This is a genomic window from Musicola keenii, from assembly GCF_014855505.1.
GTDB lineage: Bacteria > Pseudomonadota > Gammaproteobacteria > Enterobacterales > Enterobacteriaceae > Musicola > Musicola paradisiaca.
Map to the genome: position 1 here is coordinate 1 of NZ_JAAWVW010000005.1, position 57671 is coordinate 57671.

48 protein-coding genes and 1 pseudogene (1 of these 49 running past the window's edge) are annotated in these 57671 nt (G+C 51.8%); 33 read left to right on the forward strand and 16 right to left on the reverse strand.

Annotated elements, in window-relative coordinates; translation table 11 throughout:
• The first annotated feature begins 1084 nt into the window (after positions 1 to 1084).
• From HEP82_RS06480 to glnB, 4 genes are all read left to right on the forward strand, one after another.
• Positions 1085 to 2518, forward strand: coding sequence for a sensor histidine kinase (locus tag HEP82_RS06480; protein WP_192457340.1), 1434 nt, complete (start codon positions 1085 to 1087; stop codon positions 2516 to 2518).
• A gap of 2 nt (positions 2519 to 2520) precedes the next feature.
• On the forward strand, positions 2521 to 3324 hold the full coding sequence (gene qseG, locus HEP82_RS06485) for a two-component system QseEF-associated lipoprotein QseG (protein ID WP_192457341.1): 804 nt from the start codon (positions 2521 to 2523) through the stop codon (positions 3322 to 3324).
• Positions 3321 to 4658: a two-component system response regulator GlrR gene (glrR, locus tag HEP82_RS06490; RefSeq protein WP_192457342.1), complete on the forward strand. Its 1338-nt coding sequence runs from the start codon at positions 3321 to 3323 to the stop codon at positions 4656 to 4658. The genes qseG and glrR overlap by 4 nt, the downstream gene beginning before the upstream one ends.
• Positions 4659 to 4742: 84 nt before the next feature.
• Entirely contained in the window at positions 4743 to 5081 is a 339-nt protein-coding gene (gene glnB / locus HEP82_RS06495) for a nitrogen regulatory protein P-II (protein WP_015854449.1), read from the forward strand.
• A gap of 336 nt (positions 5082 to 5417) precedes the next feature.
• On the opposite strand, the gene pemA is transcribed toward glnB, so the two are convergent.
• From pemA to HEP82_RS06515, 4 genes are all read right to left on the reverse strand, one after another.
• Positions 5418 to 6518: a pectinesterase PemA gene (gene pemA / locus HEP82_RS06500; RefSeq protein ID WP_192457343.1), complete on the reverse strand. Its 1101-nt coding sequence runs from the start codon at positions 6516 to 6518 to the stop codon at positions 5418 to 5420.
• Positions 6519 to 6603: 85 nt separating this feature from the next.
• Complete coding sequence (gene paeY, locus HEP82_RS06505; protein ID WP_192457344.1) at positions 6604 to 8244, reverse strand: pectin acetylesterase PaeY; 1641 nt, start codon at positions 8242 to 8244, stop codon at positions 6604 to 6606.
• A 73-nt stretch (positions 8245 to 8317) separates the two neighbouring features.
• Positions 8318 to 9526 carry a polysaccharide lyase gene (locus HEP82_RS06510; protein WP_192457345.1) on the reverse strand — a complete coding sequence of 403 codons (1209 nt, stop codon included), beginning with the start codon at positions 9524 to 9526 and terminating at the stop codon, positions 8318 to 8320.
• 362 nt (positions 9527 to 9888) lie between these two features.
• The gene (locus HEP82_RS06515; RefSeq protein ID WP_192457346.1) at positions 9889 to 11082 is read right to left on the reverse strand and encodes a pectate lyase family protein; all 1194 of its coding nucleotides are present in this window, start codon (positions 11080 to 11082) and stop codon (positions 9889 to 9891) included.
• 648 nt (positions 11083 to 11730) lie between these two features.
• Between HEP82_RS06515 and glyA the strand changes: the two genes are divergently transcribed.
• The 5 genes from glyA (at position 11731) to HEP82_RS06540 (ending at position 17265) form a co-directional block, all read left to right on the forward strand.
• Positions 11731 to 12984 (forward strand): serine hydroxymethyltransferase, encoded by a 1254-nt coding sequence (gene glyA, locus HEP82_RS06520; RefSeq protein WP_192457347.1) that lies wholly within the window; start codon positions 11731 to 11733, stop codon positions 12982 to 12984.
• 150 nt (positions 12985 to 13134) lie between these two features.
• Positions 13135 to 14277: a 3-phenylpropionate MFS transporter gene (locus HEP82_RS06525; RefSeq protein ID WP_192457348.1), complete on the forward strand. Its 1143-nt coding sequence runs from the start codon at positions 13135 to 13137 to the stop codon at positions 14275 to 14277.
• A 49-nt stretch (positions 14278 to 14326) separates the two neighbouring features.
• Positions 14327 to 14989 carry a DUF1007 family protein gene (locus HEP82_RS06530; protein WP_192457349.1) on the forward strand — a complete coding sequence of 221 codons (663 nt, stop codon included), beginning with the start codon at positions 14327 to 14329 and terminating at the stop codon, positions 14987 to 14989.
• Positions 14980 to 16035 carry a nickel/cobalt transporter gene (locus tag HEP82_RS06535; RefSeq protein WP_192457350.1) on the forward strand — a complete coding sequence of 352 codons (1056 nt, stop codon included), beginning with the start codon at positions 14980 to 14982 and terminating at the stop codon, positions 16033 to 16035. Before HEP82_RS06530 ends, HEP82_RS06535 begins: the two co-directional genes overlap by 10 nt.
• Before the next feature lie 108 nt (positions 16036 to 16143).
• Positions 16144 to 17265 carry an ABC transporter substrate-binding protein gene (locus HEP82_RS06540; protein WP_192457351.1) on the forward strand — a complete coding sequence of 374 codons (1122 nt, stop codon included), beginning with the start codon at positions 16144 to 16146 and terminating at the stop codon, positions 17263 to 17265.
• A gap of 214 nt (positions 17266 to 17479) precedes the next feature.
• On the opposite strand, the gene HEP82_RS06545 is transcribed toward HEP82_RS06540, so the two are convergent.
• The 4 genes from HEP82_RS06545 to suhB all read right to left on the reverse strand — a co-directional run bounded on the left by HEP82_RS06545 (position 17480) and on the right by suhB (position 21464).
• Positions 17480 to 18280, reverse strand: a complete 801-nt coding sequence (locus HEP82_RS06545) for an ABC transporter ATP-binding protein (protein ID WP_192457352.1) — start codon at positions 18278 to 18280, stop codon at positions 17480 to 17482.
• The gene (locus HEP82_RS06550; RefSeq protein WP_192457353.1) at positions 18277 to 19359 is read right to left on the reverse strand and encodes a FecCD family ABC transporter permease; all 1083 of its coding nucleotides are present in this window, start codon (positions 19357 to 19359) and stop codon (positions 18277 to 18279) included. Before HEP82_RS06550 ends, HEP82_RS06545 begins: the two co-directional genes overlap by 4 nt.
• A 5-nt stretch (positions 19360 to 19364) precedes the next feature.
• Positions 19365 to 20492: an ABC transporter substrate-binding protein gene (locus HEP82_RS06555; protein ID WP_192457354.1), complete on the reverse strand. Its 1128-nt coding sequence runs from the start codon at positions 20490 to 20492 to the stop codon at positions 19365 to 19367.
• 168 nt (positions 20493 to 20660) lie between these two features.
• The gene (gene suhB, locus HEP82_RS06560; RefSeq protein ID WP_192457355.1) at positions 20661 to 21464 is read right to left on the reverse strand and encodes an inositol-1-monophosphatase; all 804 of its coding nucleotides are present in this window, start codon (positions 21462 to 21464) and stop codon (positions 20661 to 20663) included.
• 130 nt (positions 21465 to 21594) lie between these two features.
• On the opposite strand from suhB, the gene trmJ reads away from it, so the two are divergent.
• The 11 genes from trmJ to sseB all read left to right on the forward strand — a co-directional run bounded on the left by trmJ (position 21595) and on the right by sseB (position 30464).
• A complete protein-coding gene (gene trmJ / locus HEP82_RS06565) occupies positions 21595 to 22329 on the forward strand; it encodes a tRNA (cytosine(32)/uridine(32)-2'-O)-methyltransferase TrmJ (protein WP_192457356.1) in 735 nt (244 codons plus the stop codon).
• Between the two features lie 129 nt (positions 22330 to 22458).
• Complete coding sequence (gene iscR / locus HEP82_RS06570; RefSeq protein WP_192457357.1) at positions 22459 to 22953, forward strand: Fe-S cluster assembly transcriptional regulator IscR; 495 nt, start codon at positions 22459 to 22461, stop codon at positions 22951 to 22953.
• A 57-nt stretch (positions 22954 to 23010) separates the two neighbouring features.
• Positions 23011 to 24225: an IscS subfamily cysteine desulfurase gene (locus HEP82_RS06575; RefSeq protein ID WP_192457358.1), complete on the forward strand. Its 1215-nt coding sequence runs from the start codon at positions 23011 to 23013 to the stop codon at positions 24223 to 24225.
• 24 nt (positions 24226 to 24249) lie between these two features.
• Positions 24250 to 24636 carry a Fe-S cluster assembly scaffold IscU gene (gene iscU, locus HEP82_RS06580; RefSeq protein ID WP_192457359.1) on the forward strand — a complete coding sequence of 129 codons (387 nt, stop codon included), beginning with the start codon at positions 24250 to 24252 and terminating at the stop codon, positions 24634 to 24636.
• A gap of 32 nt (positions 24637 to 24668) precedes the next feature.
• On the forward strand, positions 24669 to 24992 hold the full coding sequence (gene iscA / locus HEP82_RS06585) for an iron-sulfur cluster assembly protein IscA (protein ID WP_192457360.1): 324 nt from the start codon (positions 24669 to 24671) through the stop codon (positions 24990 to 24992).
• A 111-nt stretch (positions 24993 to 25103) separates the two neighbouring features.
• Positions 25104 to 25622 (forward strand): co-chaperone HscB, encoded by a 519-nt coding sequence (gene hscB, locus HEP82_RS06590; RefSeq protein WP_192457361.1) that lies wholly within the window; start codon positions 25104 to 25106, stop codon positions 25620 to 25622.
• Positions 25623 to 25703: 81 nt separating this feature from the next.
• A complete protein-coding gene (gene hscA / locus HEP82_RS06595) occupies positions 25704 to 27554 on the forward strand; it encodes a Fe-S protein assembly chaperone HscA (protein ID WP_192457362.1) in 1851 nt (616 codons plus the stop codon).
• Positions 27555 to 27556: 2 nt separating this feature from the next.
• On the forward strand, positions 27557 to 27892 hold the full coding sequence (gene fdx, locus HEP82_RS06600) for an ISC system 2Fe-2S type ferredoxin (protein WP_015854428.1): 336 nt from the start codon (positions 27557 to 27559) through the stop codon (positions 27890 to 27892).
• 10 nt (positions 27893 to 27902) lie between these two features.
• The gene (gene iscX / locus HEP82_RS06605; RefSeq protein WP_015854427.1) at positions 27903 to 28103 is read left to right on the forward strand and encodes a Fe-S cluster assembly protein IscX; all 201 of its coding nucleotides are present in this window, start codon (positions 27903 to 27905) and stop codon (positions 28101 to 28103) included.
• A 92-nt stretch (positions 28104 to 28195) separates the two neighbouring features.
• Entirely contained in the window at positions 28196 to 29491 is a 1296-nt protein-coding gene (gene pepB / locus HEP82_RS06610; RefSeq protein WP_192457363.1) for an aminopeptidase PepB, read from the forward strand.
• 178 nt (positions 29492 to 29669) lie between these two features.
• Positions 29670 to 30464: an enhanced serine sensitivity protein SseB gene (sseB, locus tag HEP82_RS06615; RefSeq protein ID WP_192457364.1), complete on the forward strand. Its 795-nt coding sequence runs from the start codon at positions 29670 to 29672 to the stop codon at positions 30462 to 30464.
• Positions 30465 to 30647: 183 nt separating this feature from the next.
• On the opposite strand, the gene sseA is transcribed toward sseB, so the two are convergent.
• Positions 30648 to 31502, reverse strand: coding sequence for a 3-mercaptopyruvate sulfurtransferase (gene sseA, locus HEP82_RS06620; RefSeq protein ID WP_192457365.1), 855 nt, complete (start codon positions 31500 to 31502; stop codon positions 30648 to 30650).
• Positions 31503 to 31931: 429 nt separating this feature from the next.
• Here sseA and ndk point away from each other — a divergent pair, with 429 nt between their 5' ends.
• The 10 genes from ndk to HEP82_RS06670 all read left to right on the forward strand — a co-directional run bounded on the left by ndk (position 31932) and on the right by HEP82_RS06670 (position 41991).
• Positions 31932 to 32363, forward strand: a complete 432-nt coding sequence (gene ndk, locus HEP82_RS06625) for a nucleoside-diphosphate kinase (protein ID WP_015854423.1) — start codon at positions 31932 to 31934, stop codon at positions 32361 to 32363.
• A 158-nt stretch (positions 32364 to 32521) separates the two neighbouring features.
• A complete protein-coding gene (locus HEP82_RS06630; RefSeq protein WP_192457366.1) occupies positions 32522 to 33703 on the forward strand; it encodes a bifunctional tRNA (adenosine(37)-C2)-methyltransferase TrmG/ribosomal RNA large subunit methyltransferase RlmN in 1182 nt (393 codons plus the stop codon).
• 177 nt (positions 33704 to 33880) lie between these two features.
• On the forward strand, positions 33881 to 34627 hold the full coding sequence (gene pilW, locus HEP82_RS06635) for a type IV pilus biogenesis/stability protein PilW (RefSeq protein WP_192457367.1): 747 nt from the start codon (positions 33881 to 33883) through the stop codon (positions 34625 to 34627).
• A complete protein-coding gene (gene rodZ / locus HEP82_RS06640; protein ID WP_192457368.1) occupies positions 34617 to 35591 on the forward strand; it encodes a cytoskeleton protein RodZ in 975 nt (324 codons plus the stop codon). The genes pilW and rodZ overlap by 11 nt, the downstream gene beginning before the upstream one ends.
• 34 nt (positions 35592 to 35625) lie before the next feature.
• Positions 35626 to 36747 (forward strand): flavodoxin-dependent (E)-4-hydroxy-3-methylbut-2-enyl-diphosphate synthase, encoded by a 1122-nt coding sequence (ispG, locus tag HEP82_RS06645; RefSeq protein ID WP_192457369.1) that lies wholly within the window; start codon positions 35626 to 35628, stop codon positions 36745 to 36747.
• A gap of 128 nt (positions 36748 to 36875) precedes the next feature.
• A complete protein-coding gene (gene hisS, locus HEP82_RS06650; protein ID WP_192457370.1) occupies positions 36876 to 38150 on the forward strand; it encodes a histidine--tRNA ligase in 1275 nt (424 codons plus the stop codon).
• Positions 38151 to 38163: 13 nt separating this feature from the next.
• Complete coding sequence (locus HEP82_RS06655) at positions 38164 to 38790, forward strand: YfgM family protein (protein ID WP_192457550.1); 627 nt, start codon at positions 38164 to 38166, stop codon at positions 38788 to 38790.
• 10 nt (positions 38791 to 38800) lie between these two features.
• Positions 38801 to 39982 carry an outer membrane protein assembly factor BamB gene (gene bamB / locus HEP82_RS06660; RefSeq protein WP_192457371.1) on the forward strand — a complete coding sequence of 394 codons (1182 nt, stop codon included), beginning with the start codon at positions 38801 to 38803 and terminating at the stop codon, positions 39980 to 39982.
• Positions 39983 to 40109: 127 nt separating this feature from the next.
• On the forward strand, positions 40110 to 41594 hold the full coding sequence (der, locus tag HEP82_RS06665; RefSeq protein WP_192457372.1) for a ribosome biogenesis GTPase Der: 1485 nt from the start codon (positions 40110 to 40112) through the stop codon (positions 41592 to 41594).
• Positions 41595 to 41757: 163 nt separating this feature from the next.
• A complete protein-coding gene (locus tag HEP82_RS06670; protein ID WP_192457373.1) occupies positions 41758 to 41991 on the forward strand; it encodes a zinc ribbon domain-containing protein in 234 nt (77 codons plus the stop codon).
• Between the two features lie 64 nt (positions 41992 to 42055).
• Here HEP82_RS06670 and HEP82_RS06675 read toward each other — a convergent pair whose 3' ends face one another.
• Together HEP82_RS06675 and xseA are read right to left on the reverse strand one after the other, a co-directional pair.
• Positions 42056 to 43129, reverse strand: a complete 1074-nt coding sequence (locus HEP82_RS06675; protein ID WP_192457374.1) for a M4 family metallopeptidase — start codon at positions 43127 to 43129, stop codon at positions 42056 to 42058.
• 153 nt (positions 43130 to 43282) lie between these two features.
• Complete coding sequence (xseA, locus tag HEP82_RS06680; protein WP_192457375.1) at positions 43283 to 44680, reverse strand: exodeoxyribonuclease VII large subunit; 1398 nt, start codon at positions 44678 to 44680, stop codon at positions 43283 to 43285.
• A 172-nt stretch (positions 44681 to 44852) separates the two neighbouring features.
• Between xseA and guaB the strand changes: the two genes are divergently transcribed.
• From guaB to HEP82_RS06695, 3 genes and pseudogenes are all read left to right on the forward strand, one after another.
• Positions 44853 to 46316, forward strand: coding sequence for an IMP dehydrogenase (guaB, locus tag HEP82_RS06685; protein ID WP_192457376.1), 1464 nt, complete (start codon positions 44853 to 44855; stop codon positions 46314 to 46316).
• A 93-nt stretch (positions 46317 to 46409) separates the two neighbouring features.
• On the forward strand, positions 46410 to 47987 hold the full coding sequence (gene guaA / locus HEP82_RS06690; RefSeq protein ID WP_192457377.1) for a glutamine-hydrolyzing GMP synthase: 1578 nt from the start codon (positions 46410 to 46412) through the stop codon (positions 47985 to 47987).
• A gap of 241 nt (positions 47988 to 48228) precedes the next feature.
• Positions 48229 to 48767: pseudogene (locus HEP82_RS06695) on the forward strand (transposase); the annotation flags it as partial.
• A 127-nt stretch (positions 48768 to 48894) separates the two neighbouring features.
• On the opposite strand, the gene HEP82_RS06700 reads toward HEP82_RS06695, so the two are convergent.
• The 5 genes in view from HEP82_RS06700 to HEP82_RS06720 are tightly spaced (at most 15 nt apart) and all read right to left on the reverse strand, a layout consistent with a single transcriptional unit that may run on beyond the window.
• Positions 48895 to 50157, reverse strand: a complete 1263-nt coding sequence (locus HEP82_RS06700) for an ATP-grasp domain-containing protein (RefSeq protein ID WP_192457379.1) — start codon at positions 50155 to 50157, stop codon at positions 48895 to 48897.
• 15 nt (positions 50158 to 50172) lie between these two features.
• Complete coding sequence (locus tag HEP82_RS06705; protein ID WP_192457380.1) at positions 50173 to 51387, reverse strand: MFS transporter; 1215 nt, start codon at positions 51385 to 51387, stop codon at positions 50173 to 50175.
• A gap of 12 nt (positions 51388 to 51399) precedes the next feature.
• A complete protein-coding gene (locus HEP82_RS06710; RefSeq protein ID WP_192457381.1) occupies positions 51400 to 52683 on the reverse strand; it encodes an ATP phosphoribosyltransferase regulatory subunit in 1284 nt (427 codons plus the stop codon).
• Entirely contained in the window at positions 52680 to 53987 is a 1308-nt protein-coding gene (locus tag HEP82_RS06715) for an ATP-grasp domain-containing protein (RefSeq protein WP_192457382.1), read from the reverse strand. Before HEP82_RS06715 ends, HEP82_RS06710 begins: the two co-directional genes overlap by 4 nt.
• On the reverse strand, positions 53974 to 57671 hold the 3' portion of the coding sequence (locus HEP82_RS06720; protein ID WP_192457383.1) for a non-ribosomal peptide synthetase. The gene runs 1498 nt beyond the window's last position; only the last 3698 of its 5196 coding nucleotides appear in the window; its start codon lies beyond the right edge, outside the window — the gene reads right to left on this strand; its stop codon occupies positions 53974 to 53976. The genes HEP82_RS06715 and HEP82_RS06720 overlap by 14 nt, the downstream gene beginning before the upstream one ends.

Genomic DNA, 57671 nt, shown 5'->3' on the forward strand with positions numbered 1-57671 from the left:
AGCAATGCCGCGATGCTGAAACTGCCGCCGAGACGGGAGCGGGAGTATGAAAGAGAAGTGAGGCAAAAAAAGCCCAAATACCCTTTTAAAAACAATGCCAGTCACCTTAAGTGACTGGCATTAGGCGCCGGCCCCTTTTTTTATGGCATAGATCCGCACGCCAACGCGAAGTGTTGTAGAAAACGTTGCCGGCATTTTTATAACCTAACGACCCTAAAACGGGTGTCCCTTGAAGACCTCATTGGCAGCGTTGTGTGAATGTAGTGGAAAACGCGCCTGTTTTTATGGAGCACCCATTCTCAATGGTTATTCACTGGATCCAGAACTGGCTGTTCGCCGTTTTTAATGTTGCTTGATATCGTAAAAACGGCAGTTGGCCTGAAACTACACGCCAAAAGTGGGAGACGATGCCGCAAAAATGCGGTTGTCTCAAATCAGAGACAACAAGGATATGGCTTGTCTCAAAAAAGAGACATTTATTTATTTGATTAATAAAGATTATTTTCATGACTTAAGGGGCTGTCTGTTTTAGACGACAGATAGACGGTATTTTTCATCTATCCACCCGATATGTTGTCGACACATCCTATCGAATAACAATCTGGTTGTTATTTTATTATTATATTTCAATTTATTAGGTTTTGTTTTTCAAATTGGCACATTATGTGCATAATGACGGGCGCTGCTCATTCGATTGGTTATGATTGCAAAACGGGCAAATGGTATTGCTCATAACGCCTGGAATGACGCCAAAAGAAAAGGTGCCTATCGCCTATATCGGGATAACTGTTCTGCAAAGCGCTTTATCCAGCACCGGGCGACACGTTGAGTGAGGCACCGCCTATTTAGAGACCCGGTCATGCAGGTTATGTGTGACCGGGTTTCGCTTTTATAACCCTGCTTGATGCGCCCGGTCTTGCGGCAAAATGACCGTCGGCAACGGTCGCACACAGCGACAGGCCGACTGGCAATGCGTTACACCGGATGCGTGCAGTTACGCAAATCTACCCGAATGGGGTTGTGCTTTACATCGTGGTCGCTAGGATGCTGAAAGCGGTAATCTGGTGGATGGACAAACAGTAAAATGATTTCTTTGAAACCGTGGCGCTTGTTTCCGCGCTCATTGCGACAACTGGTTATCATGGCATTTCTGCTGGTGCTGTTGCCTTTGCTGGTTCTGGCATATCAGGCATATAAAAGCCTGGACAACCTCAGCGAAAAAGCGGCGAATATCAACCGAACCACGCTCGCGGATGCGCGCCGCAGCGAAGCCATGGTCAGTATGGCGTTGGCCATTGAACGTAGCTATCGGCAGTATTGCGTTTTGGGCGACCCGACCTTATCCCAACTTTATCAAAATCAGCGTATGCAGTATTCGCAGATGCTTGACGCGCACGGGGCGGTTCTGCCGGATAAAAGTTATTACCAGAATCTGAATCAGTATCTGGTGCAGTTGACGGACATTCAGTGTCAGAACAGTACGCCAAATCAGGCGTCAGCCTTGTTACTGGAGAATTTCTCCCGCACGAATGCGCAAATGGTTCAGGCAACGCGGGAGGTGATTTTCTCTAGAGGTCAGCAATTGCAGCAAGATATTGCCGAGCGGGGGCGTTTCTTTGGCTGGCAGTCGCTGGCATTGTTTTTGGTGAGCCTGGTGTTGGTGATGCTATTCACCCGGATGATTATCGGCCCGGTCAAGGAAGTTGAACGGATGATCAATCGGATGGGGGAGGGAAAAGCGCCAGGTAAAACCAGTCTATTTCGCGGCCCCAAAGAAATTCGATCACTGGCACAGCGTATCGTGTGGTTAAGCGAGCGCCTTTCTTGGCTGGAAGCGCAGCGCCACGAATTTCTTCGCCATATTTCTCATGAATTGAAAACGCCGCTGGCCAGCCTGCGGGAAGGCGCTGAACTGCTGGCCGACGAAGTGGCTGGGCCGCTAACGGACGATCAAAAAGACGTCGTTGCCATTCTGGATAACAGCAGTCGACATCTCTTGCAGTTGATTGAACAACTACTGGACTACAACCGCAAGCTGGCTGATGTCCCCACGGGATTTGAACGAGTCGATGTTGCTGCAATCGTAGCGATGGTGGTTGAGGCTCACAGTCTATCTGCAAGAAGTAAACAGATGCGAACCCATGTTGATTTGCCGGTGTCCAACTGTCGAGCGGAAACGACATTGTTGATGCGCGTAATCGACAATCTCTACTCCAATGCGGTGCACTATGGGCAGGAATCCGGTAACATTTGGATCCAGAGTCGACAGGTCGGCAATCGGGTTCAGATCGAGGTCGCCAACAGCGGTACCCCCATTCCCGAGACCGAGCGAAGCATGATCTTCGAGCCTTTTTATCAGGGGATTCACCAGCGTAAGGGGGCAGTAAAGGGCAGTGGGTTGGGGTTAAGTATTGCTCAGGACTGTATCCGCCGCATGCAGGGAGAACTGAACCTGGTGGCAGTTGACTATGCTGATGTCTGTTTTCGTATTGAATTGCCATTAATCACCGAGAATTAATCATGATTGCACGGAGTTTTCGCCTTCTGTCGTTGCGAGGCTTGGCTATGCTGTTGCCTGATGTTCGGCAGGGTTACGTGCATAATCTATTGATAATTCTAGCAACTATTCTATTGTCCGCGTGTGCGGACAAGGTAAGCGAGCCCGCTGCTCATCGTGACGCAGACATCGTACCGCCCAGAGAGCAAGTGACCGACTACCGCATGGTTTCCTGTGAACGCCTCTGGACCTTCCATCACCCGGATGCCATGAACAATGCGCTCTACTGGCTGCGGTACATGGAATGTGCAGATCTGTTGACGGCGGCGCAGGCTAGGGAGCAGACACTGCTGGTCGGTGACAATAACTGGAGTGGTTTGTGGCGACAGGCCATTTTGCTGGATCACGCGGAATTGACCGTTCCCGAACGACATCAAATTATGGATCAGCTTAATCGACATGTTCGGGAAGTGCCTGTCGCACTACTGCCATTACTACAAATCTGGATGGATAAACAGAATCTGACGATTACGCTTGAGGATGAGCGTTTACGTTTTCAGCGGATACAAGAAACCAATGATAAGCAGTTAGAGAGCATGCGCGAACAGCAGGGGCATTTGCAGTATCAATTGGAAACCACGACTCGTAAATTGGAAAGTTTGACCGACATTGAGCGACAGCTTTCAAACCGTAAATCGGTGCAGAGTGATTTGTCGGAAAATGAAGAACGTCGAGCCGGTACCCGTTCTACATCTGATAGCAGTACCAAACAAACCGACGCGGTCACACCGCCAGCCGTAGTGAAAAAGGGATTCAAAAGCGAATGACCACCCGAAAAACAGCCAGTTTGCTATTGGTGGATGACGATCCCAGTTTGCTGAAACTATTGGGTATGCGTTTGAGCAGCGAAGGTTTTGCCGTGACGACCGCCGGTAGTGGTCAGGAGGCGCTGAAACTTTTACACCGGGAACAGATCGACCTGGTCATCAGTGATCTGCGCATGGATGAAATGGATGGTATGGCGCTGTTTGCCGAAATTCAGAAGGTTCAGCCTGGATTGCCGGTCATCATCCTGACAGCTCATGGCTCAATTCCCGATGCGGTTGCGGCAACGCAAAAAGGTGTATTCAGTTTTCTCACCAAGCCGGTGGATCGTGATGCTTTGTACAAGGCTATCGACGATGCTTTGCAGATTTCAGCACCTGCGGGTGATGATCGTTGGCGGGAAACGATCATCACCCGCAGCCCGATAATGCTGCGTTTACTGGAGCAGGCGAAGTTGGTCGCGCAGTCTGACGTTAGTGTACTGATTAATGGCCAGAGCGGGACAGGTAAAGAAGTGCTGGCACAGGCCATTCATGCCGCCAGTCCGCGGGCCGGCAACGCTTTTATCGCGATAAACTGTGGGGCGTTGCCTGAGCCGCTGTTGGAGTCTGAACTATTCGGTCATGCTCGGGGGGCGTTTACCGGCGCGGTCAGCCAGCGGGAAGGACTCTTTCAGGCGGCAGAGGGCGGAACGCTGTTTCTGGATGAAATCGGCGATATGCCGCTTTCGCTGCAGGTTAAATTATTACGGGTGTTACAGGAGCGGCGTGTTCGGCCCTTGGGAAGCAACCGCGATGTAGAGATTGATGTGAGGATTATTTCTGCAACGCACCGTGATTTACCCAAAGCGATGGAGAAAGGCGAGTTTAGGGAGGATCTGTTCTATCGGCTGAATGTCGTCAACCTAAAGTTGCCTGCGTTGAATGAACGTTCAGAAGATATTCCCTTATTAGCCAATCATTTGTTGCGGCAGGCTGCGGCCCGGCATAAACCGTTTGTGCGCAGTTTTTCCACGGATGCCATGAAGCGTCTGATGGCGGCCAGCTGGCCGGGAAATGTGCGCCAGTTAGTCAATGTGATTGAGCAGTGTGTGGCGTTGACCAGCGCCCCGGTGATCAGCGATGCACTGGTCGAGCAGGCGCTATCAGGTGAAAATACGGCTTTGCCGACGTTTGTCGAGGCGCGTCATCAGTTCGAATTGAACTATCTGCGTAAACTGCTGCAGCTTGCCAAAGGTAATGTGACTCAGGCGGCGCGAATGGCGGGGCGGAATCGTACCGAGTTTTATAAATTGCTGGCGCGTCATGAGTTGGACGCCAACGATTTTAAAGAATAGTGTTAATCTATTGTGAATTTATAGCGGGCGACTCTTTGTCCATGCCGGCGCCGACCACGACATCGTGATAATTAGGATTTCATCATGAAGAAAATTGATGCAGTTATTAAACCATTTAAGCTGGATGATGTACGCGAAGCGTTAGCCGAAGTAGGGATTACCGGCATGACGGTGACGGAGGTGAAAGGTTTCGGGCGTCAAAAGGGCCATACCGAATTGTATCGTGGTGCGGAATATATGGTCGATTTTTTGCCGAAGGTGAAAATCGAGATAGTTGTTGCCGACGACATTGTGGATACCTGCGTTGAAACCATTATGCGTACTGCTCAGACCGGCAAGATCGGCGATGGCAAAATCTTTGTATTCGATGTGGCCCGTGTTATTCGAATCCGTACTGGCGAAGAGGATGAAGAAGCTATTTGATCGCGTGGCTTCTTGTTTCGGGCTTGGCCCTATGACGTTTTCGGCCAAAGCTTCTGGTAGGCGAGTGGGTTAGGTTCCCCGGCGGTGAGTTGCAGCATAACGTTTTGAAACGATATCTGCAGGGTAAATTCCATATCCATGAAGGTTTGTGCCCCTGACGAGGCGCTCTGGTCGTGCCCTCGTCAGCGATGTTAAACCAGCACTGCTTCCGTCTATGTCATGACGTGCCAGTGAAACAGTGACTAACCCTTTACTCGCGCGGATTCCAAACAGTGATAAAAAAACCGCCCTTGACGGCATGGCGTCAGGGCGGTTTTTTATTTTATCGCGATGTGATCAAGGCAGGGTTGGCGTCCAACCGTTCAGCACTTTGCTCTTGGTGTACTGAGCGGCTTCCGTGCTGGTTAGCTGGCGACGTGATGAAGTAACTGCTGCGCCATTACCCGTGGATTTGTATTCGTAGAAACGTGAGTCTTCCGGATAGAACCAGATGGTATTGCCGTCTTTATCCTTGCCGGACATCTTGTCCCAGCCATAGATATGGTTATCCATACTGGTGTTCAGGAATACAGTTTGGCCGATAGCATTTGGGTCGGCATAGCGGCCGTCCGAGAAGGTAGTCGTCGGGTGCCATGGGCGTCCCAATCCATAGCTTGTTGACGGTACGCTGCTGCTTTCCTTGATAACCCGGCTGTTGGTAATGACGAGGCCATAGGTGGTGTTGATATCAGTGCTGGGCGCAGTGAGATAGCCGTAGACTCCACCGCTTGCGACATCGGTGCGGTTACGGGATACCAGATCGCAATCGTCAAACAGGGCGGTACCATTGCCGAAGATAAAATCCACGGTGCCGCTAATGCGGCAGCCGGAGAAGAAGCTGCGGCCGCCGGAAACGTACAACGTGTCCTGATAACTGACCAAGCTGACGTTTTTGAAGTAGGCGCGATCACTGTTGCTGGCAACATAAAGCGCTACTGCTTGCGTATCCTTTATCTTCGTGCTGTCGCTATCGCTTTTGGCCTGGTTAGCGGGGAAGTCAAAGTCATTGCGGATAGTCAGGGATTCTGCGGTGAAGTCCTTGGCATTGACTTTAACGGTACTGCTACCGGAGGTGCCCCACTTGGTGCCATCCGATTTGAGTGTTCCCGCCGCCGTCGTGGCCGCAATGATGGTGCCGTCGCGGCTTTGGCCTTTCAGATGCACATTGTCCCGGCTGATGGTGAGACGTTCCTTGTACACGCCATTTTTAATATAAATCACAAATGAAGAGCTGCCCGATGGCGCACTGGCAACGGCTTCAGCGATGGTTTTGAACGCAGAACTATCGCTGGAGGATGTCGAAACGAGGGCATTGTAGGCATCCGCTGCCTGAGCATTCTGTAAACTGGCAGCGAGCAACAGCGTGAGCGCCAGTGATCCCGACATGGTTTTCAGCATACTTATATTCCTTGTATTTTAGAGGGTTGAGATAAGGCGCATGCTGGAGTATGCGCCGGTGGTAGTGGTTGTGTTCGCGTTATTGTCAGTTCTTTGCCGCCAGTCTTGTTGCCAGCGGTTTGAGCTCCGGCGTATTCCGGATGGCATCGGCAACAATGGCGGCGACGGCAATAGCGCCTTTTTGCTGAAAATGCGTGGTATCTGGTTGCGAGATGCTGCCTTGCTGATTGCGATAGTAAGGGTAAATATCCGGATCGACCGCCAGCCAGTATTGTTGCCACCGACTGCCGTTATCCTGATTCGCCAGCGCGATCGTAGCGGTTTCTACATCAAGCAACGGCACCTTGTTGGCGCTGGCGGTATCGTGGATGGTCTGGGTGTAATCCCCGACGAATGCGTAGCCGTTGCTTTGATTTTGCCGGGTGTAGTGGCTGTGAACTACCGGCGTGCCTGTTTTCCCTTCGGCATTTTTTACTCTAGCGGTGGGGGTTAACAATACGGGATGCATCTGGTGTTCCCGCGCGTAGCGAATGTAGCGTTCCAGGGACTGCTGGAACGACATGTCGGGCTTCCCTGCCGGATATTGCTGTTGGCCTGCGGCGCTATTGGGGTAGGTACACAAATTGGCGACATCTGCCGCGCCGCGTTCAGCTTTATTGCTGTTACAGTTCTGGTCGTTATGTCCCATATGAATAAACATGTAATCGCCGGGGCGCATAAAAGGTTCCATTTGCCGGAACCAGCCTTCGTAATAAAAGTCCCGGGAACTGCGGCCTGAACGCGCACCATTCACCACATACACGTTGCCGCTCGTGCGAAATTGTTGGGCAAAGACCTGGCCCCATCCCATTCTGGGATAACGTGCTTTCTCGTAGGTGGCGGCGGTTGAATCGCCGACGATGAAAATTCGGATGTCGGATTGTTTGAGGGCCATTAATTGTTGGCTGGCGCTAGCGTAGTCCAGTGGTTCGTAATCGCCTTGCGCATTCAACCCGACGATGGGACGGAATGCGATATCAGTCAGTACCGTGTGTCCGGCTTGCCCGGTGTTGTTGTGGTAATTGCGCGCATGGTTGATGACCGTGAGAATTTTCCACACGACAGCGTGCTGGGAGGCAGCGTAAGTCAACGGGTCGAATTGGGCCGTTTGACGAATACCTACCTGTTTGAGTGCAGTATCAAAGCCGGCATGGAAGGCCTGATGGGCGGTATTCCAGGCGCTTCGGGAAATGCCGGGAATCTCCGTTGCGTTGAGAAATTGCTGTGGGCCCAGATATCCGAGCGCTGCCGCAACGTCGGATAATATGCGGTCAGTCAGTGGGTTGATATTGGCGGTATTTGCCTTACCAGAATGTGGGGCGGGCAGTAATGCGCCCAGACAAACAGCCCTCGGCCGATTGCTGTCCAGACAATTTTCCCCACCGTATTCAACGGCGCTCAAACGCAGCGGCGCTGACATCTGAGATGCATCGGCGGAGAAACGCCCGCTGCCATCGGTTTTGACATCGCGGCGTAACCCTTTGGAATCAATGACGCTGATCGTGGCCGGAAAATGGATATCGCGGGAGCTGACAATGCCGCTGATACGGGTATGGTCATTGAGCGTTATGCTGGGGAACTCGGTCGTTTCTGCTGCCGATATGGTTTCCGCCGCCAGTACCCCATGCAGGGAGCCTGATATCAAGGCGCCGAACAGTACCATTCCCTGTAAAGCGGATTTTGTCATGAGTGCATAAACCTTTCAAAAGTACAGACGTAAAAACGGCCACTTGGAGAAGTGGCCGTTGCGTCAGGAAATATTACAGTTTGCCGTAACCCGCGTTACTGGTGATGCTGCTCGCCAGACTGGTCGTCATGGTTTGAACCTTGTAGGTATAAGGGATGGTTCCCTTGTACGCCGTCAGGCTACATTCACCGGCGAAGTCGAACGTACTGCCGTTAACCAGCGAGCTTTTATCGGTCAGAACTTTGCTGTTGAACTGCTTGACGATACTGCAGTTTTTGTTCAGACCGTTAACGCTCTTCAGGTTACTGATGGTGAAGCTATTGGCTTCAGACAGGATGCTGCCGCTGGTTCCCAGGCCGAAGCTGTACAGGTACGGGTAGACACTGTGTTTTACATCGCCGACATAAACGTTGTTATAAGCGTGGATGCTGCCGTAGCGAACGCGCGGGGTACGTTCCGTTACACGGTCAAACACGTTTTCGAGGAAAGTGACGCGCAGTTTGCCGGAGTCCTGGGAGGAGTTGCTGTCACTGTGGCCAATCAGGATAGTCTTATCGTGCAGTTCGAAACGACTATTGGAGATAGTGATGTAGTCAGCGCCTTTCTTGATGTCCAGTGATCCGTCGTGCTGTACATAGGTTTCACCGTTCTTGGTGGTGTACTGGTCATCGGTAAAGCTGCCGTCGCTGATGGTGACGTGGTCAACCCATACGTGATCGGAGTTGTCGATCACCACGGCATCCCACTGGGCATTCCAGCCGTCGCCATCTTCATAGACCGGTGCCACGTCAACCGGCGTCTCAACGTAGATATTGCGCAGAATAACGTTACTTACGCCTTTCACCACCAGCGAACCGTTAGTGAGCTTAGCCTTGCTGCCAATACCGATGATGGTGGTATTGGAGGGGACGCTCAGCTGACTGCGGGATTTCTGGTCTGATGCGCTGGTGTAGGCTTTGCCGCCGCTGATATCAATGGCGCCGGTAATCTGGATGATTTTCGCCGTAGTGCCTGCATTCAGCGCGGTTTTGAAATCGGCCAGCGTACTGACGGCATAAATGTTGGAAGAGCTTGCCTTTGCTCCCCCAGTTGTACCACCACTTTGTGTCGCCCAGCCGATAGAGGCGGACTCTGTTGCTTTGGTGGTTTGCAGGCTGGCGGCATTGGCGCCCGTTGTTATGACGGAAGCGAATACTGCCGTAGCCAGAAGGGTTTTTGTGGTTGCCAGCACGCCGTGGGAGATGGTTGAGCGTCCTGCACCCGTCTTACGTGTGTTGTTCATCGCGTAGTTCCTTGCTGTTAATGATATTGTTAAAAAATCATTTCTATAAAAATGAAATTAAATTCCACCCTTGTCGGCACTTGATTTTATTCATTGGTGGGTGACGTTTTGTGATCTGTGCTGTTTTTTTTGTTCAGACTTTGTTCGGGTTTTATAAACTGTGATTGATACCGGTAACTATTTGTAATAAGTGAAAAAAACACCCATCTAATAGAATCATATGAAATGATTGTCCCCGTTATTTTTCATAATAAAAAATTATTTTTCATAAAGTGCCGGTGTACACAAAGCATGAGAAGGATGAATGAGTGGACTCGTCAACAGCGAAAACGGCCACCCGAAGGCGGCCGTGAAGAGATCGATCAGAGTTTGCCTGAACCGGCATTGTTCACAATGCTTTGTGACAACGCGGTAGTCATGGTTTGTGCGGTATAGGTATAAGGGATGGTGCCTGAATAAGCGGTCAACCCGCAATCCGACAAATCCACCGAACTGCCGTTCAACAGTGAGCCGCTATCCGAGAAGTTGCCGGTGTTGAATTTTTTTACAATCTTGCAGTTCTTCTTCAAGTTGCTGACTTCAAAGCTATTGTTTTCTGACAGCAGACTGCCTTTGGTGCCAATGCCGAAACTGTACAGGTAGGGGTATACGCTGTGTTTTACATCGCCCTGATAGACATTATTGAACGAATGAATATTGCCGAAACGTACTCGCGGTGCTCGTTCCCGAACATTGCTGAACAGGTTGTTGTACAGCGTAACATGCAGTTTGCCGGCATCCTGTGCGGAGTTGGTATCGCTGTGACCGATGAGCATGGTTTTGTCATGCTGTTCGAAACGACTGTTGGAGACCGTGATATAGTCGGCGCCGCGCTTGATATCCAGCGCACCGTCGTGCTGCACATAGGTTTCACCATCTTTGGTGGTGTACATATCGTCGGTAAAACTGCCGTCGCTGATGGTGACGTGATCGACCCATACGTGCTGGGCGTTGTTGATGTTCATGCCATCCCATTCGGCATTCCAGCCGTCACCGTCTTCATAGTGAGGTGCAACATCCACCGGGGTTTCGATATAGACGTTACGAACGATGACGTTGGTCACATCCTTGATGATCAACGAGCCGTTGGTGAATTTCGCATCAGTACCGATACCGAAGATGGTGGTATTAGACGGAATGCTTAACTGGCTGCGCGTCTGTTGGTCTGTAAAACTGGTGTAGGCCGTACCGTCGCTGACGTCGATCTTCCCTTTAATCTGGATGATCTTCGGTGTACTACCGGCATTCAACGCAGTTTTGAACTCACTGATATTGGTGACGACATAAATGTAGTCGCTGGCGGCGCTGGCGCCCCCGGTGGTCGACCCATTCTGCGACGCCCAGCCGACAGTCGGCGCTGTTTCCTGGGCTTTGCTGCTTAATAGTTCGGCAGCAAATGCGCTGGAGGTCAGCATTGATGCTGCCACCACGGATGCCAGCAGGCAACGGGAGGTTTTCAGGGCGGTGATTGACGCTATTCCTTTCCTTTGAATCGATGAGGTTAATACCTTGGTCATAATGATTTCCTTACCTTGTTCCTTGCCAAAAAAACCTTCATTTGAATTGGAATGGTATTTTAAATAAATGAATATTACGTTTCATGATGAATGTCGCTATTTTTAATTTTGCGGTTTAATTCATTGTTGGTTTATTTTTTTTTAATATATTTCATATGGTTACTTTTTATGGGGATGGGTTGTCGTTCGACAGAAGAGAGAGGCTATCGCGACGGGTAAAGCTGATACGTTTTTCTAGATTGGTCGTATAGGCGCAGATGGCGCTGAACCGCGTTCCCTGCAGTGCTGATCGCCGTGACGATGATGTGTTGTTCAATACATGCGCCTATTGTGACTGGTGATGTGTATCTTTAATACGTTTTATGGCGTCTGCTCATCGTCCAGTGACGAGGGGATGCCAGGCGCGATACTTATGGATGAAGAAGGCCGCTGAATGAAAAAAACGCAGGTGGCGAGTGAGAAAATGTCAGCTGGATTCCAGATTGAAAAAAATACGGGAACCCTTGTCCCGCCTGTAGCTAATCGTTTGCGTAAAAACCTCTGTCAAGCCCTATCATCGTCAGTACAAAACGGTTTACACTATGAACCTCTGCCCTCTGGGGCGATTTTTTTAATGCAGAAGCACGTTAGCTGAGTCAGGAGATGCGGATGTTAAAGCGTGAAATGAACATTGCCGATTACGATGCCGAATTGTGGCAAGCAATGCAGCAAGAAGTGGTGCGTCAGGAAGAGCACATCGAACTGATTGCGTCTGAAAACTATACCAGTCCACGTGTCATGCAGGCCCAGGGGTCTCAACTGACCAACAAATACGCCGAAGGGTATCCGGGCAAGCGCTATTATGGCGGTTGCGAATACGTCGACGTGGTTGAGCAACTGGCGATCGATCGTGCCAAAGAACTGTTTGGCGCCGACTACGCCAACGTACAGCCGCACTCCGGCTCTCAGGCTAACTTTGCTGTTTATACCGCGTTGCTACAGCCGGGCGACACCATTCTGGGCATGAACCTGGCACACGGCGGCCACCTAACTCACGGTTCTCCGGTCAACCTGTCCGGTAAACTCTACAATGTCGTGCCTTATGGCATCGACGGCAGCGGCAAAATCAACTATGACGAAATGGCTGAATTGGCCCGTACTCATAAGCCGAAAATGATCGTTGGCGGGTTTTCCGCTTATTCCGGGGTTGTTGACTGGGCGAAAATGCGTGAAATCGCCGACAGCATCGGCGCTTATCTGTTCGTCGACATGGCGCACGTCGCCGGTCTGGTCGCGGCGGGCGTTTATCCGAACCCGGTGCCGCATGCTCATATCGTAACCACCACGACCCACAAAACGCTGGCCGGTCCGCGTGGCGGCCTGATCCTGGCGAAAGGCGGCGACGAAGAACTGTATAAGAAGCTGAATTCTGCCGTATTCCCGGGCGGACAGGGCGGCCCGCTGATGCACGTTATCGCCGGTAAAGCGGTAGCGCTGAAAGAAGCGATGGAGCCGGAATTCAAAACCTACCAGCAGCAGGTCGCGAAAAATGCCAAAGCGATGGTGGAAGTGTTCCTGTCTCGCGGCTTCAACGTGGTGTCTGGCGGTACTGACAACCACCTGTTCTTGCTGGATTTGGTCAGCAAAAACCTGACCGGTAAAGAGGCGGATGCTGCGCTGGGCCGCGCCAATATTACCGTCAACAAAAACAGCGTGCCGAACGATCCGAAGAGCCCGTTCGTGACCTCCGGTATCCGTATCGGTACGCCGGCAGCCACTCGCCGTGGTTTCAAAGAAGCGGAAGTGCGTGAACTGGCCGGCTGGATCTGCGATGTGCTGGATAGCATCCATGACGAAGCGGTGATCGAGCGTACTAAGCAGAAAGTGTTGGATATCTGCGCCCGGTTCCCGGTTTACGCCTGATTTCGTTTTTGACCGGCTCCTGTTGTTGAGCCGGAACTTATCGTATCAACGCCAGCCTTTGTGCTGGCGTTTTCTTTGATAGGGCGGCTACACCTCGTTGTGTCCGCACCGGCTCTCTGACAGAGTAACGTGCCGTACAGGGGGGTAAATATGGTTCTGCAATCAACGTACTGGCTGGCGCTGAGTTATTTCACCTACTTTTTCAGCTACGGCGTGTTTCTGCCGTTTTGGGGCGGGTGGCTGCGTGGAGAGGGGTTAACGGCCGAGTCGATCGGGATCCTGCTTGGCGCTGGTTTAGTAGCTCGTTTCGTCGGAAGTTTGTTTATTACCCCTTGTATCAAAAATCCGGCAACGCTTATCACTGCGCTGCGTCTGCTGGCATTGTTATCGCTGATAGCGTTCGCCGGCTTCTGGTTTGGTAGCACAGTGGTCTGGCTGCTGCTGGTGATGGTTGGTTTTAATCTGGTGTTTTCCCCGCTGCTTCCGTTGACGGATACACTGGCGGCGACCTGGCAAAAGCAGATGCCGATTGATTATGGGCGTGCCAGGTTATGGGGGTCGGTGGCTTTCGTGGCGGGGTCGGCAGCTACAGGCAAACTGGTTTCGTTGTGGGGGCATCAGGCGATTCTGGTTACGCTGGCGATAGGTATGGTTGCCATGCTGGCCGGCATGATGATCAAGCCACATGTTATGCCGAAAGCATCGGCGTTATCGACGGCTAAAAACAGCACGGTTCCCTGGGGACGGTTGCTGACTGAGCGTGCCGTTTGGCGATTTTTGCTGTGCGTGGCGCTATTGCAGGGGGCACATGCCGCCTATTACGGTTTCAGCGTGATTTACTGGCAGCAGTCTGGTTATACCGCCGATGTGATCGGCTATCTTTGGTCGCTGGGCGTGGTGGCTGAAATCGCTATTTTTGCGCTCAGCCGCCGGTTGTTCCACGCCTGGAGTGCGTCGGCGTTGCTGATGTTGTCTGCTGTGTGCGGGGTGTTGCGCTGGGGGTTAATGGGGGCGACGGTCTCACTACCCTGGCTGGTGGTGATTCAGTTATTGCACTGCGGTACTTTTGCCGTGTGTCACCTGGCAGCGATGCGTTTTATCGCTATGCGAGACGACACTGACGTTTTACGGTTGCAGGCGGCTTATTCCGCACTGGCGACCGGTGGGGCGATCGCGGTGATGACGGTGCTGTCCGGATTTTTATTCGAGTATTTGCAGGGTGCGACGTTCTGGGTGATGGCGTTGTGGGTCGTTCCGGTGTTTTTTCTGCTCCCATCCGCGAAAACATCCTGACGGATGGTTGCCATGCAGCGGACGACGACGACCGTTGAAAGGATAAAATATGTTACGTTATAACGTTTTTGATTTTCCCCATCGCTGGTTAAGCTGCCTGCTATGCGTGAGTGCGTTGCTGCCGTTTGTGGCGGTGGCGCATCCTCATAGTTTTATCGATATGCAAACCCAGGTAGAAGGACAAGGTGAAGTGATCACTGGGTTTCGCATGACCTGGACGATGGATCCGATTACCTCGGCCGACCTGCTTTACGATGCTGGCGATGCGCCGCCGGATTCTGTGGTTTGGAAGAAACTGGCGGCTGAAGTGATGGCGAACGTATTGGGGCAGCACTATTTCACCGATGTCTATCGCGACGGCAAGGCGGTGAAATACCAGCCGATGCCGACGGAGTATCACCTGTCGCGTCAGGGAAACAAAGCCGTGCTGGAGTTTGTATTACCGTTAGCGCATCCCCAACCATTGATGGGAAAACCGCTGCAGATATTTACGTATGATCCCACTTATTTTGTTGATATGTATTATAAAAAAGATACCGATATTACGCTGTCACCCGTACTGGCTACACGGTGTAACACTACGCTGACGACGCCCAAACCTGATGCTTCCCTGCAATCTTATGCGTTGTCATTGGATAAAGGCACCAAACCGGCCAAAGAGGTTGAACTTGGCAAACAGTTTGCTCAACGGATTACTTTGCAATGCCAGTAAACCTGCCTGAAGCGCGGATTCGTCTGACCCGCGGCACGCTGGCGTTGCTGGCGCTCGCTGCGTTGCTGCTGGCCGGCGGCGTCTGGATGTTGGTGCTCTGGTGGCCATCTATTTTGATGCTAAGTGTGATGGGGCAGAAAGTGTTGCATCAGCAGATGGCCGATTTAATGGCGATGGTGCAGACGCAGCCTCAAAAAGCCGGTGTGACGCTGATGGGGTTTAGTCTGGCATATGGCGTGTTGCATGCCGTTGGGCCAGGTCATGGAAAGGTGGTGATTACGGCATACCTTGCTACCCACCCGTCGAGACTGAAAGGCAGCCTACAGATGACTTTCGCGGCGGCGTTGTTGCAGGGGATGATGGCGATAGGGGTGACGACGCTGGTGCTGATGGTGTTTCAGCTTTCCAGCCGTACTTTGCACCTCAGCAGTTTCTGGATGGAAAAAGGCAGCTTTGTGCTGGTGGTCGGGTTGGGCGGATGGTTATGTTTCCGGGCGTTGGGGCGGTTGTGGCGATTGTTGCATTCAGCCGATATGCGTAAGCCAAGATTGCGTATTCAGCACCTGCATCCTCTCGCTGATACGCCGACGTCAGGCCGGCAGAGCGTGCTGATGATGACGGACACTGCCGGATATGATGCCGTCTGCGGATGTGGGCATCAGCATGTGCCCGATGCGATGTCGTTGAATCGGGCTGAGGGGTGGCGTACCCGGCTGATGATTGTCTTGGCAATGGGGCTGCGCCCTTGTTCCGGTGCCATCATGGTGCTGTTGTTCGCCAAGGTGCTAGGTGTATTCATCTGGGGTGTCATGTCGGCACTGGCGATGGCGATGGGAACCGCAATGACGGTCTCCCTGCTTGGCGCGCTGGTGTTTTTTTGTCGTCGCCAGATGGAGCGTATCGTTGTGCATCGTTCTTCCTCCTGGCAAATCGTCGTCTGGCCGCTACTTTCGCTGGCTGGTGGCTTGGTACTGGTCTGTAGCGGTATGGCGCTCTATTTGAGTTCCGAAGCCGGTATTTTGGGCGGTAGTCCATTGTTCGGCTGATCTTCTGCGTTGAATTCCCGTTTAAACATATTGCTCATTTATTTCCGTCACTTTATTATTTCGTGAGAATGATAATGACTTTCATTATCCATTGAGGGCGGAAACAAAATGAAGAAGTGGTTGTGTGCAATTGGCATGGTGTTGGGGATGGTTTCGGTCGTCAGGGCGGCGCCGATCGTGGTTGAAGACGTCAGCGGCAGAACAGTTGAAATAAAATCTGAAGTCAAACGGGTCATTTTGGGGGAAGGACGGCAAATTTATCTGCTGGCTGCGTTTGACACGGAAGCGCCTTTCCAGCGTGTTGTGGGGTGGCGTGACGATTTGTCTAAGGCGGATTACGACGGCTATATGGCTTATGAACGTAAGTATCCGCAGATCAAACAGTTGCCGACCTTTGGCGGCGCCAAAGACGGGACGTTTAATGTTGAGCAGGCAGTGAACCTGAAGCCCGATCTGGTGCTAATGAACTTGGAATCGAAAGCGGCGACTGATGAAGCGAAATTGACTGAAAAACTGGCTGGTTTGGGAATTCCGGTGGTGTTTATCGATTTTCGCGAGAAGCCGTTCGAAAATGCGGAAAAGAGCATTCGTATCATGGGGCAGTTGATCGGCAAACCTGAGCGCGCCGAGCAGATAATCCAGTTCCGTCGTCAGCAGATTGATATTGTCACCGAGCGCCTGAAAAATTATCAGGGCGTTCGGCCGAAAGTGTTGATCGACCGGGCCGGTGGTTATACCGAAGAGTGCTGCATGTCTTTCGGCAACGAGAACTTCGGTAAAATGGTGGAAGCCGCCGGAGGCATCAACATTGCCAAGGGGATTATTCCCGGTACGTTCGGGACGCTGAACCCGGAACAGATTATCAGTGCCCGCCCGGATGTGGTGGTCGTGACCGGCGCCAACTGGAAAAACTACAATACCGCTAATGGCTGGGTCGGCGTTGGTCCCGGCGCCGATCAGGCGCAGGCATTACAGCGCTTGCAGGCGCTGATGCAGCGCTCGGCGTTCCGCACGCTGCCGGTTGCTGTAAATGGCAATGCGCACGCCATATGGCATCAGTTCTATGACAGTCCTTATCAGTTTGTAGCGATTCAGGCTATCGCCAAGTGGCTGCATCCCGATTTGTTCAAAGACATCGATCCGGACGCCACCTTCCGGGCTTTCCATGAGAAATTCCTACCGTTACCGTATCAGCCGGGGTATTGGGTAACGTTACCGGCGAAGTCCTGAATGTGCGCTAAGTAGGCTGTTGGTATCGCCGGCAGCTTGTTGACGTTCAATTGACGTCATTCGTTTCGCTGCCGTCGCCGCATCTCGCCTGATGATATTCAGGTGTGTAGTGGATGTGATGGGTCTATCCCATTGTCTCTATTAATAAAAACGCCCCGCGTATAGCGCGGGGCGTTTTTTTAATCAGGAAATCATTGAGGAAGGATTGGGCGAATTACAGAGTCGGCGCGGTGACTAGACCGTCGATCATGACCTGGGGAATACCGCGTGAGCAGCGCTCGATGCGCCCGCGAACGCCGTAGACGGTAGCCAGACTCTCTTCGCTGATCACTTCATCCGGTACGCCATCGGCGATGACCTGACCATTTTTCAGCATCAGAATGTGATCGCCATGGCGCAGTGCAATGTTGATGTCGTGCACTACGACAACCGTAACGATATTGCGTTTACGGGTTTCCTGACGCACTAAGTCCATCACATGAAACTGATAATTGAGATCCAGCGCACTGAGAGGCTCATCAAGCAGTAGCAGAGATGGGTGACGAATCAGCGATTGCGCCAGCCCGACCAGCTGTTTTTGCCCGCCGGAGAGCTGATCCAAATAACAGAGCGCCAGATGCTCAATTCCCAACTGCTTCAACAACAACATCACATCATCTTGGTTGCTGGAGTGAGGGGTCAGGCTTCCCGATGCGCGTTGCGCCACAATGATGGATTCCAGCACATGCAGATGCACGCCAGCCGGCAGCGATTGCGGCAGGTAGACCACTTTTTCGGCACGTTTGGCGAACGGGAGCTGCATCAGGTTGACATCGTCAAGCCGCAGTTCGCCCTGCGCCGGGCTGAGCCCCGCCAATGCGCGCAATAATGTGGATTTGCCGCTGCCGTTAGGCCCCAGTAACACGGTGATTTTTCCGCGCGGCAGTAGGGGGACGGACAAATCGGAGATCACGGCGCGTCGAGGATAACCGGCATGAAAGTGAGCGATGCTCAAGCCACTGATTGACGAATTCATGCATTCCCCCGATGACGCAGAATAATACTCAGGAAGAAAGGAACGCCGACCAACGAGGTGACGATCCCGACGGGAATGATCACGCCGGGCAGCAGATTCTTGGACGCGACGGACGCCAGCGAGAGCACCAGTGCGCCGGTCAGTGCGCTGGCGGGCAGATAGAAACGATGATCTTCACCGAATACCATGCGGGCGATGTGCGGCGCCACCAGCCCGATGAAACCGATGGGGCCGACAAAGGCTACCGACAATGCGGACAGAAAACTGATGCGCAGCAAGGTGGCGAGACGAAGGCGACGAACGTTGATGCCGAAGCTGATCGCCCGATCCTCGCCTAAGCGCAACGCGGTCAGCTTCCAGGCGCTCATCATGGACAGCGGCATCACTACTATCAGTACAACGACCAGTATGCCTAATTTCTCCCAGGAGGAACGTGCCAGACTACCCATGGTCCAGAACACCAGGCCTTGCAGGGTATCTTCGTTGGCGATGAACTGTAGGATAGAAACTAAGGCATTGAACGTGAATACCAGCGCGATGCCGAACAGTACGACGCCGGACGTCGCCACTTTTGTCCAACGGGTAATGCCGTCCAGCAATAAGGCAGCCAGCAAGGCGAAGAAAAATGCATTAGCGGAAATAAACCATTGTACCGGTACGCCGGGGATCCCAATGCCGAGTACGATAGCCAACGCCGCGCCAAACGCTGCAGCGGAAGAGACACCCAGTGTAAACGGGCTGGCGAGTGGGTTGTTCAGGATGGTCTGCATTTCTGCTCCTGCTAATCCCAACGCCAGCCCGACAACCACCGCCATCAGCGCATACGGCAGGCGGATATCCCAAACGATCACCCTACTGCCGGCGTCGGCATTGGCGGGATCGGTTAAGGTTTGCCACAGGACATGCAGAGGTAGGCCGGATGGGCCCAGCACAAAGTCCAGCAGCAGCGAGCCGAGAATCGCTACCGCCAGCACCGCCATAACCAGCAATCGATGGCGAACGATGTGCTGATAGTGACTCATCACTGTGTTTTCCGCCGCGTTGATGCGGCTGATGTTTGGCTCGGTGGTTACACTCATGAAAGTTACTCAGCCAGTTTCTGTGCAAAAATAAAGTTGTTATCAGGCAGTTTGGTGAATTGACGGATGATGTGATGGTAGGTCTCATCCGGGTTCAACGCGGCGAATTGCTGCGGATAAATCGCCTTGGCCAGATATTCCATCCCGACGATGTTGTACGGATGGTTGTAGAAATGATGATAAACGCCATAGACCCGCTTGGCTTGAATCGCCGGTATCTGATCGATGCCTGGGCGGCTCAGCAGATCTTTGGCCTTGGCTTTAATATCGTCAGCGCTGGCACCATAGCCGAACGGCAGAATCTTGCTGGCGCCGTTGCCGCGTTTGGAGCCGGTCATGATGTAGGCTTCTGGTTTCTCGCTGATGACTTTTTCCAGTGACACAAAACCCGTTGCGCCAGGCAGCAGTTCTGAGCCGATATTTTTTACGCCGATCGCTTCTAATAGACCGCCCCAGCCGTTATGGGCGTGGCTGAAACAGCAGGCTTCGCTATTGCCGGCGATGGGTTCGATGAACACTTTGGGTTTGTTGCTGATGCCAGCGGTGGTTTTCATGATGTTGTCAAAGTGCTGGCGGTAGAAATCGGTATAGGCTTTGGCATTATCTTCTCGATTCAGCACTTTACCGAGCAGGTCGATGCTAGGAGCGGTATTTTGGGCCGGTTTGATTTCATAATCGACAAACAGTAGCGGAATGTTCAACGATTGCAGCTTGCTGACTACGCCGTTGGTTTCCAGCGATGATTTGGCGCGCAATTGGGCGATCATCAGATCAGGTTTTTTCGCCAGAACGCTTTCTAGCTCGATATCGCCTTTGTCGCCAAAGCCCATGTCCATAATATTTTCGGCTTGCGGCCATGCGCCTTTGAGCAGTTCCCAGGTCGCTGTGTCTTGTTTTTTCGGCAAGTTATTCCAGGCAACCAGACGGGTGAACGGATTGTCTCGATCAAGCAGGGCCAACGCCATGATGTCTCGCCCGTCCTGCAGCACGACATGTTGCGGCTCCTGTTTAATCGTGACGCTTCGTCCGTCAATATCGGTGACGGTGAGCGGGTACTGTGTAGCCAATACGGTAAACGAAGACGCCGTAAGTGCTGTAGCCAGCAATAAGCGATGAAGCGTGTTTCTTAACATAACTCTCCCTGAGGTTTACTGTGTATTAACGTAAATGACTCTTTGTTAACGAATGAGTTTAATTATTATTATCATATCTAAGCTAAACCATCACTTAACAGAGCGCAGTTGTAAATAAAAATAACGAAACAGGCCATCAGTGGATGGCCTGTGAGAGACAAAGAGAGGTTAACGCTTCAGTGCGTCGCTGAGTTCTTCACGGATAGTCGACAGCAGAGATTTTACTACGCGGGGATTGCCGGCAACGATGTTGCCTGTCGCCATGTAGTTGTGGCCGCCGATGAAGTCAGTCACCATGCCGCCGGCTTCGCGCACCAGCAGCTCGCCGCCAGCGAAATCCCAGGGCTTGAGGCCGATTTCAAAAAAGCCATCCACCCGGCCGGCTGCGACGTAGGCCAGATCAAGTGCGGCGGAGCCTGTGCGGCGGAAATCGGCGCATTGGGCGAATAAGACTTCCATCATGCGAAAATAAGTCGGGGAATGCTGCTTCTGTTTGAAAGGAAAGCCCGTCGCAAGTACGGTGCCGTCCAGATCACGCGCATTGCCGCCACGCAGACGATAACCATTCAATTGGGCGCCCTGACCGCGAGCGGCGCTGAACAGTTCATTGCGCATGGGATCGTAAACAACGGCCACTTCAGTGCGGCCCTTGACGCGCACAGCGATGGAAACCGCGAAATGCGGAAGACGTTTGATAAAGTTGGTGGTGCCATCCAGTGGATCAATAACCCATTGAATATCCTGATCTTCTCCGGCCAGTTCGCCACATTCTTCACCGATGATGGTGTGCTGAGGATAGGCTTTTCGGATGACGTCAATGATCAAGCGCTCTGCATCGCGATCAACGTTGGTGACAAAATCATTACTGCCTTTCTGGCTGGCCTCGATGGCGTCAGGCGTTTCGTAATTTTTAGCTATCAGGTTACCGCCTTTGCGCGCAGCGCGAATGGCGATGTTAAGCATCGGATGCATGGGTATCGTCCACAAGAATGTTAAAGAACAGGAAAACGGCGCGGAGTATACCAGACGACAAGGTAAAGAGAAATGGGTGAGGCTGTGTTAATATGGGGCGTTTTTTTCCGTTTGGTATAACAGAGCCTACATGTTAGAGAATATACGCATTGTGCTGGTGGAGACATCCCATACCGGCAATATGGGGTCGACCGCCAGAGCGATGAAGACGATGGGATTAAGCCGTCTTTTTCTGGTTAACCCCCTGGTCAAACCCGACTCTCAGGCGATCTCACTGGCTGCCGGCGCCAGCGATGTCATCAGCCATGCAACAATTGTCGAGACGCTGGATCAGGCGCTCGAAGGATGCAGTTTGGTGATTGGAACCAGTGCGCGATCGCGTACATTGCAATGGCCAATGCTCGAACCGAGGGAGTGTGGTGTGTTGAGCGCCAAAGAAGCACGTCATACCCCGGTTGCTATTGTCTTCGGGCGTGAACGTGTCGGGTTAACCAACGACGAATTGCAAAAGTGCCATTATCATGTCGCCATTCCCGCCAATCCTGAATACAGCTCACTTAATCTGGCAATGGCGGTGCAACTCCTGTCATACGAAATCCGGGTTGCCTGGTTGGATAACCTCAAAGCGGAAGAGCCTGCTTATGAAGAAAGTCCCTATCCGTTGGTGGACGATCTTGAGCGCTTTTACCAGCATCTTGAGCAGACGTTGCTGCAAACAGGTTTTATCCGCCACTCTCATCAAGGGCAGGTGATGCATAAATTGCGCCGTCTGTTTACCCGGGCTCGCCCAGAAAGCCAGGAACTCAATATCTTGCGCGGCATCCTGAGTTCTATCGCCATGAATCGACACCCGCAGGAAAAATAGTTGAGTAAATTACCCGGTTAAATAGTTGACTGAAACACTCGGGAATGTCAGACTCATGTTGTGCTATGTATTACCGGATTCATAATACTTGTCTTAATAATACATGTTTATCTTACGGGTACTAAAAACATGAGACTGACATCGAAAGGTCGTTATGCCGTCACCGCCATGCTGGATGTGGCGCTGCATTCAAAAGAAGGCCCTGTACCTCTGGCTGATATTTCAGAGCGTCAGGGTATTTCGCTTTCTTATCTGGAGCAGCTTTTTTCCCGTTTGCGTAAACATGGTCTGGTCGCCAGTGTACGCGGGCCGGGTGGAGGTTATCTGCTGGGTAAAGACGCCAGCGCAATCGCCGTTGGCTCCGTCATTTCCGCTGTTGACGAATCCGTGGATGCGACCCGCTGCCAAGGGAAAGAAGGTTGTCAGGGGGGGGATCGCTGCCTGACCCATACGTTATGGCGTGATTTGAGCGACCGCATCAGTGAGTTTCTCAACAACATTACCCTGGATGAGCTGGTGAACAACAAAGAGATTCTGGACGTCGCGGATCGTCAGGATGCAGATGCGCGTCGTACCGCCAACGGACGCATACAAGAAACCATTAGCGTCAACTTGCGCGCCTGAAACAAAAAAATAAAACGCCTTGAACGTTTTGAACGTGATGTACGGAGTTTAAGAGCAATGAAGTTACCGATTTATCTGGATTATTCAGCAACAACGCCGGTTGATCCGCGCGTGGCTGAGAAAATGATGCAGTTTCTGACGCTGGATGGCACTTTTGGCAATCCGGCTTCTCGTTCTCACCGTTTTGGCTGGCAAGCGGAAGAAGCGGTAGATATTGCACGCAATCAAATCGCCGAATTGGTAGGTGCCGATCCCAGAGAGATCGTTTTCACCTCTGGCGCCACTGAATCCGACAACCTGGCTATTAAGGGTGCAGCTAATTTCTATCAGAAAAAAGGCAAGCACATTATTACCAGCAAAACAGAACATAAAGCTGTGCTGGATACTTGCCGTCAGTTGGAGCGTGAAGGTTTTGACGTGACTTATCTCGCACCTCAGCGCAATGGCATCATTGATCTGCACGAGCTGGAATCGGCAATGCGCGATGACACTATTCTGGTGTCTATCATGCACGTCAACAATGAAATCGGCGTGGTCCAGGACATTGCCACAATCGGTGAGATGTGCCGTAGCCGCGGAATCATTTTTCATGTTGACGCAACCCAAAGCGTCGGTAAATTGCCGATCGATCTTGGCGTGCTCAAGGTTGATCTGATGTCTTTCTCCGGGCACAAAATCTATGGCCCGAAAGGTATTGGCGCGCTGTATGTTCGTCGCAAACCGCGTGTGCGTATCGAAGCGCAGATGCATGGCGGTGGTCATGAACGAGGCATGCGTTCCGGTACGTTGCCTGTTCACCAGATTGTCGGTATGGGTGAAGCCTACCGCATCGCCAAAGAAGAAATGGCGGCGGAGTCGGTGCGTTTACGCTCATTGCGTGACCGTTTGTGGAACGGCATCAAAGATATCGAAGAAGTGTATGTGAATGGCGATCTGGAGCAAGGGGCGCCGAATATTCTTAATGTCAGCTTCAACTATGTTGAAGGCGAGTCACTGATCATGTCTCTCAAGGATCTGGCGGTTTCTTCCGGTTCTGCCTGTACGTCGGCCAGCCTTGAGCCATCTTATGTGCTGCGCGCGTTAGGGATGAATGATGAACTGGCCCATAGTTCCATTCGTTTCTCGCTGGGGCGTTTTACTACCGAAGAAGAAATCGACTACACCATTGATCTGGTACGCAAATCCATTGGCCGCCTGCGCGAACTTTCTCCGTTATGGGAAATGTTCAAGGACGGTGTGGATATCAGCAGCATCGAATGGGCGCATCATTAATTCGCAAGAATCAGGACACAGACTATGGCTTACAGCGAAAAAGTAATCGATCACTATGAAAACCCCCGTAATGTCGGTTCTTTTGATAACGAAGATCCGAATATCGGCAGCGGGATGGTGGGTGCGCCGGCTTGTGGCGACGTGATGAAATTGCAGATTAAAGTCAATGATGACGGTATTATTGAGGATGCCCGTTTTAAAACCTATGGTTGTGGCTCTGCAATTGCATCCAGCTCGCTGGTCACTGAGTGGGTGAAAGGCAAAAGCCTGAACGAGGCCGAATCCATCAAGAATACTCAGATCGCGGAAGAACTGGAGTTGCCGCCGGTGAAAATCCACTGCTCGATTCTGGCGGAAGACGCCATCAAGGCAGCGATTGCGGATTACAAAAGCAAACGTGGCATCAAGTAATAGTCGGATAGCTTAAATTTCGAGGTTGTTGTATGTCGATTACCCTGAGCGACAGCGCTGCGCAACGAGTCAGTAATTTTCTGGTTAACCGGGGCAAAGGCATTGGCCTGCGTTTGGGTGTGAAAACATCCGGCTGTTCTGGTATGGCGTATGTGCTTGAATTTGTTGATGAACTGAGTGAAGGTGACGTCGTGTTCGAAGACAAAGGCGTTAAGGTCATTATCGATGGCAAAAGCCTGGTCTACCTTGATGGAACTCAACTGGATTTCATCAAGGAAGGATTGAACGAAGGCTTTAAGTTCAATAACCCTAATGTTTCAAGCGAGTGCGGTTGCGGCGAAAGCTTTAATGTGTGACCGCTGTTCGATTCGGGTTATTAGCCACATCTGCCATTGCTTTCTGTCCTGTTCTGGATGATGGAAGTGATGGCAGCGCGTTAATTCCCCCCCGAGTTCTCAGAGTACGCTATGGATTACTTTACGTTGTTCGGGCTGCCGATTCGCTATGATGTGGATGGCAGCCTGCTTGCTTCCCGCTATCAGGAACTGCAACGGCAGTTTCATCCAGATCGTTTTGCCGCCAGCCCTGAGCGTGATCGCATGCTGGCTCTGCAGCAGGCGGCGACAATCAATAACGCCTATCAGGCGCTGAAGCATCCGCTGAAGCGTGCAGAGTATCTGCTATCGTTGCACGGTTTCGACCTGACAAACGAGCAGCACACCCTGCACGATACCGCGTTCCTTATGGAACAACTGGAGTTGCGTGAAGAGCTAGATGCGATCGCGCGTCAATCCGATGCGGACAGGGCGTTAACCGTTTTTGCGGATCAGTTGAAAACGATGATACGCCAGCGTGACGAGCAGATGCGTCGGGAACTGGATGCGGAGTCCTGGAACGCGGCGGCAGATACTGTACGTAAACTACGCTTTTTTGACAGGCTTCAGCAGCAGGTTGAACAACTCGAAGAACAATTGCTGGAGCGGTGAATTTAATTCCGGTGAAAGTGCTGGCATGTTGTTATCGGAACGCCAGCTTTTTTACCCGCCGATTATTGATGGAAGCTCAATATGGCCTTATTACAAATCAGTGAACCGGGGATGACGGCGGCACCCCATCAGCATCGTTTGGCGGTGGGGATCGACCTTGGTACCACCAATTCTCTGGTGGCTACTGTACGTAGCGGTGAAGCACAAGCTTTGCCTGATCATGATGGGCGTCATTTGTTACCCTCCGTAGTTCACTACCATGCAGACCACGTCATGGTAGGCTGGGACGCTAGGCAGCTGGCGGCTGTCGACCCGGTGAATACCGTGAGTTCGGTAAAACGCCTGATGGGGCGTTCTCTGGCTGACATTCGTCAGCGTTATCCGCATTTACCTTATCAATTCGAGGCCAGCGAAAACGGTTTGCCTGTATTGCAGACCGCGGCTGGCCCGCGCAATCCTATTCAGGTTTCTGCCGATATTCTCGCTGCGCTGGCCGCCAGGGCGCAGGAATCGCTTGGTGGCGAAACAGAGGGTGTCGTGATTACTGTGCCGGCATATTTTGATGACGCACAGCGTCAGGGCACCAAGGATGCGGCGCGGCTGGCTGGGTTACATGTGCTGCGGTTGTTGAACGAGCCTACCGCGGCGGCAATTGCTTACGGGTTGGACTCAGGTCAGGAAGGGGTGATCGCGGTTTACGATCTGGGCGGCGGCACTTTTGATATTTCTATCTTGCGCTTGAGCCGTGGCGTCTTTGAAGTGCTGGCTACCGGCGGTGACTCCGCGCTTGGCGGCGATGACTTCGATCACTTGTTGGTCGAATGGTTGCGTGAGCAGGCCGGCATTACCGCACGAGACGATCATACGCTGCAGCAGGTGCTACTGAAGGCGGCGATTCAAGCCAAAATTACCTTGAGTACGGCGGATTTCGCTGAGGTGTCGGTTTCCGGTTGGCAGGGGCGAATTACTCGTGAACAGTTCAACCAATTGATTGCATCCCTGGTGAAACGGACATTGCTTGCGTGTCGCCGCACCCTGAAGGATGCCGGTATTGATGCGCAAGACGTGCAGGAAGTTGTCATGGTCGGCGGCTCGACGCGAGTACCGCTGGTGCGTGAACAGGTTGGCGAATTCTTTGGCCGAACGCCGTTGACGTCGATCGATCCGGATAAAGTCGTCGCCATCGGCGCTGCCATACAGGCTGATATTTTGGTCGGCAACAAGCCGGACAGCGAAATGCTGCTGCTGGACGTCATCCCGCTATCGCTGGGGCTCGAAACCATGGGGGGGCTGGTAGAGAAAGTCATCCCGCGCAATACCACGATCCCGGTTGCCAGAGCGCAGGAGTTCACCACGTTCAAAGATGGCCAGACGGCGATGATGATTCATGTCTTGCAAGGCGAGCGCGAACTGGTGCAGGACTGCCGATCGTTGGGCCGCTTTACTCTGCGCGGCATCCCGCCGTTGCCTGCCGGCGGTGCGCATATTCGTGTGACGTTCCAAGTGGATGCGGACGGTTTGTTAAGCGTAACCGCAATGGAGAAATCTACCGGCATTGAGGCGTCCATCCAGGTGAAGCCGTCCTACGGTTTGAGCGACAGTGAGATTGCCACGATGATCAAGGATTCCATGCTGAATGCACAGGGCGATATCGCCGCCCGTATGCTGGCGGAACAAAAAGTGGAAGCCGCTCGGGTGTTGGAAAGCCTTCATGGCGCGCTGGCTGCAGACGCAGCATTGCTGAGTGATCAAGAACGAGCGGATATCGATACGGCTTATCGGCATCTTGAGCAGATGGCTCAAGGAGAGGATGCAGCGGCTATCGAATCTGCAATTAAAATATTGGATCAACAAACACAGGAATTCGCCGCCCGACGGATGGATGCATCCATTCGCCGTGCGTTGGCCGGTCATTCCGTGGACGAGGTATAAACATGCCAAAGATTGTTTTTCTTCCACATCAGGATCTTTGCCCGGAAGGCGCCGTATTGGAAGCTCAAACGGGTGAAACCATTCTGGATGTGGCGCTGCGAAATGGCATAGAAATTGAACATGCCTGCGAGAAATCCTGCGCCTGCACTACCTGTCATTGTATTGTCCGCGAAGGGTTCGACTCTCTGGTGGAAAGTACGGAGGATGAAGACGATATGCTGGATAAAGCTTGGGGTCTGGAACCTGAAAGCCGTCTGGGGTGTCAGGCTCGCATTGCGGATGAGGATTTGGTGATAGAAATTCCTCGCTACACCATCAACCATGCACGTGAGCACTAAGGGGCGAGTCATGGGATTGAAATGGACGGACAGCCGTGAGATTGGTGAAGCGTTGTACGATCTTTATCCTGACGTTGATCCTAAAACGGTACGTTTCACGGATTTGCATCGTTGGATTTGCGAACTGGATGATTTCGACGATGAACCTGCGGCATCTAATGAAAAAATGCTGGAAGCCATTCTACTGGTCTGGTTGGATGAAGCAGCATAGATAATGCTATGACGGGCTGCCTGCGGGGAGCCCGTTTTTCTTTTTCAAGTAGTTGATAATGGGCAAAAGAATTGCCCGTTTGGAGTACGAACATGACAACAGAGGCAATGCTGATCAGCCTTTCACAACAGCCTGCGGATGCCCGTTGGGGAGATAAGGCTTCGTTAACTGTTAATGAACAGGGCTTTACCATTCATCTGTCCGGTGATAAGCCGCTGATGATTATCCAAAAGGCAGCCCGCAAGATAGACGGGCAAGGCATCAAACACGTCAAATTATCTGGTGAAGGCTGGGATCTGGAGAGCAGTTGGGCATTCTGGCAGGGGTATCGCGGGCCCAAAGGTAAACGTCAGATCGAATGGGCTGAACTGCCGGAGGAACAGCGGCAAGAGTTGAACCGCCGTCTACAGATTGTCGATTGGGTGCGGGACACCATCAATCTTCCGGCGGAAGATCTGGGGCCGGAACAGTTGGCTACACGCGCAGTCGACTTGATGTGCGCGGTGGCGGGCGACGCTATCGCCTATCGGATAACCAAGGGTGAAGACCTGCGTGAGCAGCAGTATTTGGGGCTGCACACCGTTGGCCGTGGCTCCGAACGCCCGCCGGTGCTGCTGGCGTTGGATTATAATCCGACCGGAAAGGCGGATGCACCGGTGCTGGCTTGCCTGGTTGGCAAAGGGATTACCTTCGACAGCGGTGGCTACAGCCTGAAAGGCAGCAGTTTTATGGACTCCATGAAATCCGACATGGGGGGGGCAGCGTTGGTTACGGGGGCGCTGGCGATGGCGGCTTCCCGCGGCTTGAAACAGCGCGTAAAACTCTACCTGTGTTGCGCGGATAACATGGTCAGCGGTAATGCGTTCCGTCTGGGCGATATCATTCGGTATCGCAACGGTAAGAGTGTGGAAGTAATGAATACCGATGCGGAAGGCCGTCTGGTATTGGCGGATGGGTTGATCGATGCATCAAATCAGAATCCTGAATGGCTCATCGATTGCGCCACGTTGACCGGGGCGGCGAAGACTGCGTTGGGTAATGACTATCATGCACTGTTCAGCTTTGACGACGATATGGTGGCTGCATTGCAGGAAAGCGCTCGCCGTGAGGGTGAAGCGTTCTGGCGTTTGCCGTTGGAGGAGTTCCATCGTCAGCATTTACCGTCCAATTTCGCTGAACTGAACAATGTGGCTGGCGCTGCGCATACCGCAGGTGCCAGTTCAGCAGCGGCGTTTCTATCACATTTCGTGACGCGCTATCAGCAAGGGTGGCTGCATATTGATTGTTCCGCGACTTATCGTAAATCTGCGGTTGAACAGTGGTCGGCGGGCGCTACCGGATTGGGTGTTCGCACGCTGGCTGATTTTCTGTTGCGTAAGTCGGAATAAGCGTAGTCAGGGCGTTTTCCTGCGGGAATAAGCCAACATAAGTAAAACAGGGAACGGTGATAAAATCACACGTTCCCTGTTTCGTTATGGCACAGTAAAGGTATAGCACAATGTGTTCAAAACGCCATCGGCGCGACCAAAGAAAAACACAGAATGACGATGACCGCTGAGGAGATGTATGGAATTTCTACCACAAAACAAGTTGGAACATGTGCTGATGAGCGCAGCGACGGAGCCTGCGTATCGGCCGGAGTTTTTTAACATTCTGCTGGAGTCCACGGTGTATGTTTTGGGACGCAGCGAAGGCGGTGATCTGGACGCCGCTTCTCTGGCAACGGGTGTGGATGTTGACCTTCAGCATTGGGAGCGGACGGATGGCGATTCTGCGATCCCATTTTTCTCGTCACTGGATGCTTTACAGCAAGTTATCAAGGAAGAACAAGGGTTTCTGGCATTGCCTGCCAGAACGTTGTTTGAAATTACGCAAGGCGCGACCCTGTTTCTGAATCCCAGACTGCCGTACGGCAAAGAGTTTCTGCCGCAGGAAATTGCGCATCTGCTGTCCGATGAGGGGGGCAGCCTGGTTGAGCAACATATCATTGATGGGGAAGGTGAAATCAGTATTAGTGCTGTGGAGCATGCGCCATCGCAGATGGTTGATTCGCTGACTCAGTTGTTCAAACAGCATCATCAGGTGCACCGTGCGTACCTGGCTCAGATTAAGGAAACGGGCGATGAAGCGCCGCACTGGTTGATTGGGCTTGATGCCGTCGGCGATGATATTGAGGCGATCATCCAGTCTGCAGGGGCGGTCGCGATGGATACACAGCCGGAGGCGTATCCGGTTGATATTTGTCTGGTGGATAACGACGAGCCCGGCATCAGCCATTTTTTGATTCGGCACACCACGCCTTTTTATGAGCGGAAATGGGGCAGTTTCCTGCGTGATTTCAAAAACGCGGACAGCGTCTGACGGCCATTGTGAATGCGCCGACGGAAAAGGAATCTTCCGCCGGCGCTAATGTTACCGGCAGCGGTAGCATACATAGTGGATGGTATCGCCATAACATGGAAATGCCGATTGGCGATGACCTCCCGTCTCTGATGCGTCACACACGGCCTGATGACGTGTTGAGGTAACGATTTCGCCCAATGATCAGGCGCCGACGGCGATAGGGACATCATCACGGCTGCCCCATTCACTCCATGAGCCGTCGTAAAGCGAAACGTTAGGGACGTCCAGTAGCGTCAATGCCAACACGATAACTGCTGCCGTGACGCCGGAACCGCAACTGGCGACGATGGGCCGACCGAATTCCACTCCGGCTTTGTGCAAAATGGTGGCGAGCTCGGCGTTCGGTTTCATGGTGCCGTTGGCGACCAGTGCATCCCAGGGGACATTCAGGCTGCCGGGAATATGACCGCGATGCAGGCCCGGACGCGGTTCGTCGACGTCGCCAAGGAAACGAGGGGCTGAGCGGGCATCGATAATCTGTGCGGAGCGGTCGCGACAAATGGCAAGTACATCATCACGATGGCGGATAACGGATGCATCCAGCACGGCATTAAATGTGACGGAAGGGCGTGTAATATCGCCTTGTTCTAGCGGATAACCTTGATGCTTCCATTCCGCTAACCCACCGGAGAGGATGACGATATGTTTCGCGCCAAAGGTTTTCAGCATCCACCATGCGCGCGGCGCAGAAAACAAGTTGCCTGAGTCATAGATAACCAATTGCTGTTGTTCACTGATCCCGAGCCGGGCCATCGCTTGTGCAAAGACGTCAGGCGTCGGCATCATGTGGGGCAGAGACGTGTTTGCGTCGGACAGTGCTTCGATATCAAAAAAAACGGCCCCTGGAATGTGCTCGGCGCGGTATTCAGCAGTAACGTCCCGGTTCGTTGCCCCTACAGGCAACATTCGTGCATCGATCAAAGTGATATCGTTGGTATTGAGTCGTTCAGTGAGCCAGGCGGCGGAAACAAACAGTGATGACGATGATGCAGACATAAAATCCCCCCACGTAAGGGCAATGCCGGGGAACGGAACAGCAGGGGCCCGGTAGATTGTGAACTCTTTCTGGGATTCCCTGATGACCGAACGACACAGGCACCACCGTGACGAAGCGCGATATTGCGCCTTGAGTAACAATGGCGGGTATTGTCAGTGATTTTACCGACTCCGACAAGCACCGTCACTGCACAGCGTTATCCTGCCAGGCGGTGGTATCAGCCGGTCTGTGTTCTGCATGGCGGGGGGTGAGGAAAAGAAACGGTGCGGGCAGATATTCGAGAAATTTATACGTTTTTTTAAAAGAAATGTTACATGGCGGTAGGCAATGCTGAATCACCATCCTATAATCTGCGCCGCTATAACCGGGCTGCCGGTATTATAATTATCTAACCGGTTGTTATCTGAATACTATTGGGTGAGGTCAATATGACGGTAGAACGTACCTTTTCGATTATCAAACCAAATGCCGTAGCCAAGAATGTCATCGGCGCTATTTACGCACGCTTTGAGAGCGCCGGATTCAAGATTGTCGCTGCTAAAATGCTGCATTTGACACGCGATCAGGCGGAAGGTTTTTATGCCGAGCATCAGGGCAAACCGTTCTTCGACGGTCTGGTGTCCTTTATGACCTCCGGGCCTGTAGTGGTACAGGTGCTGGAAGGGGAAAATGCAGTACAGCGCCATCGCGATATTATGGGCGCAACCAATCCCGCTAATGCACTGGCTGGCACGCTCCGCGCCGATTACGCAGACAGTTTTACTGAAAATGCCGTTCACGGTTCGGATTCCGTAGCGTCCGCCGAGCGTGAAATCGCCTATTTCTTCAGCGCCGACGAGATTTGTCCGCGTACACGCTAAGCGTTGTTTCGTCGCCGAGAAAAAATGCGGCTTCGGTAGCATCGCTGTTTTAAACTTTGTACAATGCCGCGCCCCGGATGAGCGCCTGCTCGCCTGGGCGTTTTTTTATATCATTTCTTTTCGCGCCATAACGTGTAGCAACGAGGCCATGAGTGACTATGTCTGAACACATCGTATCCCCCGCCGTTATGGCGTCTGAAACTGCCATCGTTAATGAAAAAACAGATGGAAAAATCAACCTGTTGGATCTCAATCGTCAGCAGATGCGCGCCTTTTTCGCCGCGTTGGGAGAAAAACCGTTTCGGGCCGATCAGGTGATGAAGTGGATCTATCACTACTGTTGCGACGATTTTAACCAGATGACCGACATCAATAAGGCGTTGCGTACCCGATTGCAGGAGATTGCGGAAATTCGTGCGCCTGATGTGGTGGACGAACAGCGCTCGTCCGATGGCACCATCAAGTGGGCTATTCTGGTCGATGGGCAGCGGGTGGAGACGGTTTATATTCCGGAAGATGATCGTGCGACGTTGTGTGTTTCTTCTCAGGTTGGATGTGCGTTGGAATGCAAATTCTGTTCTACCGCGCAACAGGGGTTCAACCGTAATCTGCGTGTTTCAGAAATCATCGGTCAGGTATGGCGTGCGGCAAAAATTATTGGCGCGGCCAAGGTGACTGGGCAGCGACCTATCACCAACGTGGTCATGATGGGCATGGGCGAACCTCTGTTGAATTTGACCAATGTTGTACCGGCGATGGAAATCATGCTGGATGATTTTGGTTTCGGCCTGTCGAAGCGGCGCGTCACGCTGTCCACTTCCGGCGTGGTGCCGGCGCTGGATAAGTTAGGGGACATGATCGACGTGGCGCTGGCGATTTCCCTGCATGCGCCGACGGATGAAATTCGTAATGAAATCATGCCGATCAACAAGAAATATGATATTGAAACCTTCCTGGCGGCAGTTCGGCGTTATCTGGATAAGTCCAATGCGAATCAAGGGCGTGTGACGGTGGAGTATGTCATGCTGGATCATATCAATGATGGTACGGAGCATGCTCATCAGTTGGCCGAATGTCTGAAGGATACTCCCTGCAAAATCAACCTAATCCCTTGGAATCCGTTCCCCGGCGCACCTTATGGCCGCAGTTCCAACAGCCGTGTCGATCGTTTTTCCAAAGTGCTGATGGAATATGGCTTCACGACCATTGTACGCAAGACGCGCGGCGACGATATCGATGCGGCCTGCGGGCAGTTGGCGGGGGAGGTCGTTGACCGTACCAAGCGCACACTGAAGAAAAAAATGGCCGAAGGAAGCACGATCGCTGTGAAAAGCATCTAAAAACGATGCAATAACTACCTGCATCTCCGGTCTGGCAGGTGATAAATAGGCGAACGAGGCATATGATACAGGGCTGTATCTTGCCGTTAATGAACGGCGAAACGTACCCGGTTTGTTCGGGCGCGTATAATGATTAAGGCTTAGCCAGGATGGCAGCGAGACAAGGAATGTTCAGGGATGAAAGGGATATATGGGCGGCTGTCGGTCGTTATTGTCGTGTTGCTGGCGGGTTGCACCCATTCGCTGCCGCAGACAGCCGCAACGGCGCTGTCGCAAACGCGACTCCAGCTCGGAATGGAGTATCTGGCTCGTAATAATCTGGCGGCGGCGCGGGATAATCTGCAAAAGGCGGAGCAGGTCGCGCCGGACGATTATCGAATTCAACTGGGCATGGCGCTTTACGAGCGGCGAATTGGCGAGAATCAGGCCGCAGAGCGGCGTTATCGGCACTTGCTGCAACGGATGCCTGAGAATAGCAGCGTCCTGAATAATTACGGTGCGTTTCTCTGTAGTTTAGGGCAGTATGTTGAAGCGCAGAGGCAGTTCGCCGCTGTATTGCAACTTTCTGATTACAATCAGGTTGCTGAGGCGACTGAGAATGCAGGATATTGCTTCCTCAATGCCGGTCATCCTGATGAAGCTCGCCGGTGGCTCGGTCAGGCGCTAAAGCGTGATCCGTCAAAAGGCCCCCGGTTGTTGGCTGAAGCGGAAAGCCGACTCGACGCCGGGCAACACGAGCAGGCGCTACTGCTCTTAAAGGTTTATCAGGCAGGGTTTTCGGCTACCGAAGAAAGTCTATGGCTGCAAATCCGTTTCGCCGCGCTGGCGAATCATCATGACGAGGTAAAACGTTATGGCGCATTGCTGGCGCGAAGTTTTCCACAATCCAAACAGTACCAGCAGTTTTTAGCTAATGAATACTGAAGCCACTCAAGATAATACTGCGTCAACCACAGTAACTCCCGGTGAACGTCTGCGTCAGGCCCGTGAGCAGTTAGGGCTCACTCAACAGGTTGTTGCCGAGCGCCTGTGTCTCAAATTGACCACCGTCCGTGAAATAGAAGACAACAACACGCCTGCTGGCCTTGCGCCGACTTTCCTTCGCGGTTATATCCGTTCTTACGCCAAACTGGTGCATATTCCGGAAGAGGAATTGTTGCCCATGTTGGAAAAGCATGTGATGCCTAGCCGAACGTCGACTGTTGCCGCCATGCCCGGTACTGCACTGGGTAAGACGCGCAAGAAGCGTGATGGCTGGTTGATGATGTTCACCTGGCTGATTCTGCTGGGGGTACTCGGATTGACGGTCGCCTGGTGGTGGCAAAACCATCAGGCTCAACAGCGTGAAATTAACTCCATGGTCGAACACGCCAACGCGCCGCAGTCCGGGAAAACGGTGCAGGATGCTGATGGTACGAGTGATCCTGAGCCGGTAGATACCGAAGATAACAATGCTGGCGATACGGCCAGTCGTACACCTGAGACGTCTGTTGCAGCGGTCGGCATGCCCGCTCAGCCTACAGTGGCAGGCGACACAAGCGCTCATGCAGTTGTCGCACCCAGCCAAGCGTCGGTTCAGCCATTGCTCAGCCCGGCGGCGGTTGCGCCCGCTACGGCAACGGCTACGGACGCAGCGGCGCCAAACAGCGTCATCATGCGTTTTTCTGCCGATTGCTGGCTGGAAGTCGTGGATGCGACGGGCAAAAAACTGTTCAGCGGCGTTCAGCGCAGCGGCGGGGTGCTGAATCTGGTAGGCCAACCGCCCTATCGTTTGAAAATTGGCGCGCCAGGTGCCGTCCAGGTTGAATTTCAAGGCAAGCCGGTAGATCTGAGTCGGTTTGTTAAAAGCCATCAGGTTGCTCGTATCACGCTGTCGGAACAGCAGTAATTCCGCGCTATCAGAGTCATGTGGAGAAGATGTAATGCATAACCCAGCACCCATCGTCCGTCGCAAATCAAAGCGGATTTACGTCGGTAAGGTGCCTGTCGGTGATGGGGCGCCGGTTGCCGTGCAATCGATGACCAATACCCGTACCACCGATGTTGAGGCTACGGTTAAACAGATTCGGTCGCTGGAGCGTGTGGGCGTTGATATCGTCCGTGTTTCCGTTCCCACGATGGATGCGGCGGAAGCGTTTAAACTGATCAAACAGCAGGTCGATGTGCCTCTGGTGGCTGACATTCACTTTGACTATCGCATTGCGCTGAAAGTAGCGGAGTACGGCGTTGATTGCCTACGTATCAACCCCGGCAATATCGGCAATGAAGAACGTATCCGTTCTGTGGTGGATTGCGCTCGCGACAAAAACATTCCCATCCGTATCGGCGTAAACGCCGGTTCTTTGGAAAAAGATTTGCAAGAAAAGTATGGCGAACCGACGCCTGAGGCGCTGTTGGAGTCCGCTATGCGTCATGTGGACATTCTGGATCGCCTGAATTTCGATACGTTTAAAGTCAGTGTGAAAGCGTCGGATGTTTTTCTGGCGGTACAGTCCTATCGTTTATTGGCTTCCCGTATTGACCAGCCTTTACACCTCGGGATTACCGAAGCGGGCGGCGCTCGCAGCGGCGCAGTGAAGTCGGCGATTGGCCTCGGTATGCTGTTGTCGGAAGGTATCGGCGATACGCTGCGGGTTTCTCTGGCTGCTGATCCGGTTGAGGAAGTGAAAGTCGGGTTCGACATTCTTAAATCGCTTCGCATCCGTTCCCGTGGCATCAATTTCATTGCTTGTCCAACCTGCTCCCGGCAGGAGTTTGACGTGATTGGTACGGTCAACGCGCTGGAACAGCGCCTGGAAGACATTATCACGCCGATGGATGTTTCCATCATCGGCTGCGTAGTGAATGGGCCGGGAGAAGCACTGGTCTCTACGCTGGGCGTGACCGGCGGTAACAAGAAAAGCGGCTTTTACGAAGACGGTGTGCGTCAGAGAGAACGTTTTGACAACGAGCAGATGATCGAACAGCTGGAAGCTAAAATCCGTGCTAAGGCCGCTATGCTGGATGAAAAACAGCGCATTGAAGTGAATGTCGTGGATAAATAAACGGCGGTGGGGCTGCGTGTGAACTGGCTCCCGATGTGATACCCGCCGTTATAGGCGGCATAACGTTGAAGCGATTGCGCCGTTCCTCCTATAATCGAACCTATTTTAAAAACGCATAGGGAACTGACGTGGCAAAGAATATCCAGGCCATTCGCGGTATGAACGACTACCTGCCCGCCGATACGGCGTTGTGGCAGCGTATTGAAGATAGTTTGAAACAGGTTCTCCGCAACTACGGCTATAGTGAAATCCGTACCCCTCTCGTCGAGCAGACCCCGCTGTTCAAACGTGCCATCGGCGAAGTGACCGATGTGGTGGAAAAAGAGATGTACACCTTTGACGATCGCAATGACGAGAGTCTAACCCTGCGCCCAGAGGGAACCGCGGGGTGCGTTCGCGCCGGGATTGAACACGGGATTTTGTACAATCAGGAACAACGCCTGTGGTATCTCGGCCCCATGTTCCGTTATGAACGTCCGCAGAAAGGGCGGTATCGCCAGTTTCATCAGTTGGGCTGTGAAGTGTTCGGCCTGAAAGGCCCGGATATTGATGCGGAACTCATTCTGCTGACTGCCCGCTGGTGGCGAGTGCTGGGTATCGACCAGCATGTCAGTCTGGAGCTCAACTCCATTGGCTCTCTGGAAGCTAGGGCTCGCTATCGTGATGCGCTGATTGCTTTCCTTGAACAACACAAGGAGCAGTTGGACGAGGACTGTCTGCGCCGTATGTATACCAATCCGTTGCGGGTGTTGGATTCCAAAAACCCGCAAGTGCAGGCTTTGCTCGATGGCGCACCGGTGATGGTTGATTATCTGGATGAAGAATCCAGAGAACATTTCAATGGCTTATGTGAACTTTTAACGCAGTCTGGCATCACATATACGATTAATCCGCGTCTGGTGCGCGGGTTGGACTATTACAACCGCACCGTTTTCGAATGGGTGACGTCTAGCCTGGGTTCCCAGGGGACGGTGTGCGGTGGTGGTCGTTACGACGGCATGGTGGAGCAACTGGGTGGCGCTGCTACGCCGGCGGTAGGTTTTGCGATGGGCATGGAGCGTCTGGTGTTATTGGTGCAGACTATCAATCCTGCGTTCACCGTACAGTCTGGCGTTGATGCGTATCTGATCTCTTCGGGAGCAGGAACGCAGCAGGCGGCCATTCGCTTGGCGGAAGAATTACGCGATGCTCTGCCCTGGCTGAAATTGATGACCAACTACGGCGGTGGTAATTTCAAAAAACAATTTGCCCGTGCGGATAAGAGCGGTGCCCGGGTGGCGCTGGTGCTGGGTGAAAATGAGGTCGCCGCCGGGCAAGTGGTGGTGAAGAATCTGACCAGTGGTGAACAGGAAGCCCTGGCACAGTCGGATGTCGTTGCACGTCTGGCTGCATTACTGGAGTGAGGAGAAGGGCAGCGTGGAAGTCTATACCACTGAAAGTGAACAGATTGATGCGGTTCGCCGGTTCCTTGTCGAGAATGGCAAGGCTCTGGCGGTTGGCGTCGTGCTGGGCGTCGGCGCTCTGGTGGGGTGGCGTTTCTGGCAAAATCATCAAGCAAGTACGGCAATGGCTTCTTCCATGGCCTATCAGCAGGCTATGGATACGCTGACTGCGGCTGCGGGCAAGCCGGAAAGTATTGCCGGGATTCAAAAATTCGCTGCAGAGGAGCATGGCAGTTATAGCGCGCTGGCATCGCTGTCTTTGGCGCGCCAGTATGCCGATCAGAATGATTTTCCTAAAGCTGAACAGCAACTGCGTCAGGCGTTGAGCCAGACCAAAGATGCTGACTTGCAGACTATTGTGAATTTGCGTTTGGCTCGCGTCTTGTTGCAGCAGAAAAAGGTGGATGATGCTCTGAAAATGCTAGATGCGGTTAAATCCGCCGGCTGGCTCGCCATGGCGGCAGATGTCCGCGGCGATGCGCTGGTCAGCAAGGGTGATACTCAGGGTGCGCGCAATGCCTATAATCAGGGCATTGCCTCTAATCCGCCGCAGGGGCTGCAATCCATATTGCGTATGAAACTGAATAACCTGTCCAGCTAAGAGGGACTCCATGCAATTGCGTAAAACACTTTTGGTCGGGCTGGTTTCTGTGATGCTGCTGAGCGGCTGTTCACTGTTTGATAACGAAGAAGACGTAGTCAAAATGTCTCCGTTGCCTCAAGTGACCAGTCAGTTCACGCCTACCAAGGTCTGGAGCCGTTCAGTTGGAAACGGTACCGATGAATTCTATTCGAATCTCCGCCCAGCCTGGCAGGACAACCGTGTTTATGCGGCCGATCGTCGCGGCACGGTAAAAGCCATGGATCTCAATAGTGGCGAAGAAAAATGGCGTGCCGATCTGTCAGAAAAAACCGGGCTATTGTCGAGCAACCGTTCGGCATTGTTGTCTGGCGGCGTTTCTGTCTCCGGCAACCATGTTTATGTCGGTAGTGAACGCGCTCAGGTCTTTGCTTTGAATGCGGATGATGGCTCTCAGGTATGGCAGACCAAGGTTGCGGGGGAAGTATTGTCCCGTCCGGTGGTCAGCGATGGCGTGGTGTTGATTCATACCAGCAATGGCATGCTGCAGGCGTTGAGTGAAACGGATGGCACTATCAAGTGGACGGCGAATCTGGATATGCCGTCGTTGTCGTTACGCGGCGAGTCTTCTCCGGTTGCCGCTTTTGGCGCGGCGATTGTCGGCGGCGACAATGGTCGAGTCAGCGCGGTGATGATCAATCAAGGGCAGATGATTTGGCAACAACGTATCTCCCAGCCGGGCGGCGCGACGGAAATCTCTCGTCTGAATGATGTGGATACTACGCCGGTAGTGGCTGGCGATGTGGTATACGCGCTGGGCTACAACGGCAATATGACTGCGCTCGATCTGCGTTCCGGTCAAGTGACCTGGAAGCGCGAAATGGGTTCAGTAAATGATTTTATTGTGGACGGTTCCCGCATTTATCTGGTGGATCAGGATGATCGCGTGGTTGCGCTCAATACCAGTGGCGGCGTGGTGGTCTGGAAACAGGGTGATCTGTTGCACCGCAATCTGACGGCGCCTGCGTTGTATAACGGCTATCTGGTGGTCGGCGATGCGGAAGGGTATCTCCACTGGATTGATACCACTGATGGTCGTTTTGTCGCACAGCAGAAAGTGGACAGTTCCGGTCTGCAGAGTAAGCCGGTTGTCGCCAGCGATAAACTGGTGGTTCAGTCCAAAAGCGGTGAGGTTTACGCATTCACTCGCTGATCCTGGCGTATATGTGATTTGCGCCCGTTTAACGGCTCCTGATGGTATCAGGGGCCGTTTCGTCTTTTATCATCAGCAACGAAAATTTGCTGTAACAAACTGAAATATAAGCAATGAGGTTGTAAGAATGATACCTGTCGTCGCGCTGGTCGGGCGCCCGAATGTGGGTAAATCCACACTATTTAACCGCTTGACTCGTACCCGGGATGCATTAGTGGCGGATTTCCCAGGGCTGACACGTGACCGCAAGTATGGTCGTGCCGAAGTGGAGGGCCACGAGTTCATTATCATCGATACCGGTGGTATTGATGGGAGTGAAGACGGCGTGGAGACACGTATGGCCGAGCAATCTCTACAAGCGATTGAAGAAGCTGATATTGTGCTGTTTTTGGTCGATGCTCGTGATGGTCTGATGCCTGCCGATCACGCTATTGCCCAGCATTTACGCACGCGCGAGAAAGCGACATTTCTGGTCGCCAATAAAGTTGACGGTATTGATATCGATACCGGAATTGCCGATTTCTATTCACTAGGATTTGGTGACGTCTATCCGATCGCGGCTTCGCATGGCCGTGGGGTAACGTCGCTGCTGGAAAGTGCGCTGCTGCCGTTTGTCGATGCGCGGGAGCCTGAACGCGAACTGACTGAAGAAGAAGAGAATGCGGCCTACTGGGCGGAGCAACTGAGCGAAGAAGAGGGGGAATCCGAAGAGGAAGACGCATTCCCAGTGCCAGCCGATCAGCCGATTAAATTGGCGATTGTCGGACGTCCGAATGTGGGCAAATCCACGCTGACCAACCGTATCCTTGGCGAGGATCGTGTGGTGGTTTATGACATGCCCGGTACGACACGCGATAGTATTTATATCCCGATGGAGCGCGATGAACGGGAATACATCCTGATCGACACTGCCGGGGTGCGTAAACGCGGCAAGATTACTGATGCAGTGGAAAAGTTCTCGGTTATCAAAACATTGCAGGCTATTGAAGATGCTAATGTCGTGCTGCTGGTGATCGATGCCCGCGAGGGGATCTCGGATCAGGATCTGTCGCTGCTGGGTTTCATCCTCAATTCCGGTCGTTCGTTAGTGATTGTGGTGAACAAGTGGGACGGCTTGTCGCAGGAGATCAAAGAGCAGGTTAAGGAAATGCTGGATCTGCGACTGGGTTTCATCGATTTTGCCCGTATCCATTTCATTTCAGCCTTGCATGGTAGCGGTGTCGGTAATCTGTTCGAATCGGTAAATGAAGCCTATGAATGCTCTACTCGCCGCGTTGGTACAGCAATGCTGACCCGCATTATGCAAATGGCGGTGGACGATCATCAGCCGCCGTTGGTGCGCGGGCGCCGTGTGAAGCTGAAGTACGCTCATGCCGGCGGTTACAACCCACCGATTGTGGTGATCCACGGCAATCAGGTGAAGGACTTGCCGGATTCTTACAAGCGCTACCTGATGAATTATTACCGTCGTTCGCTTGATGTAATGGGAACGCCTATCCGTATTCAATTCAAGGAAGGGGAAAACCCCTATGCCGGCAAGCGCAATACGCTAACTGCCAGCCAGCAGCGAAAACGTAAACGTTTGATTCAACACATCAAGAAAGGCAAATAAGACAGATCGGGGTTGGTGCTACCACCCCGGTTTTTTTATGGACTACATCCCTATAGCCTGCATGGCGTGTTATCGAAACGCATAGGATGTTTTTTATGCCGTGCGCGTCGGCATTGTGACAGGTTCGGTGTTTATTAAGTATGACGAAAAGCGGAGTCGTGATATGGAGGCATATTGCCCAGAGTGTCGGCAAACCATGCAGTGGTGCAACGCCGAGCGGTTCTATTGCGTTTCCTGCGAACGGCCGTTTGAGCGCCAGGCATTGTGTCCGGAATGCCGGTTACTGCTGCAGAGACTAAAAGCCTGTGGGGCGGACAGTTATTTCTGTCAGCATGGTCATGGGCTGATATCCCGCTCCCGCGTTATTTTTTGTTATCAGCCGGTGCCGTCGGAGTGAATAGCGTAGAACAGTAACAGGCGCCAGTGTGTGATTGGCTGGCGCACGTACCGACGAGCGGTGGTTACTGCTTTTCAAGTTTGTCGTAATAGTCGTGTTCGTTCAGGATACCGGTATCAACCCCGACTTGATGCCAAGCTTGCAATATGATATCAGCCACCACTTTGTTGAATAACTGCTCGGCGTGTTCGACGGTCAGCTTGGCGAAGATGGAAAAATCCGCATTGGCTGGCAGGTTGCTGTCGCACATGGCGGCATACCAGATTTGTCCCGCCTTTTCCCAAGAATGCCCGCCGAGCGCCATCGCCACCAGATAGAAAGCCCGGTTGGGAATACCGGCGTTAAGGTGTACGCCGCCGTTATCTTCACGGGTGTTGACGAAATCGCGCATGTGGGCGGGTTGTGGATCCGTACCGATCAGCAGGTCGTCATAGGCAGTTCCCGGGCGGGCCAATGAACGTAGCCCCTTGCCGTCAATATCCTCGGTAAACAAACCGGCGCCAATGATCCAGTCGGCCTGCTGCACGGTTTGTTTTAATTGGAACTGTTTGATCATCGAACCGAAAATATCAGACAGTGATTCATTCAACGCCCCTGACTGACGGGAGTAAATCAGACTGGTTTCATGGTCTATAAGCCCGTGTACCAGCTCATGACCGACGATATCCACAGCGATGGTAAAGCGATTGAAGATCTCGCCGTCGCCGTCACCAAACACCATCTGGCGCCCATCCCAGAATGCGTTTTGGTAGTTTTTGCCGTAATGAACGATTCCTTTTAATGCCAACCCTTTGTTATCCAATGAGTTTCGTCCAAATACTTGCCAAAAGAAGTCATAGGTAGCACCAAGATGGTTATAAGCCTCTTCGACGGCAATATCACCATTGCCGGATTGCCCTTCCGCACGGATTAATGTGCCGGTCGGCGGTTGCAGGCTCTGATTGCCGGCATTGAGGATGGTGCGCTGGGGTTTACCGCCCAAACGTTCTTCATGATCAGGATATGGCGTCGCTGGCTCGACCATCAGTGACTGAACGTGCATCAAAGTCCGCTGGGCGCAATAGCGCTGTTCGTCAGAACCATTGTTGATAATCCGGTGCAGTATGTAGGGCGGAATGATGCTACGGACAGACTTCATTCGTGATCTCCTTATGCATGACTAAGTATGGCTCGTAACAGATGATCGAGGGGTCTATTACTTTGCTTAGGTAGTAAGTATAGACAGAATAATTAGCGCTGTCCCTTATCAGGCCTTGCCTGTAGCCGGACTGTCACGATGTTCCGGCGTATTTCAGTCAGTCGTTTTTCGTGTTTTGGAACGGCGTTTTGGCGCAATGCTGGAGGATAACGCCTGCACGTCGGTTATCCGGCTTTCGACCCATCCATCCTGTAAGCGGGTTTTCAACGTATCGCCGAGACTGGCCTGTCGAGTTTGGGTCAAGACTTGGCCGTCAGCTGCTGTCGTTACGCTATAACCACGAGCCAGCGTTGCCAGCGGGCTTACCGCTTCCAGATGGGAACATAATTCGCCAAAGCGCTGTTTTTGCTGGCCTAATTGTTTTTCCAACAGAGATTGCAACCGATAACGAAGTTGTTGCAGTTGCTGGTGGGCGCGATGTAATCGCGGTTGTGGTTGTTGTTGCATCAGGCGCTGAAAGGCGCGTTCCTGACGGCGCTGCGCCTGGCGTAGCTGTTGTTGCACTGCTTCATCCAACCGTTGGCTCAGGCGGATTAGCTGTGTTTGCTGGCGAGCCAGACGCAACTGGGGGTGTTGCTGTTGCAGGCGGTGATGCAATCGGGAAAAACGCTGTTGGCAGTGGGCAAGGTAGTAATCCATCGCCATATCGAGCCGTTGGCGCTGAGTCTGCAGCCTGCTCCGCAATTCCGTCTGGTCGCGACTGACCAGTTCTGCAGCGGCGGACGGTGTTGGGGCGCGCAGATCGGCGACAAAATCGGCAATGGTGACGTCAACTTCGTGCCCGACAGCACTGACGATCGGGATGTTGCTGGCGAAGATGGCGCGGGCGACACGCTCGTCGTTAAAGCTCCATAGATCTTCCAGTGAACCGCCGCCACGGCCGACGATCAAAACGTCGCACTCCTGTCGTTGGTTGGCTAATTCAATGGCGCGGACAATCTGCAATGGCGCTTCAACCCCCTGTACTGCTGTGGGGTAAACCACCACTGGCAGCGAGGGATCGCGTCGCTGTAAAACATGCAAAATATCATGCAAGGCTGCGCCGCTGGCGGAGGTGATAACACCGATCCGGTACGCCGGTTTGGGTAACGGCTTTTTATGTTGTTGATCGAATAGCCCTTCGGCGGATAACCGTTGCTTCAAGTGTTCGAACTGCTGTTGCAGTAGGCCATCCCCCGCCGGATGCATACTGTCCGCCAGCAACTGATAATCCCCCCGGGGTTCGTAAAGTGTTACGCTGGCGCGGATTAACACCTGCTGACCATTCTGTGGTCGAAAAACCACCCGACGATTGCTAGTGCGGAACATGGCGCAGCGCACCTGAGCGCGTTCATCTTTCAGGGTGAAATACCAATGTCCAGAGGCTGGTTGAGATAAGTTGGATATTTCGCCGGAAAGCCAGATCAGGCCCATTTCGCTTTCCAGCAGCTGTTTTACCGTCTGATTCAGGCGGCTGACAGTAAAAATAGCGGACAAGGGAAGTTGAGACATTGTGAGCTAGATCAGAAATTTAAATGAAGGTTAATCTGCCAATACTACTAGTCGTAAAGAGGTTCGCAAGCATTTTTATAAAATAGTGCTGGAGGCAATCGATTTCGGCCTGTATAATGCCACGGCAATATTTTATCTAACCCCCAACCAAAATTTTGGTGAGATATTGCCCATGTTACGTATCGCTAAAGAAGCATTGACCTTCGACGACGTCCTTCTTGTTCCTGCCCATTCTACTGTTCTGCCTAATACTGCTGATCTGAGCACACAATTGACTCAGCGTATTCGCCTGAATATCCCTATGTTGTCCGCTGCTATGGATACAGTCACTGAGTCCGATCTGGCGATCGCGCTGGCTCAGGAAGGCGGTATTGGCTTCATCCACAAAAATATGCCCATCGAGCGCCAAGCGGAAGAAGTCAGCCGGGTGAAACGCCATGAAAGCGGTGTCGTGGTCGATCCCCAAACCGTCACGCCGGAAACGACGCTGCGTCAGGTCAGGGAACTGACTGAACGTAATGGTTTTGCCGGTTATCCGGTAGTGACTGAACACAATGAGCTGGTGGGGATTATCACCGGTCGTGATGTGCGTTTTGTTACCGATCTGGATCGCCCTGTCAGTGCCGTCATGACGCCGAAAGAGCGTCTGGTGACGGTAAAAGAAGGTGAGGCCCGTGAGGTGGTGCTGCAAAAAATGCATGAACGCCGCATCGAAAAAGCGTTGGTGGTCGACGGCCAGTTTCATTTGGTTGGCATGATCACCGTTAAAGATTTCCAGAAAGCCGAACGTAAGCCGAATGCTTGTAAAGACGAACATGGGCGTCTACGTGTAGGGGCGGCGGTGGGCGCCGGTGCGGGCAATGAAGAGCGTATCGACGCACTGGTGGCGGCCGGCGTCGATGTGTTGTTGATAGACTCTTCTCACGGCCATTCCGAAGGCGTGTTGCAGCGCATCCGTGAAACCCGCGCCAAATATCCGGATTTGCAAATCATCGGCGGTAACGTGGCGACTGGCGCTGGTGCACGCGCGTTGGCCGAAGCCGGCGTGAGTGCGGTGAAAGTCGGTATCGGCCCTGGCTCAATCTGTACGACCCGCATCGTAACCGGCGTGGGTGTACCGCAGATTACGGCGATTTCCGATGCGGTCGAAGCACTCGAAGGTACCGGAATTCCGGTGATCGCCGACGGCGGCATCCGTTTCTCCGGCGACATCGCCAAAGCCTTGGCGGCGGGAGCTTCCTGCGTCATGGTTGGCTCGATGTTAGCGGGTACCGAAGAATCTCCGGGGGAGATCGAACTGTATCAAGGGAGGGCGTTCAAGTCCTATCGCGGCATGGGGTCGCTGGGCGCGATGTCCAAAGGCTCGTCTGATCGTTACTTCCAGTCTGATAACGCGGCGGACAAACTGGTACCGGAAGGCATCGAAGGCCGCGTGGCTTATAAGGGTCGCCTGAAAGAGATCGTGCATCAGCAGATGGGCGGCTTGCGCTCCTGCATGGGCTTGACCGGTTGCCCGACCATCGAAGCGTTGCGCACCAAAGCGGAATTTGTTCGCATCAGCGGCGCGGGTATTCAGGAAAGCCACGTACACGACGTCACCATTACCAAAGAGTCGCCGAATTACCGCATGGGCTAAGGGTAACGGCAGGCTGATTTATGTCACCGAACCCGGTAAACTCGCCGGGTTCAATTTTTCTTTCGCTTCAATCCGTAGTGGAATACGCCTCTCATGACAGAAAACATTCATCAACACCGCATTCTTATTCTTGATTTCGGTTCGCAATACACGCAACTGGTAGCACGCCGGGTGCGTGAGCTGGGGGTGTACTGTGAACTGTGGGCGTGGGATGTGACCGAAGCGCAGATCCGCGAATTTAACCCGAACGGCATCATCCTTTCCGGCGGCCCGGAAAGCACTACCGAGTACAATAGTCCGCGTGCGCCGGAATATGTTTTCCAGGCCGGCGTGCCGGTACTGGGCGTATGTTACGGCATGCAGACCATGGCGATGCAACTGGGCGGTCAGGTTGAAGGTTCCAGTGAGCGTGAATTCGGTTATGCGCAGGTGGAAATCAAAACACCAAGCGCGCTGATTCGCGACATTCAGGATGAGGTCAGCGCTAGCGGCGTACCGCTGTTGGATGTGTGGATGAGCCACGGCGATAAAGTCACCGCTATTCCGGCTGATTTTGTTACCGTCGCCAGCACCGATACCTGCCCGTATGCCATCATGGCGAATGAAGAAAAGCGCTTCTACGGCGTACAGTTCCATCCGGAAGTCACCCATACCCGTCAGGGGCAGCGGATGTTAGAGCGTTTTGTCCGTGATATCTGCCAGTGTGAAGCGCTGTGGACCCCGGCCAAAATCATCGATGACGCGGTTGCCCGTATCCGTGAGCAGGTGGGTGCAGACAAAGTGATCCTGGGTCTGTCCGGCGGTGTTGATTCATCCGTCACCGCGTTATTGTTGCATCGTGCGATTGGCGATCGCCTGACTTGCGTGTTTGTCGATAACGGTCTGCTTCGCCTGAACGAAGCCGAGCAGGTGATGGATATGTTCGGCGATCAGTTCGGTCTGAACATTGTCCATGTCCCGGCGGAAGAGCGTTTCCTGTCGGCGCTGGCGGGTATCGACGACCCGGAAGCCAAACGTAAAACCATCGGTCGCGTCTTCGTTGAGGTATTTGATGAAGAGGCAGGCAAGCTGACCGATGTGAAATGGCTGGCACAAGGCACTATCTATCCGGATGTGATCGAGTCTGCCGCTTCCGCCACCGGCAAGGCGCATGTCATTAAATCGCACCACAACGTCGGCGGTTTGCCGGACGACATGGCGCTGGGGCTGGTTGAACCGCTGAAAGAGTTGTTCAAAGATGAAGTGCGCAAAATAGGTCTGGAACTGGGTCTGCCGTACAACATGCTGTACCGTCATCCGTTCCCGGGGCCGGGGCTTGGCGTGCGGGTGCTGGGCGAAGTGAAGAAAGAGTATTGCGACCTGTTGCGTCGCGCCGATGCCATCTTCATCGAAGAACTGCACAAGGCTGAGCTGTACGATAAAGTCAGCCAGGCGTTCACGGTGTTCCTGCCGGTACGCTCCGTTGGTGTGATGGGTGACGGTCGCAAATATGACTGGGTTGTCTCGCTGCGTGCGGTCGAAACCATCGACTTTATGACCGCGCACTGGGCACACCTGCCGTATGATTTCCTTGGCCGCGTCTCCAACCGCATCATCAACGAAGTCGACGGTATTTCCCGCGTGGTGTACGACGTATCGGGTAAGCCGCCGGCGACGATCGAGTGGGAATGATCCTGCGTCTGGCATAAACTGGCACTAACAGGCATAAAAACACATCTAAGCCCGCGTAATAGCGGGCTTTTTGTTGTCTATAGAAAACCCCATATAGACTGGGGGGCGTAAAGCGTCCAGTGTTGGGGCGGATATAAAAACCCTTTTTGGTTTGTCAAAAACACCTTGTGTAAGTATCCCGTTTAAACCGGACACTTCACCAGTAAGACATAGTCATAGAGCTATGTTTAAGGAGTGTCCTGTGCAAAGAATCGAAGTGATCACTGGCGAGCAAAAGCGCCGTCGTTATACTCCCGAAGAGAAAGCCCGTTTTGCTGCACTCGCCATGCAGCCCGGCTACACAGTCTCACTCGTTGCCTGGCAATATGGCACCACACCCAGTCTTCTTTTTAAGTGGAAACGGCTCATGAACGATGGTGGGAAGTCTGCGATCGCCGCTGGCGACGAGGTGGTCAGCGTCTCCGCGGTGAAAGCGCTGGAGAAAAAAGTCAAACAGCTTGAACAAATGCTGGGCCGCAAAACGATGGAAGCCGAAATCCTTCGGGACGCGCTTGAGATAGCCCAGGCTAAAAAGTTGATATCGCGCATGCCATTGCTGCCACCGGACGATACACCCTCATCCGAATAGCCGAAGTGCTCTGCGTATCGCGTTCGAATCTTTATGAACGGCTGCTGAAAAAACGCCAGCACCGATCAGCACGTTACAGCAAAGATGATGATGCCCGACTGTTACCGCTTATCCGCCAGATATGCAGCGAGCGGGCGACAAACGGCTACCGGTGTGGGGTCAGTCCACTTTGATGATGCTCAAGCTGGAACTCTATAGTGTATTTTTTCTATCTATTGAAACGTAACCCCCTATTCGTTGAATGTCCAACTTTCGGGGGGGGCTTCAGGCGTGCGGGATTTATCTCGTTCCTAAGGCTTCATTGAGCAAAGTGAAAGGTTGATAGCCGTTTTGTAAGTAGGAGTAATCGTCGGTTAGCTGCTGAACATCTTCACACCATAGAACTACACCTAATACCCGGTCGGACGAGCTGGTAGGGGCACTCAGCTCAGCTCCGGCGGCATGGCGCCAGAACAATTCATGCTCAACGCTCAAATCAGGAACGGAGCACTGCTCAATTACTCCGGGGCGGGGAGGGAAAAACAGCCATGCGGCATACTGCTGAAACTGACTGCTCAACTGGGGAGGCACTTCACCCAGTTGAGCCATAAAGTGCAGTTCCTCAATATTAATCCCGTAGGCTTTTTCCAACATTTTAGGAATAAATGCACCAGCAGAACGGGCCGCTATTTCAAGAAAAACCAGCTGACCATCGGTACGTTTAAATATTTCATGATGAAATGCGCCATCCGGTAACGGTGTCAAAGAATTCAGAACGTCGCGATTAAACTGCTCGAGTGCAGCATAATCAGCCATATCCTCAGACATCAGCGTGCTGCCCATTGATAATCCCAACAGAGCTTCTGCATTAGGTCGGTTATAACGTGAGACGAACGTTAATAGCACCTCTCCTTGGCTTATAAGGGTATCGACATGGAAAAGCTCTCCCTCAATAAACTCATCAATTTCGTAGTTATCATATTCAGCGTGCTCACTGCACCACTTCATCAGTTCACTACGGGAATGAATTTTCCGTGCATCTTCACTCCCAGCAGAATCGATCTGTTTTGTAAACAACGGGTAGGTAAGTTTTTCTTCAACAAAATTTAGCCAACTTTCTGCGCCACGTTTATAGGCACCAGGATCAAACGCCACATGGCCGGGGATTGAAATACCAGCCAGAGAAACCCTGTTCTTCATAACCAGCTTGTTTATAAAGGGTAATATATCTGCGGGTTTTGTGCCCCTAACACCGTTTATCTCACGCAGTTGGGCAGCAATATCCAGGCTGTGTTCATCCTTAGCGATAAAGACCAAATCAGAGCAAGTAATCTTCTGCTTACTCGCTATATCCGCGACAGCCAGCTGACAGCCAGGAGGCGTAAATTCAGCAACCCCGACCACAGACGAAAACACTGGCAGATAATCTTTGGGTATTGCCGCAATATTTTCCTGTGGCACCAGCAGATGAAAAGCATATTTTTCACCGAGCGACTCCGAAAGCCTTAGCCAGTTTGCGTGGAAACCAGGAGCAGCCTGCACTACGATAACATTCACTTTCATCTTCACATCCAGTCCTTAAGAGAGTTGACGAACAGGAGAACACCAAATGGCCAGCGCCACTCCAATCTGCACCAGTGCACAGATCAGAAAAATTGTCGCAGTACCTGTCAGGTTGACAATATATCCCGATAAAACAAGGCTAACCGGCATCCCGACCTTAGAAATCATGCCGGTAATTCCGGTGATCCTTCCCATCACATTTTTTTCGAATGCTTCCTGGCGGTAAGTCCACACGCAGATACTTGTCATAATACCAATTGTGCTGGTCCAGAATAGCGACAAAGCCAACGAGAGAGTTGTGGGGAATATAGCTACTGTAATAAAGCCCAGCGCCTCAAGAGCAATGGTGTAAATAAATAACCGTCCCAAGCCAATTTTGAGTCTTAGTTTATCTGAGAGCACAGATCCAACCACTCCCCCCAGCCCAGTAAGTGCAAATAAATAACCAACATAAGAGTCAGAGAGCGTCAGGGTATCTTTGGCGAAGAATATAATTTGTAAGGTAAAAACTGAGCCTGTGGCGTTAAGGAACATAATGGCCAGCGAAATTAGCCACATTGGACGATTTTCTCGCAAAATTTTCCAGCCAGATGCCAGTGACGTCAGAATAGGCGGATGGTGAGTATCAATCACCTCGTGATAATCCAGCCGCAGTAAAACTAAAGCGGAAAAAATAATTAAGGCAATAACAACTAGAAAAGAGTTCTGTATTGAGGAGAACAGGAATATTCCTCCAGCCATAACTGGCCCGACAGCATCGAAAAAGCTGTATAACCCCCCCATTCTGGCAGTGGCTATATTGAGCTGATATAACGGAATAACCTGTTTGATCATAGTGATACGGGCATTATTATAAGCATTGTCTAACGCCATCATCAGAAAAGCGCAAGGAATTAACAGCCACAGAGGATTGTGCAGATAACTCACCGAGAGCCAGGTTATCGCCAGAATAAACACTTGGCCCAGCAACATAACTAACGACCAATTTTTCTTATTAAAACGATCGACAACAACCCCTATAATTGCTGCCAGAAAAATATGCGGAATAAATTCTATTGCTCTCACCCATCCCATAACTTCCGTAGAGCGGGTTAATTCATACACCAGCAGAGGTAAGGCTAGTGCATAGATCTTCACGCCCATATTTACAAAAAACGCCGTACCATACAGGGTAATAAAAGAGCGGTTAGCCCAGATATTTTTGTTTTCTAAACCGATATCATTCTGCATAAAACTACCTTGTTATTGAGACAGCGCGTTAATTTTTAAGTAATCCAATAAACCAGAATAATCAATTGTCTGTAGACTATCATCATGGTGGCTGAATACTTTCGCTGTCCCTCGCTCTAGGTCATGACGACTAATAAATACCAGGCAAGGAATGGAAAGTCGCGCTCTCTCTTGGTAATGGAATCTAGCGTTTGAGAAAGTCACATCGTAGACTCTGATGTTGTTGTCACGCAGCATTTGCAGAAATTCATCTGTCTGCCCCTGGCTTATAAGCTCACTGTCCAGGCATAGCATTACATCCGCAGCAGATATTTCCTGTTCATCAGCAGACACTTTTTTCAGCCGATGAGGAACAATGACGGATGAATAAAGCGCGGTATTTTCCTCCATAAAGCCACTGGCATATTGATGGTAAACACCGCCATCGCCGAAGCGAACTGTTCTACTGGCATCCAGAATTTCATACATCAATCCATCGTGAAATTCGAATGCGTGAAAATTGAACAAATCGGCGTAAACAAAAAACTCCGCTGCTGTCTGAAAATAGTCCGTTAAAATAAAGATTTCATCGAGAAGATGAACCTGTTCAGAGAATAACTCACTGATTTTACAACGTACAAGTTGATAATCAGCAGAAGATAAAAGGTTGCCGGATAAAAGGGTCAACAACCGTAATGAGCGCTCATCAGTCAACTGCCCGGTAAGATAATCTAACGCTTCGTTACCTGATAAACGGGCAAGATTTTTGAAGATCTCCGCGCTTTCCCTTTTTTTATCCGGTGCCGCAATGATTAACGCCTTCCAAAAGCGGATATTGTTAATACCGATACATGCTTTGGCCTTACCCGCAAGTAGCTCACGAGAAATAGATAGCATCCTTTTGCAAGCATGGACATCCGACGGATGGAAACGGGCTGATTTCGGATGAACTTCTGTCACCCCGAGAAAGTGGAAGTGTCTTAATGGCTGACGGGAATAGCGGAAAATATCACAAAAGAAGCTATATCTGCCGTGCATTTTTTTATCTGTTGCATACATACGGAGCATCGACGGAGTCGAGTCCGCATTTAGGGCCAGAGAGCGCTGTTTTTGATCGTTAAACTGATAAATTCTCTGGCTAGAGGCGTTATTCTCCCAAGTGAATGTTTCCTCAAATCCTACCGGTGAAAGTGCGACAGGCAGAAAACCATAGCGGCTACTGATAGCATGCCACTCTTGTTGAAGCTTCAGGAAAAAACTCCATTCATTTTTACCCCGGTCGCTCATTCCTCTGGGTAAATTAAACCGTTTGCTCATACCACGGCCTTTGTTGATATTATTTTAATGGACTCTGCAACTTGGTTTGAGAATACATCCAGATCGTTCTCATCGTCTGAGACCGTAATGAAATAGCCAAGTCGGCTTTTTGAGTCGCTCACTTCCGGAGTCATTTCCATTCCCCGCGGCTTGTCGATTACCACTTCAACCAACGTATTCTTATCGCTGGAAACAAAAGGAGCTGACGGTGCGGAGCGCCACTGATTATCCCGCAGGAATAGTACCTGCTGTTCAGCGTTTTCAACTTTAACATCGCTGAGTGTACCGGATTCAGGGCTGATAAATACCTGCTTGGCATAGCGCTGATAAGTAATATCTGAACTGAAATTTTCGTTCAGTGCGATAGAAACAGCCATGTCTTCAAACGAAACGCCCGTCGCCAACTGAAAAAGATATAAAATCATATCTCCAGGACCTCTGGCGGCAATCTCCATCAGCCATATACGATTATGCTGATCAATTTTAAATTCAGCATGAGTAATACCTGACAAAAATGATAGTCGCTCAATAATCCACTGATTAGTTTCCCGCAGTGAAACGTGCATTTGCTCAGACAGTGACCGTGCCGGAATGGTATGGCTCATCTCGACAAAATTATCGCTACTCTGACAGTTAGTTGTTTTTTCGGTGATGTTTGTTACTATCACTTTCCCGTCAACAATAGCAGATTCAACCGAATATTCCGGTCCCTGAATAAAGGATTCCAATAATAAGCACTCGTCATCCTGATACTGATCGAGAACCGCGCTCAAATCATCATTACTGCGTATAAGATGAACACCTGAACTGCCACTGCGCCCCGTGGGTTTTATGACAAAAGGATACGCAACAGGTACCTCATTTTGCAGCTTCGGTTTACTGCTGGAGGTAAATGCCGGGCTGACTTCAGGGAGGAAATATCGTTGTAATAACTTATCGCGGCAAATCAGTGCCGCTTTAATGCCGGAACCAGGTAAAGAATAGCGCTCACAAATGAAAGCAATTGGCGCAACAAAATCCTCAATCATTGAGATAGCAGCGCTGATGGTATATTTCTCACTCCACTTCTGCACTATATGCAAAATTGACGGGAGGTCATGGGGGCTTGCTGCATGATATTCTGAAATATCAGCAAAAAAAGAGTCGATTATGCTACTATAACTATTTATTAACCGAGTGGTATTTTGATTATCATCATCCAGGCTGAGTATTTTGAAACCACGATTTTTTAGCGACGATATCCATTGAGGGTATTTAAATGAAAATATACCACCAGCTAGGATGACTGCCTTATCCTTTGACATTTCTTTTCTCCTTTAAAGATTGCATTGCCAGAAATGCGTCTATTTCTTCTGCCAGCAAACCAATATTCATATCACTCATTAGGCTGTAATGGTCGCAATCAATACTGAGTTCTTTAGTAATATTCGATAGAAAAGCGTCCCAGCCCCAGAACTTTCGCACATAATTGCTAATTGGCAAATAATGCGGCTGGTCTTTCTTTTTTGCCGTGACATAGAAAACCGGAAAGCTTGCGGGTTGTGCATTGTGCAGTGAGAGTATTCTTTGGTTGAATTTAAAAATCTGAAAACGGTTAAGTAACAGCGGCGTCCATTCTAGTTGTGCTTCACTGATGCTATCAAGGCCGAGATCGTGGATAAACCACGCCTTAAGCTCATGTTCGGTCAGTGATTGCAAATAGCCTGGCAGCGGCGAGTCCAGCATGGTGAGGGAAACATTCAGCCCCTGACTCTGTAAATAATTTGCCATGTGTTGGCCAATCACACCTCCCATCGACCAACCGACCACATTGATATGTTGAAAGCTATGCCCACTGAGCAGTGTTGTTGCTAAGTCTTCGGCAATATCGGCCAGACTGTGACCATTTACGCTGTAGTCCCTGTCATAATCGGCTTCGGTTAAAATGATGGTGTCATCGGTATACAGTCGGTCGATCAACTCACGGTAACAAAGACTTGACCCGCCGATAGGGTAGATAAAGACACATGCTGAATCGGGGCGACCTTCTTTGACAACCATTACATTATTTTGCGGCAGCCGATTACCGTCGATAAAACGACTCAGTTGGCTGATACTGGCCAACTGATAAAAGGTTCCCAGCTCTATTTTTATACCAATACGTTGCCTGATTTCACTGAGCACTCTTAAGGCATTAAAAGAATTGCCGCCAAGCTCGAAAAAATGTAAATCCGTATCAGGATCCTCAATTCCCAATATCTTCTGCCAAATCTCTGCCAGCATCCGGGCAGTGGGGCCAGAGATATCTGTCGAGACAGGCTCGCGGCTTCGCCACGGATGAGCCGTGGTGAGTGACTTTCTGTCAACTTTCCCATTGACCGTTAAAGCCACTTGCTCCATCAGATACCAAGCGGATGGCTGCATGTATTCAGGTAACTTTTCAGCTAACTGCCGACGAACATCAGCCAAATCAGCCGTGGCTTCTACCATCACCCATGCGGCTATAGCTATATCGGCGAAGTCGCTTCCTGTAGTATTAACAACCGCCCGGATGATGCCCCTGCAAGACTCCAGTGCCGACTCGATATCACCCAGCTCAATGCGATAACCTCGTATTTTTACCTGATTATCTTCTCGGCCAAGAAATTCAATCAGCCCATCCCTACAGTAACGCCCTTTATCGCCCGTTTTATACAGTCTTTCTCCACTAACTGGATGGAGAATAAAAGCAAGCTGAGTTTTTTCGTCATTATTAAAGTACCCTTTCGCCAGACCTTCCCCACCAATAAAGATATCGCCCTGAATAAAGGGCAAGCAGTCATGAAGTTCATCATCCAGCACATATAATTGTTGATTGGCCAATGCGTTGCCGTAAGGAACGCTTTGCCAATGTTCCAGCCGTGTATTGATGGGGTAATACACAGACCAGATTGCCGCTTCCGTGGCACCGCCTAAACTGACCAGTTGCAGGGGATGCTGGCTCTCTAAAACGTGCTGGACCAGACTCAGCGGAATCCAGTCACCACTTAGCATCACCAGTCTCAGGCTAGCAGGAATGGTTAAATTTTCCCGCCGGATATACTCCAGCAGCATCTGGAATAATGCCGGAGAAGAGTTCCAGATGGATACCTGATTATTCAGCACATCCTGATACCATACCGCAGGATCATTGCCCGTGCCTCCGTCAGGAAGGCATAACGAAGCGCCAGCGAAGAAAGTGCCAAAAATATCGTAGACCGACAGGTCAAAACTCAGCGCAGAGACACCATAAATCACGTCCTGCCTAGTTACATTAAATTTCCGGTTAATGTCGAGACAGGTATTCACTGCTGCCCGGTGGGAAACCTCAACGCCTTTGGGGATTCCAGTCGAACCTGAAGTAAAGATTATATAGGCCGACAGTTCACTGTCTCCCGGCTCGGGCAGCAATACAGGCGATTCTCTGGTACGCAAAGACTGTGTTAACTCATCAACCATCACTATTTTCAGCGAAGGAAAATTGTCCCGCATAGCGAGATAGGCATCCCGACAGACCAACATCACTTCACACTGTGCCGTGTCGATAATCGTCCGGACACGTGCCAGTGGCTGTCCCGTTGCAAGCGGTAAATAGGGCTGATGATTCAGTTGAACAGCCAGAACCGCCACAATCTGCTGCCAGCTTTTTTCCATATACACCGCGACAGGTTTGGTTGAAAGGCAGCCAGTCGCAGCCAGAGTCTCTTTGATCTGAAATGCATAGCTCAGCATTTGCTGATAAGTAATTTTATCAACCCCGCAGCGTAGGGCGACTTTGTCCGGCGCTGCCTGAGCATTATCTATCAAGCCCTGCGTCAGCAGTCCATCTGCAGTTTCACAGGCAGTGTCGCGCGCCGCCGACAGTGCTGTGCGGAATGTGTTTGAAGGAGGAGGCGTTAAAATGCTGTGCCAGTTTGTTGTTTCGGCCAGTAGCGCAGACAGTAACTTGCTGTAGGCGTGAAACATCTCATCCATTAACCCCGGATAGAACTTATCGCGGCGATAGTCCCAATGCACAATGAGATTATTTTCATGATCTTCGAATACCTGATTATCCAGCCAGACCTGAGGGGTTTCTAAATAGGAGTAGCGGGTGGTTTTGCCATACCAATGGAAAGGCCCGCTGGCTGTATCTTGAGCGTTTACTACAGTATCCAGTCCGCTGGCGAAAACAAAGGGGATAGCGGGTTGATTGCCAGTGCTGGGGATCGTGGCAAGCTGCAATGCCTCTACGCCGCTAATTGCGGCATATTCCAGTTTCTCCCAGAGATCGTCCTGAAGCCGCCGGCTGAAATCATCGAAATGCATTGCTTTAGTGCAGTCAACGTCTATTAGCAGAGTGGTACTAAAATTACCCACCGTTTCACTAAAACGGTTATCTTCCAGCGGACGTTCAGAGAGCATAAAACAGAGAGAAAAGCGGTTTATTTTGGACCACAGCGAAAGGGTGTAGCTATAAACAGCAGCCAGTGCCACTGCAGGACTGATACCCGCCTTCCTCGCAGACTGCTTTAATTTTGCGTAGTCTTCCGCTGCTATCGTCAGTTTTTTTCTCACAAATGCCGTGTTTTGCCACGCCCCCCCCTGGATCAGAGGAAGTGCAGGCGGCGGTGGTAATTCCCGTCCTTGCCACCAAGCTTTGCTAAGCTGCCAACCAGGCGCTGTTTTTTTTTGATTAAAGTAGTCCAGATAATCCTGCCAGGCGTTATCCGCTCTGCTCACTTCACGCGGATTGGCGTAGTAAAATGACAGGTCACGAAAGATGATATTCAGGCTGATAGCATCAACGGCGATCAGATCGATAAATACAGCCACTTTGTAGCGCCGAGTCGTCAATCTAGTGACCAAAACCCGTAGCCGGACTGGCTCTTCACGCGACAGGCGAAGGGATTTCAACTGTTGCCGGTCAGCGCGTAACTGCTGGCGAATATTTTTCACTCTTTCAACGTCAGTAAATTTTACCACCTGATTGATATCAAAATCCTGACATA

Excerpts from the sequence above, each read along its gene's own strand:
- HEP82_RS06480 (WP_192457340.1), top strand. The coding sequence starts at position 1,085 with ATGATTTCTTTGAAACCGTGGCGCTTGTTTCCGCGCTCATTGCGACAA.
- qseG (WP_192457341.1), top strand. The coding sequence starts at position 2,521 with ATGATTGCACGGAGTTTTCGCCTTCTGTCGTTGCGAGGCTTGGCTATG.
- glrR (WP_192457342.1), top strand. The coding sequence starts at position 3,321 with ATGACCACCCGAAAAACAGCCAGTTTGCTATTGGTGGATGACGATCCC.
- glnB (WP_015854449.1), top strand. The coding sequence starts at position 4,743 with ATGAAGAAAATTGATGCAGTTATTAAACCATTTAAGCTGGATGATGTA.
- pemA (WP_192457343.1), bottom strand. The coding sequence starts at position 6,518 with ATGCTGAAAACCATGTCGGGATCACTGGCGCTCACGCTGTTGCTCGCT.
- paeY (WP_192457344.1), bottom strand. The coding sequence starts at position 8,244 with ATGACAAAATCCGCTTTACAGGGAATGGTACTGTTCGGCGCCTTGATA.
- HEP82_RS06510 (WP_192457345.1), bottom strand. The coding sequence starts at position 9,526 with ATGAACAACACACGTAAGACGGGTGCAGGACGCTCAACCATCTCCCAC.
- HEP82_RS06515 (WP_192457346.1), bottom strand. The coding sequence starts at position 11,082 with ATGACCAAGGTATTAACCTCATCGATTCAAAGGAAAGGAATAGCGTCA.
- glyA (WP_192457347.1), top strand. The coding sequence starts at position 11,731 with ATGTTAAAGCGTGAAATGAACATTGCCGATTACGATGCCGAATTGTGG.
- HEP82_RS06525 (WP_192457348.1), top strand. The coding sequence starts at position 13,135 with ATGGTTCTGCAATCAACGTACTGGCTGGCGCTGAGTTATTTCACCTAC.
- HEP82_RS06530 (WP_192457349.1), top strand. The coding sequence starts at position 14,327 with ATGTTACGTTATAACGTTTTTGATTTTCCCCATCGCTGGTTAAGCTGC.
- HEP82_RS06535 (WP_192457350.1), top strand. The coding sequence starts at position 14,980 with ATGCCAGTAAACCTGCCTGAAGCGCGGATTCGTCTGACCCGCGGCACG.
- HEP82_RS06540 (WP_192457351.1), top strand. The coding sequence starts at position 16,144 with ATGAAGAAGTGGTTGTGTGCAATTGGCATGGTGTTGGGGATGGTTTCG.
- HEP82_RS06545 (WP_192457352.1), bottom strand. The coding sequence starts at position 18,280 with ATGAATTCGTCAATCAGTGGCTTGAGCATCGCTCACTTTCATGCCGGT.
- HEP82_RS06550 (WP_192457353.1), bottom strand. The coding sequence starts at position 19,359 with ATGAGTGTAACCACCGAGCCAAACATCAGCCGCATCAACGCGGCGGAA.
- HEP82_RS06555 (WP_192457354.1), bottom strand. The coding sequence starts at position 20,492 with ATGTTAAGAAACACGCTTCATCGCTTATTGCTGGCTACAGCACTTACG.
- suhB (WP_192457355.1), bottom strand. The coding sequence starts at position 21,464 with ATGCATCCGATGCTTAACATCGCCATTCGCGCTGCGCGCAAAGGCGGT.
- trmJ (WP_192457356.1), top strand. The coding sequence starts at position 21,595 with ATGTTAGAGAATATACGCATTGTGCTGGTGGAGACATCCCATACCGGC.
- iscR (WP_192457357.1), top strand. The coding sequence starts at position 22,459 with ATGAGACTGACATCGAAAGGTCGTTATGCCGTCACCGCCATGCTGGAT.
- HEP82_RS06575 (WP_192457358.1), top strand. The coding sequence starts at position 23,011 with ATGAAGTTACCGATTTATCTGGATTATTCAGCAACAACGCCGGTTGAT.
- iscU (WP_192457359.1), top strand. The coding sequence starts at position 24,250 with ATGGCTTACAGCGAAAAAGTAATCGATCACTATGAAAACCCCCGTAAT.
- iscA (WP_192457360.1), top strand. The coding sequence starts at position 24,669 with ATGTCGATTACCCTGAGCGACAGCGCTGCGCAACGAGTCAGTAATTTT.
- hscB (WP_192457361.1), top strand. The coding sequence starts at position 25,104 with ATGGATTACTTTACGTTGTTCGGGCTGCCGATTCGCTATGATGTGGAT.
- hscA (WP_192457362.1), top strand. The coding sequence starts at position 25,704 with ATGGCCTTATTACAAATCAGTGAACCGGGGATGACGGCGGCACCCCAT.
- fdx (WP_015854428.1), top strand. The coding sequence starts at position 27,557 with ATGCCAAAGATTGTTTTTCTTCCACATCAGGATCTTTGCCCGGAAGGC.
- iscX (WP_015854427.1), top strand. The coding sequence starts at position 27,903 with ATGGGATTGAAATGGACGGACAGCCGTGAGATTGGTGAAGCGTTGTAC.
- pepB (WP_192457363.1), top strand. The coding sequence starts at position 28,196 with ATGACAACAGAGGCAATGCTGATCAGCCTTTCACAACAGCCTGCGGAT.
- sseB (WP_192457364.1), top strand. The coding sequence starts at position 29,670 with ATGGAATTTCTACCACAAAACAAGTTGGAACATGTGCTGATGAGCGCA.
- sseA (WP_192457365.1), bottom strand. The coding sequence starts at position 31,502 with ATGTCTGCATCATCGTCATCACTGTTTGTTTCCGCCGCCTGGCTCACT.
- ndk (WP_015854423.1), top strand. The coding sequence starts at position 31,932 with ATGACGGTAGAACGTACCTTTTCGATTATCAAACCAAATGCCGTAGCC.
- HEP82_RS06630 (WP_192457366.1), top strand. The coding sequence starts at position 32,522 with ATGTCTGAACACATCGTATCCCCCGCCGTTATGGCGTCTGAAACTGCC.
- pilW (WP_192457367.1), top strand. The coding sequence starts at position 33,881 with ATGAAAGGGATATATGGGCGGCTGTCGGTCGTTATTGTCGTGTTGCTG.
- rodZ (WP_192457368.1), top strand. The coding sequence starts at position 34,617 with ATGAATACTGAAGCCACTCAAGATAATACTGCGTCAACCACAGTAACT.
- ispG (WP_192457369.1), top strand. The coding sequence starts at position 35,626 with ATGCATAACCCAGCACCCATCGTCCGTCGCAAATCAAAGCGGATTTAC.
- bamB (WP_192457371.1), top strand. The coding sequence starts at position 38,801 with ATGCAATTGCGTAAAACACTTTTGGTCGGGCTGGTTTCTGTGATGCTG.
- der (WP_192457372.1), top strand. The coding sequence starts at position 40,110 with ATGATACCTGTCGTCGCGCTGGTCGGGCGCCCGAATGTGGGTAAATCC.
- HEP82_RS06670 (WP_192457373.1), top strand. The coding sequence starts at position 41,758 with ATGGAGGCATATTGCCCAGAGTGTCGGCAAACCATGCAGTGGTGCAAC.
- HEP82_RS06675 (WP_192457374.1), bottom strand. The coding sequence starts at position 43,129 with ATGAAGTCTGTCCGTAGCATCATTCCGCCCTACATACTGCACCGGATT.
- xseA (WP_192457375.1), bottom strand. The coding sequence starts at position 44,680 with ATGTCTCAACTTCCCTTGTCCGCTATTTTTACTGTCAGCCGCCTGAAT.
- guaB (WP_192457376.1), top strand. The coding sequence starts at position 44,853 with ATGTTACGTATCGCTAAAGAAGCATTGACCTTCGACGACGTCCTTCTT.
- guaA (WP_192457377.1), top strand. The coding sequence starts at position 46,410 with ATGACAGAAAACATTCATCAACACCGCATTCTTATTCTTGATTTCGGT.
- HEP82_RS06700 (WP_192457379.1), bottom strand. The coding sequence starts at position 50,157 with ATGAAAGTGAATGTTATCGTAGTGCAGGCTGCTCCTGGTTTCCACGCA.
- HEP82_RS06705 (WP_192457380.1), bottom strand. The coding sequence starts at position 51,387 with ATGCAGAATGATATCGGTTTAGAAAACAAAAATATCTGGGCTAACCGC.
- HEP82_RS06710 (WP_192457381.1), bottom strand. The coding sequence starts at position 52,683 with ATGAGCAAACGGTTTAATTTACCCAGAGGAATGAGCGACCGGGGTAAA.
- HEP82_RS06715 (WP_192457382.1), bottom strand. The coding sequence starts at position 53,987 with ATGTCAAAGGATAAGGCAGTCATCCTAGCTGGTGGTATATTTTCATTT.